At 60.4% G+C, this 57,055-nt stretch carries 49 protein-coding genes and 1 pseudogene (2 of these 50 only partly in view); 33 read left to right on the top strand and 17 right to left on the bottom strand.

Annotation, left to right across the window (positions count from 1 at the left end; translation table 11 throughout):
* A protein-coding gene (locus tag ACOI7D_RS00775; protein WP_060591009.1) for a helix-turn-helix transcriptional regulator crosses the window boundary here: on the top strand, positions 1–579 show its 3' portion. Its footprint begins 264 nt before the window's first position; only the last 579 of its 843 coding nucleotides appear in the window; its start codon lies off the left edge, out of view; it ends in the stop codon at positions 577–579.
* Here the strand turns inward: ACOI7D_RS00775 and ACOI7D_RS00770 are convergent.
* Positions 546–2,867, bottom strand: a complete 2,322-nt coding sequence (locus ACOI7D_RS00770) for a helix-turn-helix domain-containing protein (protein ID WP_109547466.1) — start codon at positions 2,865–2,867, stop codon at positions 546–548. The two genes, ACOI7D_RS00775 and ACOI7D_RS00770, sit on opposite strands and share 34 nt — an antisense overlap.
* 171 nt (positions 2,868–3,038) lie before the next feature.
* Between ACOI7D_RS00770 and ACOI7D_RS00765 the strand changes: the two genes are divergently transcribed.
* Together ACOI7D_RS00765 and ACOI7D_RS00760 are read left to right on the top strand one after the other, a co-directional pair.
* A complete protein-coding gene (locus ACOI7D_RS00765; RefSeq protein WP_023289354.1) occupies positions 3,039–4,208 on the top strand; it encodes a M20 aminoacylase family protein in 1,170 nt (389 codons plus the stop codon).
* A gap of 25 nt (positions 4,209–4,233) precedes the next feature.
* Positions 4,234–5,625, top strand: coding sequence for an MFS transporter (locus tag ACOI7D_RS00760; RefSeq protein ID WP_050533916.1), 1,392 nt, complete (start codon positions 4,234–4,236; stop codon positions 5,623–5,625).
* Here the strand turns inward: ACOI7D_RS00760 and pspF are convergent.
* Positions 5,616–6,605, bottom strand: a complete 990-nt coding sequence (gene pspF, locus ACOI7D_RS00755; RefSeq protein ID WP_072199080.1) for a phage shock protein operon transcriptional activator — start codon at positions 6,603–6,605, stop codon at positions 5,616–5,618. The two genes, ACOI7D_RS00760 and pspF, sit on opposite strands and share 10 nt — an antisense overlap.
* A gap of 152 nt (positions 6,606–6,757) precedes the next feature.
* Here pspF and pspA point away from each other — a divergent pair, with 152 nt between their 5' ends.
* The 6 genes from pspA (at position 6,758) to ACOI7D_RS00725 (ending at position 10,870) form a co-directional block, all read left to right on the top strand.
* Complete coding sequence (gene pspA / locus ACOI7D_RS00750; protein ID WP_004203910.1) at positions 6,758–7,426, top strand: phage shock protein PspA; 669 nt, start codon at positions 6,758–6,760, stop codon at positions 7,424–7,426.
* A gap of 55 nt (positions 7,427–7,481) precedes the next feature.
* Positions 7,482–7,706: an envelope stress response membrane protein PspB gene (pspB, locus tag ACOI7D_RS00745; RefSeq protein WP_023289357.1), complete on the top strand. Its 225-nt coding sequence runs from the start codon at positions 7,482–7,484 to the stop codon at positions 7,704–7,706.
* Entirely contained in the window at positions 7,706–8,065 is a 360-nt protein-coding gene (gene pspC / locus ACOI7D_RS00740) for an envelope stress response membrane protein PspC (RefSeq protein WP_004203911.1), read from the top strand. The genes pspB and pspC overlap by 1 nt, the downstream gene beginning before the upstream one ends.
* 28 nt (positions 8,066–8,093) lie before the next feature.
* On the top strand, positions 8,094–8,312 hold the full coding sequence (gene pspD, locus ACOI7D_RS00735; protein ID WP_002901915.1) for a phage shock protein PspD: 219 nt from the start codon (positions 8,094–8,096) through the stop codon (positions 8,310–8,312).
* A 102-nt stretch (positions 8,313–8,414) separates the two neighbouring features.
* Positions 8,415–9,812: a YcjX family protein gene (locus ACOI7D_RS00730; RefSeq protein WP_109547465.1), complete on the top strand. Its 1,398-nt coding sequence runs from the start codon at positions 8,415–8,417 to the stop codon at positions 9,810–9,812.
* Positions 9,809–10,870, top strand: a complete 1,062-nt coding sequence (locus tag ACOI7D_RS00725; RefSeq protein WP_023289359.1) for a YcjF family protein — start codon at positions 9,809–9,811, stop codon at positions 10,868–10,870. Before ACOI7D_RS00730 ends, ACOI7D_RS00725 begins: the two co-directional genes overlap by 4 nt.
* Positions 10,871–10,969: 99 nt before the next feature.
* On the opposite strand, the gene ACOI7D_RS00720 is transcribed toward ACOI7D_RS00725, so the two are convergent.
* Complete coding sequence (locus tag ACOI7D_RS00720; protein WP_223825673.1) at positions 10,970–11,839, bottom strand: LysR substrate-binding domain-containing protein; 870 nt, start codon at positions 11,837–11,839, stop codon at positions 10,970–10,972.
* 143 nt (positions 11,840–11,982) lie between these two features.
* On the opposite strand from ACOI7D_RS00720, the gene ACOI7D_RS00715 reads away from it, so the two are divergent.
* The 3 genes from ACOI7D_RS00715 (at position 11,983) to ACOI7D_RS00705 (ending at position 16,164) form a co-directional block, all read left to right on the top strand.
* On the top strand, positions 11,983–13,296 hold the full coding sequence (locus tag ACOI7D_RS00715) for a 6-phospho-beta-glucosidase (protein ID WP_109547464.1): 1,314 nt from the start codon (positions 11,983–11,985) through the stop codon (positions 13,294–13,296).
* Between the two features lie 172 nt (positions 13,297–13,468).
* Positions 13,469–15,010, top strand: a complete 1,542-nt coding sequence (gene tyrR, locus ACOI7D_RS00710) for a transcriptional regulator TyrR (RefSeq protein WP_023289362.1) — start codon at positions 13,469–13,471, stop codon at positions 15,008–15,010.
* 101 nt (positions 15,011–15,111) lie between these two features.
* On the top strand, positions 15,112–16,164 hold the full coding sequence (locus ACOI7D_RS00705; protein WP_023289363.1) for an AbrB family transcriptional regulator: 1,053 nt from the start codon (positions 15,112–15,114) through the stop codon (positions 16,162–16,164).
* A gap of 70 nt (positions 16,165–16,234) precedes the next feature.
* Here the strand turns inward: ACOI7D_RS00705 and tpx are convergent, their stop codons facing one another.
* The gene (gene tpx, locus ACOI7D_RS00700) at positions 16,235–16,741 is read right to left on the bottom strand and encodes a thiol peroxidase (protein WP_008805229.1); all 507 of its coding nucleotides are present in this window, start codon (positions 16,739–16,741) and stop codon (positions 16,235–16,237) included.
* 102 nt (positions 16,742–16,843) lie between these two features.
* Between tpx and ycjG the strand changes: the two genes are divergently transcribed.
* Positions 16,844–17,809 carry an L-Ala-D/L-Glu epimerase gene (gene ycjG / locus ACOI7D_RS00695; protein WP_048297345.1) on the top strand — a complete coding sequence of 322 codons (966 nt, stop codon included), beginning with the start codon at positions 16,844–16,846 and terminating at the stop codon, positions 17,807–17,809.
* Here the strand turns inward: ycjG and mpaA are convergent.
* Entirely contained in the window at positions 17,806–18,513 is a 708-nt protein-coding gene (mpaA, locus tag ACOI7D_RS00690; RefSeq protein WP_032452569.1) for a murein tripeptide amidase MpaA, read from the bottom strand. The two genes, ycjG and mpaA, sit on opposite strands and share 4 nt — an antisense overlap.
* Positions 18,514–18,585: 72 nt before the next feature.
* On the opposite strand from mpaA, the pseudogene ACOI7D_RS00685 reads away from it, so the two are divergent.
* A pseudogene (locus tag ACOI7D_RS00685) lies at positions 18,586–18,699 on the top strand (hypothetical protein); the annotation flags it as partial.
* The gene (locus ACOI7D_RS00680) at positions 18,700–20,316 is read left to right on the top strand and encodes a peptide ABC transporter substrate-binding protein (RefSeq protein WP_048335009.1); all 1,617 of its coding nucleotides are present in this window, start codon (positions 18,700–18,702) and stop codon (positions 20,314–20,316) included.
* Positions 20,317–20,483: 167 nt separating this feature from the next.
* Here the strand turns inward: ACOI7D_RS00680 and ACOI7D_RS00675 are convergent, their stop codons facing one another.
* Together ACOI7D_RS00675 and ACOI7D_RS00670 are read right to left on the bottom strand one after the other, a co-directional pair.
* Complete coding sequence (locus ACOI7D_RS00675) at positions 20,484–20,870, bottom strand: VOC family protein (protein WP_101977827.1); 387 nt, start codon at positions 20,868–20,870, stop codon at positions 20,484–20,486.
* Positions 20,871–21,193: 323 nt separating this feature from the next.
* Positions 21,194–22,078 carry a LysR family transcriptional regulator gene (locus tag ACOI7D_RS00670; RefSeq protein WP_060590999.1) on the bottom strand — a complete coding sequence of 295 codons (885 nt, stop codon included), beginning with the start codon at positions 22,076–22,078 and terminating at the stop codon, positions 21,194–21,196.
* 171 nt (positions 22,079–22,249) lie between these two features.
* On the opposite strand from ACOI7D_RS00670, the gene ACOI7D_RS00665 reads away from it, so the two are divergent.
* The 3 genes from ACOI7D_RS00665 (at position 22,250) to ACOI7D_RS00655 (ending at position 25,639) form a co-directional block, all read left to right on the top strand.
* Positions 22,250–23,386: an alpha/beta hydrolase gene (locus ACOI7D_RS00665; protein WP_109547463.1), complete on the top strand. Its 1,137-nt coding sequence runs from the start codon at positions 22,250–22,252 to the stop codon at positions 23,384–23,386.
* A gap of 85 nt (positions 23,387–23,471) precedes the next feature.
* On the top strand, positions 23,472–24,692 hold the full coding sequence (locus ACOI7D_RS00660) for an MFS transporter (RefSeq protein ID WP_226453174.1): 1,221 nt from the start codon (positions 23,472–23,474) through the stop codon (positions 24,690–24,692).
* A 77-nt stretch (positions 24,693–24,769) separates the two neighbouring features.
* Positions 24,770–25,639, top strand: coding sequence for an aldo/keto reductase (locus tag ACOI7D_RS00655; RefSeq protein ID WP_049013427.1), 870 nt, complete (start codon positions 24,770–24,772; stop codon positions 25,637–25,639).
* Positions 25,640–25,663: 24 nt separating this feature from the next.
* Here ACOI7D_RS00655 and ACOI7D_RS00650 read toward each other — a convergent pair whose 3' ends face one another.
* The 7 genes from ACOI7D_RS00650 to ACOI7D_RS00620 are packed head-to-tail and all read right to left on the bottom strand — an operon-like array spanning position 25,664 to position 37,044.
* Positions 25,664–27,862, bottom strand: a complete 2,199-nt coding sequence (locus tag ACOI7D_RS00650; protein WP_109547461.1) for a glycoside hydrolase family 2 protein — start codon at positions 27,860–27,862, stop codon at positions 25,664–25,666.
* The gene (locus ACOI7D_RS00645) at positions 27,852–30,542 is read right to left on the bottom strand and encodes a hybrid sensor histidine kinase/response regulator (protein WP_109547460.1); all 2,691 of its coding nucleotides are present in this window, start codon (positions 30,540–30,542) and stop codon (positions 27,852–27,854) included. Before ACOI7D_RS00645 ends, ACOI7D_RS00650 begins: the two co-directional genes overlap by 11 nt.
* A gap of 2 nt (positions 30,543–30,544) precedes the next feature.
* Positions 30,545–30,979: a hypothetical protein gene (locus tag ACOI7D_RS00640; protein WP_023289374.1), complete on the bottom strand. Its 435-nt coding sequence runs from the start codon at positions 30,977–30,979 to the stop codon at positions 30,545–30,547.
* Positions 30,976–32,370 (bottom strand): DUF3131 domain-containing protein, encoded by a 1,395-nt coding sequence (locus tag ACOI7D_RS00635; RefSeq protein ID WP_109547459.1) that lies wholly within the window; start codon positions 32,368–32,370, stop codon positions 30,976–30,978. Before ACOI7D_RS00635 ends, ACOI7D_RS00640 begins: the two co-directional genes overlap by 4 nt.
* On the bottom strand, positions 32,355–33,902 hold the full coding sequence (locus ACOI7D_RS00630) for a DUF3131 domain-containing protein (protein WP_044522496.1): 1,548 nt from the start codon (positions 33,900–33,902) through the stop codon (positions 32,355–32,357). Before ACOI7D_RS00630 ends, ACOI7D_RS00635 begins: the two co-directional genes overlap by 16 nt.
* A complete protein-coding gene (locus tag ACOI7D_RS00625; RefSeq protein WP_044522499.1) occupies positions 33,899–35,230 on the bottom strand; it encodes a DUF3131 domain-containing protein in 1,332 nt (443 codons plus the stop codon). Before ACOI7D_RS00625 ends, ACOI7D_RS00630 begins: the two co-directional genes overlap by 4 nt.
* Positions 35,227–37,044: a glycosyltransferase gene (locus ACOI7D_RS00620; RefSeq protein ID WP_109547458.1), complete on the bottom strand. Its 1,818-nt coding sequence runs from the start codon at positions 37,042–37,044 to the stop codon at positions 35,227–35,229. Before ACOI7D_RS00620 ends, ACOI7D_RS00625 begins: the two co-directional genes overlap by 4 nt.
* A gap of 375 nt (positions 37,045–37,419) precedes the next feature.
* Here ACOI7D_RS00620 and opgC point away from each other — a divergent pair, with 375 nt between their 5' ends.
* Genes opgC through ACOI7D_RS00595 form a run of 5 tightly spaced genes read left to right on the top strand, consistent with a single transcriptional unit; the run spans position 37,420 to position 41,486 of the window.
* Positions 37,420–38,538 (top strand): OpgC domain-containing protein, encoded by a 1,119-nt coding sequence (gene opgC, locus ACOI7D_RS00615; protein WP_244341719.1) that lies wholly within the window; start codon positions 37,420–37,422, stop codon positions 38,536–38,538.
* A gap of 10 nt (positions 38,539–38,548) precedes the next feature.
* Positions 38,549–39,448, top strand: a complete 900-nt coding sequence (locus tag ACOI7D_RS00610) for a hypothetical protein (RefSeq protein WP_044522506.1) — start codon at positions 38,549–38,551, stop codon at positions 39,446–39,448.
* A gap of 8 nt (positions 39,449–39,456) precedes the next feature.
* Positions 39,457–40,671, top strand: coding sequence for a PP2C family protein-serine/threonine phosphatase (locus ACOI7D_RS00605; protein ID WP_048334817.1), 1,215 nt, complete (start codon positions 39,457–39,459; stop codon positions 40,669–40,671).
* On the top strand, positions 40,661–40,999 hold the full coding sequence (locus ACOI7D_RS00600; protein ID WP_023289382.1) for an STAS domain-containing protein: 339 nt from the start codon (positions 40,661–40,663) through the stop codon (positions 40,997–40,999). The genes ACOI7D_RS00605 and ACOI7D_RS00600 overlap by 11 nt, the downstream gene beginning before the upstream one ends.
* 19 nt (positions 41,000–41,018) lie before the next feature.
* Positions 41,019–41,486 (top strand): ATP-binding protein, encoded by a 468-nt coding sequence (locus tag ACOI7D_RS00595; protein WP_101976752.1) that lies wholly within the window; start codon positions 41,019–41,021, stop codon positions 41,484–41,486.
* A 45-nt stretch (positions 41,487–41,531) separates the two neighbouring features.
* On the opposite strand, the gene ACOI7D_RS00590 is transcribed toward ACOI7D_RS00595, so the two are convergent.
* Together ACOI7D_RS00590 and ACOI7D_RS00585 are read right to left on the bottom strand one after the other, a co-directional pair.
* Positions 41,532–41,720 carry a hypothetical protein gene (locus ACOI7D_RS00590; protein WP_023289384.1) on the bottom strand — a complete coding sequence of 63 codons (189 nt, stop codon included), beginning with the start codon at positions 41,718–41,720 and terminating at the stop codon, positions 41,532–41,534.
* 302 nt (positions 41,721–42,022) lie between these two features.
* Complete coding sequence (locus ACOI7D_RS00585; RefSeq protein ID WP_109547457.1) at positions 42,023–42,937, bottom strand: LysR family transcriptional regulator; 915 nt, start codon at positions 42,935–42,937, stop codon at positions 42,023–42,025.
* Positions 42,938–43,045: 108 nt separating this feature from the next.
* Here ACOI7D_RS00585 and ACOI7D_RS00580 point away from each other — a divergent pair, with 108 nt between their 5' ends.
* Positions 43,046–43,807, top strand: coding sequence for an SDR family NAD(P)-dependent oxidoreductase (locus tag ACOI7D_RS00580; RefSeq protein ID WP_032452582.1), 762 nt, complete (start codon positions 43,046–43,048; stop codon positions 43,805–43,807).
* A gap of 143 nt (positions 43,808–43,950) precedes the next feature.
* Here ACOI7D_RS00580 and ACOI7D_RS00575 read toward each other — a convergent pair whose 3' ends face one another.
* Entirely contained in the window at positions 43,951–44,517 is a 567-nt protein-coding gene (locus ACOI7D_RS00575) for a DJ-1/PfpI family protein (RefSeq protein WP_087824634.1), read from the bottom strand.
* A gap of 600 nt (positions 44,518–45,117) precedes the next feature.
* Here ACOI7D_RS00575 and tssB point away from each other — a divergent pair.
* The 9 genes from tssB to ACOI7D_RS00530 form a co-directional block, all read left to right on the top strand.
* The gene (tssB, locus tag ACOI7D_RS00570) at positions 45,118–45,609 is read left to right on the top strand and encodes a type VI secretion system contractile sheath small subunit (RefSeq protein WP_109547456.1); all 492 of its coding nucleotides are present in this window, start codon (positions 45,118–45,120) and stop codon (positions 45,607–45,609) included.
* 42 nt (positions 45,610–45,651) lie between these two features.
* Positions 45,652–47,196, top strand: coding sequence for a type VI secretion system contractile sheath large subunit (gene tssC / locus ACOI7D_RS00565; protein ID WP_044522514.1), 1,545 nt, complete (start codon positions 45,652–45,654; stop codon positions 47,194–47,196).
* A gap of 9 nt (positions 47,197–47,205) precedes the next feature.
* Positions 47,206–48,549 (top strand): type VI secretion system baseplate subunit TssK, encoded by a 1,344-nt coding sequence (gene tssK, locus ACOI7D_RS00560; protein WP_072420330.1) that lies wholly within the window; start codon positions 47,206–47,208, stop codon positions 48,547–48,549.
* Entirely contained in the window at positions 48,546–49,235 is a 690-nt protein-coding gene (gene tssL, locus ACOI7D_RS00555) for a type VI secretion system protein TssL, short form (protein WP_109547455.1), read from the top strand. The genes tssK and tssL overlap by 4 nt, the downstream gene beginning before the upstream one ends.
* The gene (locus ACOI7D_RS00550) at positions 49,232–50,938 is read left to right on the top strand and encodes an OmpA family protein (RefSeq protein WP_109547454.1); all 1,707 of its coding nucleotides are present in this window, start codon (positions 49,232–49,234) and stop codon (positions 50,936–50,938) included. The genes tssL and ACOI7D_RS00550 overlap by 4 nt, the downstream gene beginning before the upstream one ends.
* A gap of 4 nt (positions 50,939–50,942) precedes the next feature.
* Positions 50,943–51,434, top strand: coding sequence for a type VI secretion system effector Hcp (hcp, locus tag ACOI7D_RS00545; RefSeq protein ID WP_023289393.1), 492 nt, complete (start codon positions 50,943–50,945; stop codon positions 51,432–51,434).
* A gap of 269 nt (positions 51,435–51,703) precedes the next feature.
* On the top strand, positions 51,704–54,358 hold the full coding sequence (tssH, locus tag ACOI7D_RS00540) for a type VI secretion system ATPase TssH (RefSeq protein WP_109547453.1): 2,655 nt from the start codon (positions 51,704–51,706) through the stop codon (positions 54,356–54,358).
* 1 nt (position 54,359) lies between these two features.
* A complete protein-coding gene (locus ACOI7D_RS00535; RefSeq protein WP_162543156.1) occupies positions 54,360–56,729 on the top strand; it encodes a type VI secretion system Vgr family protein in 2,370 nt (789 codons plus the stop codon).
* A protein-coding gene (locus ACOI7D_RS00530) for a DUF4123 domain-containing protein (RefSeq protein WP_109547451.1) crosses the window boundary here: on the top strand, positions 56,729–57,055 show its 5' end (the start). 453 nt of this gene lie beyond the right edge of the window; the window shows 327 of its 780 coding nt (coding positions 1–327); the start codon lies at positions 56,729–56,731; its stop codon lies off the right edge, out of view. Before ACOI7D_RS00535 ends, ACOI7D_RS00530 begins: the two co-directional genes overlap by 1 nt.

The following is a 57,055-nucleotide window of genomic DNA, read 5'->3' as shown; positions in this document are numbered from 1 at the left end:
CTCGCCTTCGGCCATCCGCCGCAGACCCGTTTGACGATCACAGATGATATGACGCCGCGGCTGCAGCGGGTGCTCGATGCCTTCGCCATTCCGGCGATTATCCGTACCGCCAGCTGGGACGTGATCGCCTGGAACGCGGCGGCGGCCAGGGTGCTGACCGACTACGGCCAGCTGCCGCTGGCGGAGCGCAACGTGCTGCGCCGCCTGTTTACCCGGCCTGAGGCCCGCTGCACCCTGGAGGACTGGCAGACGGTGGGGCAGCTTATCGTTAATGCCTTTCGCGCCGACGTCACGCGGATGGGCGCCACGACGGAAACTGACCAGCTGATCGCGGAGCTCAGCCAGCAGAGCGTCGAGTTCGCCCGTTTCTGGCAAAGCCACGACGTCGCCGGCCACGGCGAGGGCTATAAGCGCATTCACCACCCGCAGATGGGCCCGCTCGATCTGGAGTTCACCTCTTTTGCCGTGGAGGGCCGCCCCGATCTGTCGCTACTGGTTTTCAACCCGGCGACGACGGAGAGCCAGCGCAAAATTCACGGTTTGCTTCAGGCGTCGGGATCCTCATCGGGGGAGTACTGAGGGGTAAATTCGTACAGGGCCAGGGCGTTGCTCTCCAGCGAGTCGACCCGCAGCCAGTGGCCGTCGAGTCGGGCTTCCTCCACGCTGAGCGCCGGACGGGCCTGATGCATCAGCCATTGATAATCTTCGGCGTCGGGGCCGCTGCGGCTGCGAAAGGCGTCCACCAGCGGGAACAGCGCGCCGTGGTGCTGATCGAAGAGGTGCTGTTTGATGCGCCAGCGGCCCTTGAGCCCCTGCAGCCGCACATTGTACGGCTGGCTGAAGCGTTGAATAAAAGCCGCTTCGCTGGAGAGCCAGGGGTTGTAGACCACCGTATTGCGCAGCAGCAGCTGGTAGTGCCCCTGGTGATGGAGCAGCAGCAGGTTTTTGTCGTGAAACAGGATCTCGCCGCGCAGCCGTCGCCAGAGCCACAGCACCCAGTAAACCGGGCGCGGCAGCCCGTGCAGATAGTGCAGCGCCAGGCTGGAGGTATCCAGCTTGCCGTTGGCGCGGGCTTCGCCCTGGAGGCCGGAGTTTAACCAGAAGCCCGCCAGCCAGACCTGGTCCGCGACCCCCAGCAGATTATCCATCAACAGCGCGCCGCGAAAAAAGCGCCCGTTGGTGTCCCGAGTATCGCCGGTCAGCGTATTCCACGAGAGCAGCCATAGCGGCAGGTTAAGCTGCCGTTGACGCAGGGCGCTGTGGATCTGTCGCAGCTTATGCGCCGGATAGTGCTCGCTGGAGGCCAGACTGCTGCTGTCCGCCTGAGCCAGATCCAGCCGTTCGTTGGCATCCGCCTGGCAGGCGAGAAAATCGGCTTCCGCCAGCAGCGGCGAGTGGAACAGCGGATCGTCCCCGGGCGCGCTGGCGGCAAAGCGGTGCCAGATCCCCAACTGCGGCTGCGGCAGCAGACGGTGAAGAACCTCGTGCTGCTGCCGCCAGGCGGCCTGGCGGGCCGCTTCGCTGGCCTGCGGCGACCAGTGCCAGACAAAGCGCCAGCTGCTGAGCGTCGTCGGTGGAAAATGGTTGGCGGCGAGTTGCAGGAAGCGCTGCAGCAGATCGCTGCGGGTGGTGACCCCGGTATGCAGGATCACCTGCCAGCCCATCGCCGCCAGCCAGCTGAAGATCTGCTGCAGGTTGTACCAGCAGGCGTAGCCAGCCATCTGCGGATCGTCCCAGCCGGTGCCGAACAGGCGGCTGCTGAGAAAGGCATCGTTGATATCAATGGCATACACCGGCAGGGCGCGGTGCAACTGCTCCAGTTCGCGGCGCACGTCCTCCCGCAGCAGATCGTCCAGCTCGCGCACGGTCACCACCATCCGGGTATGGCGCAGCACCGCGGCGCGCGCCGGTCGCTGGTGCAGGTTGATCTCCCGGGTTTGCGGCGGATTGATCAACAGCGGCTGACTCTCCCGGTCGCGTTGTTCCGGCTCGTTAAGGCGGGCGTAGAGCCGGTCCACGGCCACCGGCTGCCAGCGATCGCCCTGCGGCGGGCGCGGTCGGCCCGGCTCCCGGGGGGACCGCTCGCGATACTGGCGCGGCGTCACCCCATGGTGGCGCTTAAACAGGTCGCTCATCATCCGCGTGCTGGCGAACCCCTGCTCGCGGGCAATTTGCTGAACGGGTTTGCGGGTGGTTAACAGCTGATCGGCGGCGTGGCGCAGGCGCAGCGCGGTGAGGTACTGAACAAAACTGACGCCAACCTCCTTGTGAAACAGGCGTGACAGCCAGGCCTCGGAGACAAACTCGGCGGCCGCCACCTCCTGTAAAGAGAGACGGCGCTGATAGTTGGCGTCGATCCGCGCCACTACGCTGGCTATCCTCCGGCTCCATTTTTCAGCATCGCGCCGTGGCGTGAAGGCGATGGGCTGGCTGAAGCGCGTGGCCAGCAGCAGCGCTATCTCACTCAGCCAACGGTTGGCCTCCAGCCGGTAATGGCCGGGATGATTGACCAGGCCGCTCACCAGCAGCTGGCGCATCAGGCGGCGCAGGCCGTCATCGGCATCGCGGGTGCGCGGCGATATCTGGTAGTCGACGGCAAAAAAGGCGTTGTCGAGGCGGGCCAGCCAGCTGGCGGAGAGGGTGAGGATCATCACCGCGTTGCCCCCGGCGCTGCGCAGGCTCCAGCGACGGTTGCGGTTAACGATCGCCAGCCCGTCGACGGCAAGCTGCTGCGGCGCGCCTTCCGCCTCCGCCAGATTTACGCTCCCCTCCAGCACCCACAGCAGCGTCAGCAGATCGCTCTCCGGCTGGCTTAGCTGACGCACATCGCGCACGGTGACGCTAAAGTCGCCTGAATGCTGCTCCACATGGTTCTCCTCTGTAGACAAAAAGCAACCGGTTGTTTTTTGTCATAACCGATATGTATGAAAAACACTCATTCATTTCTCGTCAATATAAAACAAAAAAGCGCGCCTGAAAGCTGTTTCACCCGCATAAACTCGAAAGTGTCGTGTAAACACAACACAGGAATAACAAAAATGACACATCCGTTGCTTGAAGCCTTGCAGGTCAACGAGGCGCAATTTATTGCCTTACGTCGCCGGTTCCACCAGCAGCCAGAGATCGGCTTTGAAGAGCATCAGACCAGCAGCGAGGTCGCCCGACTGCTTGGCGAATGGGGATACGAGGTTCATCGCGGCCTGGCGGGCACCGGGGTGGTGGGTACGCTGCGCGTCGGCCAAGGAAAAAAACGCCTCGGCCTGCGGGCGGATATGGATGCCTTGCCGATGCAGGAGCGGAGCGGGAAGCCGTGGGCAAGCCAGGTTGACGGGCGCTTTCACGGCTGCGGCCATGACGGGCACACCACCACGCTGCTCTACGCGGCTGAATATCTGGCGCGCACCCGCCAGTTTAACGGGACGCTGCAGCTGATTTTCCAGCCCGCGGAAGAGTTGCTGTACGGCGGGCGGGTGATGGTCGAGGACGGTCTGTTTGACCAGTTTCCCTGCGACGCCATCTTTGGCCTGCACAATATGCCGGGTCAGCCGCTGGGTAAAATTGGTCTGCGCGACGGGGCGATGATGGCCTCCTCCGATACGCTGCATATTGAAGTGAAGGGCGTTGGCGGCCACGGCGCGGTACCGGAGCATACGGTGGATGCCACGCTGGTGGCCTGCCATATTACCCTCGCGCTGCAGTCCATCGTCTCGCGCAATATCACCCCGTTTGAGCCAGCGGTCGTGACCGTCGGCAGCATCCAGGCCGGACATGCGCCCAATATCATTAACGATCATGTGTTGATGAAGCTCACGGTGCGCACCCTCAATGAGCAGGTACGCGAGACCGTGCTGCAGCGGATCCATGATATTGCCGTGGCTCAGGCGGAGAGCTTTAACGCCACGGCTACGCTGACCCACGTCAACGGCAGCCCGGTATTACGTAACGATCCGGCGGCCAACGCCATGGTGCGGGAGGTGGCCACAGCGCTGTTTGGCGCAGAGCAGGTGGGCGAGGTGAAGCCGTTTATGGGCAGTGAAGATTTCGCCTTCATGCTGGAGCAGCACCCCCACGGCAGTTATTTCACTATCGGCGCTGGCGACGAGCCGGATCGCTGCATGGTGCATAACCCGGGCTATGACTTCAACGACGCGCTGTTGCTTAGCGGCGCGGCGCTGTGGTGCGGCCTGACGGAACACTATCTGCGTTAATCACCGGAAACGGGAGGGCCATGCAATGAGCACTGTCACCGTAAGCGACACCCCCTATGTCGGCAGCGATCGTCTGCTGGTGGGGATTGTGCTGAGCGTTTTAACCTTCTGGCTGTTTGCCCAGTCGGTGATTAACGTCGTGCCGGCGATGAAAAGCAGTCTTGATATTTCTCTTGAGACCTTAACCCTGGCCGTCAGCCTCAGCGCGCTGTTCAGCGGCTGTTTCGTGGTGGCCAGCGGCGGCCTGGCGGACAAGTTTGGCCGCATGCGAATGACCACCCTCGGGCTGGGGCTGAGCATCGCCGGCAGCGCCATGCTGGTACTGGCCCAGGGGCCGGGGCTGTTCCTCGCCGGCCGGGTGCTGCAGGGGCTGTCGGCGGCGTGCATTATGCCGGCGACGCTGGCGCTGATTAAGACCTGGTACCAGGGGCGCGCGCGTCAGCGGGCGGTCAGCTTCTGGGTCATCGGCTCGTGGGGCGGCAGCGGCCTGTGCTCCTTCGTCGGCGGAGCTATCGCCACCGGCCTGGGCTGGCGCTGGATCTTTGTCTTTTCCATCGCCGTTGCCCTGGCGGCGCTGGCGTTACTGCGCGGCACGCCGGAGAGCCGCAGCGCCAGCGCCAGCCAGCAGAAGCTGGACGTTGGCGGCCTGCTGAGCCTTATCGCCGGGCTGGTGCTGGTGAATCTGTTTATCAGCAAAGGCCACGGCTGGGGCTGGAGCAGTCCGCTGTCGTTGAGCATGCTGGCGGGGGCGCTGATCGCTGGCGCGGTGTTTATTCGCAGCGGGCTGCGCAAAGGCGAGGCGGCGCTGATCGATTTTGCGCTGTTTCGCAACCGGGCGTACGGCGCGGCGGTGCTGTCGAACTTTCTGCTCAACGGGGCGATTGGCACCATGATGATCGCCAGCATCTGGCTGCAGCAGGGGCACCACCTGACGCCGCTGGAGAGTGGAATGATGACCCTCGGCTATCTGGTCACCGTCCTGGCGATGATCCGGGTCGGCGAGAAGCTGCTGCAGCGCTACGGCGCCCGGCTGCCGATGATGGCCGGCCCGGTGCTGACCGCCATCGCCATCGGCCTGATATCCTGCACCTTTCTCGATAAGGCGCTCTATATCGGCGTGGTGTTCGGCAGCAATGTGCTGTTCGGCCTCGGGCTGGGCTGCTACGCCACGCCGTCAACGGATACGGCGGTGGCCAACGCGCCGGAAAACAAAATTGGCGTCGCCTCGGGGATCTACAAGATGGGCAGCTCGCTGGGCGGGGCGATGGGGATTGCCGTGACGGCGTCACTTTTCGCGCTGTTTTTGCCGCTCGGTATGGCCCATGCCGCCCAGTATGCCCTGTGGTTTAACGCCGCCTTATGCCTGGGGGCGATGGCGGTGAGCGCATTGCTGCTGCCGCGCGCCTCTCACAGCTGATGCTTTTTCAGCAGCGCGCGGAGCTGATGATAGGTTAAGCCCAACAGCTCCGCCGCCTGCTTCTGATGATACTTCGCCTGCTGCAGACTCCGCTGCAGCAGGCGTTTTTCCTGCTGTAGCTGAAAATCGCGGAGATCCAGCGGCAGAGCGGGCAGTTCGTCCCCGGACGCGGCCTCCGGCACGGAGGCCGCGGACTGACGGAAAGGGTTGAGGATAATGGCGTCCAGCTCGTGCTCGCTGTCGCCGTGGCGATAGACCGAGCGCTCGACGACGTTCTTCAGTTCACGAATATTTCCCGGCCAGCGGTAGCCGAGCAGCGTGGCGGTGGCTCGTTCGCTGAAGCCGGGAAACAGCGGCAGACCGAGCTCGCGGCACATCTGAATGGCAAACTGGTTGGCGAGCAGCATGATGTCGCTCTGCCGTTCGCGCAGCGGCGGGAGCTGCACCACGTCGAAGGCCAGACGGTCGAGCAGGTCGGCGCGGAAATGGCCTTCCTCCACCATCCGCGGCAGGTCGGCGTTGGTGGCGCACACCAGCCGGACGTTGACCTGCAGCGGCTGGCTGCCGCCCACGCGCTCCAGCTCGCCATATTCAATCACTCTTAACAGCTTCTCCTGCACCAGCATCGGGGCCGTCGCCAGCTCATCGAGAAACAGCGTCCCGCCGTCGGCGCGCTCGAAGCGTCCGGGATGGCGCTTGCTGGCGCCGGTGAAGGCCCCGGCTTCGTGGCCAAACAGCTCCGAATCGAGCAGATTGTCATTCAGCGCCGCGCAGTTCAGCGAGATAAACGGCCCCTGCCAGCGGGCGGAGAGGTAGTGCAGACGGTTGGCGATAAGCTCTTTCCCGGTACCGCGCTCGCCGATGACCAGCACCGGCTTGTCCAGCGGAGCCAGTCTTGAAACCTGTTCCAGCACCTCGAGAAAGCTGTTGGCCTCGCCCAGCAAATTATCCTTGTACTGCGCCATGATGAATTTCGCCATTAAGTAGTGTGATTAACCAGGTGACTGTAGCAATGCCCTGCCTGTTTCGCAACTACTCTGTTTAAAATCAATAAGATAAAAAGTTGGCACGCCATTTGTATTAGCTAAGCCACAGGTGAATGCCTGCAACCAGAACTATGAGGACTGAAATTATGGGTATTTTTTCTCGTTTTGCCGACATCGTGAACGCCAACATCAACTCCCTGCTGGAGAAAGCCGAGGACCCGCAAAAGCTGGTGCGTCTGATGATCCAGGAGATGGAAGACACGCTGGTTGAGGTACGTTCCACGTCGGCCCGCGCGCTGGCGGAAAAGAAACAGCTGACCCGTCGTATTGAGCAGGCGGTCGCCCAGCAGGCGGAATGGCAGGAAAAGGCCGAGCTGGCCCTGCGCAAAGAGAAAGAGGATCTGGCCCGGGCGGCGCTGATCGAAAAACAGAAGCTGACCGACCTTATTGCTCAGCTGGACCACGAAGTGCAGCTGGTGGATGAAACGCTGGCGCGCATGAAGAAAGAGATTGGCGAGCTGGAGAACAAACTCAGCGAAACCCGCGCCCGTCAGCAGGCGCTGGCGCTGCGTCATCAGGCGGCGAGTTCGTCCCGCGATGTGCGTCGCCAGCTGGACAGCGGTAAACTGGATGAGGCGATGGCGCGCTTTGAATCCTTTGAACGTCGCATCGATCAGATGGAAGCGGAAGCGGAGAGTCACCGCTTTGGCAAGCAGCAGACGCTGGATCAGCAGTTTGCCGAACTGAAAGCGGACGATGAAATCAGCGAGCAGCTGGCGGCGTTGAAAGCCAAAATGAATCAGTCCAACCAGTAAGTACGATTGCGCGGCGCGGCGTTGCGCCGCGGCTCACCCCCTGTAAGGAGTACACATGAGCATGCTTTTTCTCGCCATTCCGTTGACGCTGTTTGTGCTGTTTGTTCTGCCGGTCTGGCTGTGGCTGCACTACAACAATCGCGGCGCCAACGGGACGCTGACGCAAAATGAGCAGCAACGGCTGCTGCAGTTGACCGATGACGCGAAGCGGATGCGCGAGCGCATTCAGGCGCTGGAAGCGATCCTGGATGCCGAACATCCGAACTGGAGAGACAAATAATGGCTGGACTGGATCTGAATAAAAAATTGTGGCGTATCCCGCAGCGCGGGATGGTCAAGGGCGTCTGCGCGGGTATTGCTCAGCATCTTGATGTCCCGGTGAAGCTGGTGCGCCTGATTACCGTGCTGGCGATGATTTTTGGCCTCTTTTTCTTCGTCCTGGTGGCCTACATCATTCTGACCTTCGCCCTGGACCCGATGCCGGACAGTGAGCTTTACGGCCACAAAGCGCCGAGCAATGGCGATCTGCTGGCCGCTGTGGATGCCGAACTGGCCTCCGGCGAACAGCGTCTGCGTGAGATGGAACGGTACGTTACCTCCGACACCTTCACGCTGCGCAGCCGCTTTCGTCAGCTGTAAATCCTGTTGTTAACGAGTGAGGCAACGCATGAATAGCAAATGGCAACGCGCCGGGCAGCAGGTTAAGCCCGGCCTGAAAATCGTCGGTAAGCTGGCGCTGCTGACCGCGCTGCGTTATGGCCCGGCGGGCGTTGCCGGCTGGGCGGTCAAATCGGTCGCGCGACGGCCGCTGAAAATGCTGCTGGCGGTGGCGCTGGAGCCGCTGCTCAGCCGGCTGGCCAACCGCGTCACGCGCGGGATGAAATAACGCCGTCGTGGGGAAGGCGCAAAAGGATTAACGTTCTCCTGCTTATCCCCGGCAGATAGCTTATGATGACGAGACACACCTTCAGGGCATAACGGACTGGCGATGAAGCGACTGAAAACTGAATTGAATGCGCTGGTCAACCGCGGGGTTGACCGGCATTTACGGCTGGCGGTGACCGGCCTGAGCCGCAGCGGCAAAACGGCGTTTATCACCGCGCTGGTCAACCAACTGCTGAATATTCACACCGGCGCCCGCCTGCCGCTGCTGAGCGCTGCGCGCGAAGAGCGACTGCTCGGCGTCAAGCGCGTACCGCAGCGGGACTTCGGCATTCCGCGATTCACCTACGATGAAGGGCTGGCCCAGCTGTACGGCCAGCCCCCCATGTGGCCAACCCCGACGCGCGGCGTTAGCGAGATCCGTCTCGCGCTGCGCTACCGTTCCAACGACTCCCTGCTGCGCCATTTTAAAGACACCTCCACGCTGTATCTGGAGATCGTCGACTATCCGGGCGAGTGGCTGCTCGATCTGCCGATGCTGGCGCAGGATTATCTGAGCTGGTCGCGGCAGATGACCGGACTCCTGCAGGGACAGCGTGCGGAGTGGTCGACCCGCTGGCGGCAGTTGTGCGCCGGGCTGGATCCGCTGGCCCCTGCCGACGAGGCCCGGCTGGCCGAGATCGCCGCCGCCTGGACGGATTATCTGCACGCCTGTAAGCGTGAAGGGCTGCACTTTATCCAGCCCGGACGCTTTGTCCTGCCCGGCGAAATGGCCGGCGCGCCGGCGCTACAGTTTTTCCCATGGCCTGACGTCGATGCCGTCGGCGAAGCCAAGCTGGCGCAGGCCGATAAACACAGCAACGCCGGCATGCTGCGCGAACGCTACAAGTACTACTGCGAAAAGGTGGTGAAGGGGTTCTATAAAGAGCACTTCCTGCGCTTCGACCGGCAGATTGTGCTGGTGGACTGCCTGCAGTCGCTGAACAGCGGGCCGCAGGCGTTTAACGATATGCGCCTGGCGCTGACCCAGCTGATGCAAAGCTTCCATTACGGGCAGCGCACCCTGTTCCGCCGGCTGTTTTCGCCGGTCATCGACAAGCTGCTGTTCGCCGCCACCAAAGCCGACCACGTCACGGTGGATCAGCACAGCAATATGGTGTCGCTCCTGCAGCAGCTGATCCAGGACGCGTGGCAGAATGCCGCCTTCGAGGGGATCAGTATGGATTGCCTGGGGCTGGCGTCCATTCAGGCGACCCAGAGCGGGCTGATTGAGCTGAACGGCGAGAAAATCCCCGCCCTGCGCGGCAATCGGCTGAGCGACGGCCAGCCGTTGACCATCTATCCCGGCGAGGTGCCGGCGCGCCTGCCGGGGCAGGCCTTCTGGCAGCAGCAGGGATTTCAGTTTGAAAACTTTCGTCCGCAGGTCATGGATGTCGATCGGCCCTTGCCGCACATTCGCCTCGACGCGGCGCTGGAATTTTTGATTGGAGATAAACTGCGATGAGCGAACCGTTAAAACCGCGGATTGATTTTGATGGCCCGCTGCAGGCGGAAAAAACGCCGCCGCTGAAAAGCGCCCGCGCCTTCGACCGACGGGAAGCCGACAACTTCGCGCCGGCGCTTCTGGTGACCGGCGAAGAGGAAGAGGGGGCGGCAGAGGCGGTGGTGGAATCGGTGCTGCGGCCGAAACGCAGTCTGTGGCGGCGGATGGTCAGCGCTGGCCTGGCGATCTTCGGCGTCAGCGTCGTGGCGCAAGGGGTACAGTGGACCGCCAACGCCTGGCAGACGCAGGACTGGATTGCGCTGGGCGGCTGCGCTGCCGGGGCGCTGATCGTCGGCGCCGGCGTCGGATCGGTGGCCACCGAGTGGCGCCGCCTGTGGCGACTGCGCCAGCGCGCCCACGAACGCGATGAAGCCCGCGATATGCTGCACAGTCACGCGGTCGGCAAAGCGAAATCCTTCTGTGAGAAGCTGGCGCAGCAGGCGGGTCTGGATCAGTCGCATCCGGCGCTGCAGCGCTGGTATGCCGCCATCCACGAAACGCAAAGCGACCGGGAAGTGGTCAGCCTCTATGCCCAGCTGGTGCAGCCGGTGCTCGATGCCCAGGCGCGGCGGGAAATCAGCCGTTCGGCGGCGGAGTCGACGCTGATGATCGCCGTCAGTCCGCTGGCGCTGGTGGATATGGCGTTTATCGCCTGGCGCAATCTGCGGCTGATCAACCGAATTGCCACCCTGTACGGCATTGAGCTGGGGTATTACAGCCGCCTGCGCCTGTTTCGCCTGGTGCTGCTGAATATCGCTTTCGCCGGCGCCAGCGAACTGGTGCGCGAGGTGGGCATGGACTGGATGTCGCAGGATCTGGCGGCCCGGCTGTCGGCGCGCGCCGCGCAGGGCATCGGCGCCGGTCTGCTTACCGCCCGCCTTGGTATCAAGGCGATGGAGCTGTGCCGCCCGCTGCCGTGGATCGCCGATGATAAACCGCGGCTCGGCGATTTTCGTCGCGAGTTGATTGGGCAGCTGAAAGAGACCCTGCAGAAAAGCAAAACCAGTCCGGAGAAGTAACCTCCGCTCAGAGACATCGCCGGGCGGCGGTTTGGCCTTGCCCGGCCTGCGAGGTCGAGTCCAGGCTTGCGCACCTGCCGCGCCGCGGGCAATGTCCGGTCATACGCATTCCGCCGCCAGCCACTCGCTGAAGGCGCGAAAGCGCGGGCGCGAGCGGTTCTCCTGCGGACAAATCAGATCATAGCCAAAGGGAGATTCCGCCTCGTCTTCGGACAAGGCTACCAGTCTCCCGGTGGCGAGCAGCGGCTGGATCAGCGTTTTACGCCCCATCACGACCCCGAGTCCATTCAGCGCCATCTCAATGGCCAGCGAGTGGTTGTTCACCGCGTAATACCGGCCGTCAAAGGGTAACGCCTGTCCGCTTTGCTGGCACCACAGACGCCATTCGGCAAACTGATCCTGCACGTCGGTGGATTCGCAGGCATGGATCCAGACGATCGCCGCCGCGTCGCCGCCGCTCAGCGGGCGATACTGCCGGCGATACTCCGGAGAGCAGACCGGCAGCAAACTTTCCGCCATCAACCGTTGTTGATAAAGATCGGGATAGCGCGTGGCGCCGTAATAAATCGCGAGGTCCACCCGCTCCTCGTTAAAATCCATCACCCCGGCGCGGACGCGAAACTGTAGATTTAGTCCCGGCCACTGGGCCTGGAAGCGGGGCAGACGCGGCATCAGCCAAAGATGGGCCAGGGTCGGCGCAATACCAATATGCAGCGTGCCGCGCAGATCCTGTTCGCGAATATCCTCAATTTCATCGTTAATCGCCCGCAGCGAATGGCTCAACGTCGTCAGCAGGCGTTTGCCTTCCTCCGTCAGCGCCAGTTTACGCGTCATGCGAATAAACAGGCGAAATCCGATATGCATCTCCAGCTTGCGGATCCGATGGCTGACCGCCCCCTGGGTCAGGTTCATTTCATGCGCGGCGAGGGTAAAACTCAAATGGCGGGCGGTCACCTCAAAGGTCTGCAGCAGCGCAAGGATGCTTTGTTGTTCAAGCACAGGTTGTCTCCCTTATGCATTAATTTGCTTCATGCATAGGCCGTTTTAATTCGTTTGTTACGCCAGTTTGGCCGGTTTTAAATAGTTATATCGTAACTAAACCGAGGTATACCATGTCAGGACTCAAAATTGTGGTGATTGGCGGCGGCTCCAGCTACACCCCGGAACTGATTGAAGGTTTGCTTAACCGCTATCACGAGATGCCGGTCGCTTCGCTATGGTTGGTGGACATTGAAGAGGGCAGAGAGAAAGTCGAGATCATCGCCGGACTGGCGCGGCGAATGATCGCCAAAGCCGGGCTGATCATCGAGGTGGTGGCTACCCTGGATCGGGAGAGCGCCCTGCGCGATGCCGATTTCGTCTGCTCGCAGTTTCGCGCCGGCTGCCTTGACGCCCGCATCAGCGATGAACGTATTTCCCTCAAGTATGGCCTGATCGGCCAGGAGACCAACGGCCTTGGGGGCTTCGCCAATGCCTGCCGTACCATTCCCATCGCCCTGGCGATTGCTGCCGATATGGAACGACTCTGCCCTGACGCCTGGCTGCTGAACTTTACCAACCCGTCGGGGATGGTGACCGAAGCGATCCTGCGCCACAGTCGCATCAAAGCCGTCGGCCTGTGTAATGTGCCGGTGATTATGCAAAAAGGGGTGACCACCCTGCTGCAATGCGTTGACGAAAAGGAGGTAGTGATGCAGGTCGCCGGCCTGAACCACTTTATCTTCGTGCGCCAGATCCTGCACAAAGGAAAAGAGTGGCTGCCGGAGGTCATCGCCGAGATCAATGCCGGTCGGGATCCGCTGGTGCCGCGCAACATTCCGCCGTTCCGTTGGCCGTCGCATCTCCTGCAGGGCTTAGGCATGATCCCCTGCGCCTATCTGCGTTATTACTACATGAAGGACGATCTGCTGCGTCAGGAGCTGGCGGAGGCGGGCGGCGAAGGGACCCGTGGCGAAGTGGTTAAGCAACTGGAAAAAACCTTGTTTGAACAGTACAGCGACCCGCACCTCGCGGTTAAACCGAAGGCGCTGGAGGGCCGTGGCGGTCAGTACTATTCCGAGGCGGCCTGCGAGCTGATGAATGCCATCTACAATGACAAGCGCATTATCATGCACGTCAACACGCGCAACAACGGCGCCATCAATGGCCTGCCGGATGACTGTGCGGTGGAGGTCAGCTCGCTGATCACCGCTTCCGGTCCGCTGCCCCTCAACGTGGCGCCGTTCCCTGACGATACCCTGCGTATGCTGCAGCTGATGAAATCTTTCGAACAGCTGACCATCGAGGCCGCCATCACCGGCAACCGCCATACGGCGTGGCGCGCGCTGGTGCTGAATCCGCTGATTGTCAGCGGCGAGAAGCTCGAACAAGCGTTGGATGAAGTGATCGCCCATAACCGCCAGTGGCTGCCTGCCTTCCATGCTTAACCCCCAATTAACCGGCCGGATGGCCGGTTAATTGACCACTGACCGCCTGACTTTACGGCGCAACGCCCATTTTTCCGCCATGCTGTCAATAATTGTTGACAGTTAGCTTCCCGAAAGTCCATTCCTGGCCTATTATTCTCCGGTCATTGGCACTTTTAGGGTGAACACTCCCATGCGTCTTGAAGTCTTTTGTGAAGACCGCCTCGGTCTGACTCGTGAATTGCTCGATTTGCTGGTGCTGCGCGGCATTGATCTGCGTGGTATCGATATTGACCCTATTGGCCGTATCTACCTCAATTTTGCCGAACTGGAGTTCGCCACCTTCAGCAGCCTGATGGCGGAGATCCGCCGTATCGCCGGCGTGACAGACGTGCGCACCGTGCCGTGGATGCCATCCGAGCGTGAACATCTGGCGCTGAGCGCGCTGCTGGTGGCGATGCCGGAGCCGGTGCTGTCGCTGGATACCAAAGGCAGGGTCGAACTGGCCAACCCCGCCAGCTGCCTGCTGTTTGGCCAAAGCCAGGCGAAGCTGCGCAACCATCCGGTGGCGCAACTGATCGACGATTTTAACGTCCAGCGCTGGCTGGAAAGCAGCCCGCAGGAGACGCTGGCGGAGCATGTGGTGGTGAATGGGCAGAACTACCTGCTGGAAGTGACTCCGGTTTATCTGGAAGGGGAGCATAACGAGCGAGTGCTGACCGGCGCCGTGGCGATGCTGCGCTCAACCGTGCGCATGGGACGCCAGCTGCAGACCATGACCAGCCAGGACACCAGCGCCTTCAGCCAGATCCTCGCGGTGGGGCCGAAAATGCGCCACGTGGTGGAGCAAGCGCGTAAGCTGGCGATGCTCAGCGCGCCGCTGCTGATTGTCGGCGACACCGGCACGGGTAAAGATCTGCTGGCGCACGCCTGCCATCTGGCCAGTCCGCGGGCGGGCAAACCCTATCTGGCACTCAACTGCGGCTCCATTCCTGAGGACGCCGTTGAGAGCGAACTGTTCGGTGACGCGCTGCAGGGCAAAAAAGGCTTCTTCGAGCAAGCTAACGGCGGCTCGGTGCTGCTGGATGAAATTGGCGAGATGTCGCCGCGAATGCAGACCAAGCTGCTGCGCTTCCTCAACGACGGCACCTTCCGCCGCGTTGGCGAGGATCATGAAGTGCACGTCGATGTGCGGGTGATCTGCGCGACGCAGAAAAACCTGGTCGAGCTGGTGCAGAAAGGGCTGTTCCGGGAAGATCTTTACTATCGCCTCAATGTCCTGACGCTGTATCTGCCGCCGCTGCGCGACTGTCCGCAGGACATTATGCCGCTGACGGAGCTGTTCGTTGCGCGCTTTGCCGATGAGCAGGGTATCCCCCGACCGAAGCTCTCCGCCGATCTCAGTACGGTACTCACCCGCTACAGCTGGCCCGGCAACGTCCGCCAGCTGAAGAATGCGGTTTATCGCGCGCTAACCCAGCTGGAAGGATTCGAGCTGCGTCCGCAGGATATTTTGCTGCCGGACCACGACGTCGCCTCGCTGCCGGTGGGCGAGGAGGCCATGGAAGGATCGCTGGACGATATTACCCGCCGCTTTGAGCGCTCGGTATTGACCCAGCTCTATCGCAGCTACCCCAGCACCCGTAAGCTGGCGAAGCGGCTGGGGGTGTCGCATACCGCCATCGCCAATAAGCTGCGCGAATATGGTTTGAGTCAGAAAAAGGGCGACGAATAATCGCTGAACGCCGGCGACGCTCGTCGCCGGTATCCCGGCCTGCAAAGCGGGCTAAACCTGTATATACTGGTTTTTTAATCCTTTTTCCGGGGTGGTGCATATTGGCGTCGCGTCGCGCGATCGGGCAATGGCTGACATTGCTGCTGCTCTCAATTCTCTTTTCCTCGCTGCTGTTACGCATTCATCTGCCGGCAGCGCTGCTGCTGGGGCCGCTGATTGCCGGTCTCATTTTGAGCCTGCGCGGGGTGAAGCTGAGGATCCCCCGCGCCTGTTATCTGGCGGCGCAGGCTATCGTCGGCTGTATGATCGCCCGCGCCATTAACCCCTCCGTTTTTGGCGTGCTGTTCAACAACTGGGCGCTGGTGCTGGCGATCCTGTTAACGACCCTGGCGATCAGCGGCCTCACCGGCTGGCTGCTGGTCCGCTATAGCGCGCTGCCGGGCGCCACCGGCGCCTGGGGAAGCTCTCCCGGCGGGGCGTCGGCAATGGTAGTGATGGCTCAGGAGTACGGGGCTGATGTACGCCTGGTGGCGCTGATGCAGTATCTGCGAGTGCTGTTTGTCGTCGGCGCGGCGGCGCTGGTGGTGCGCTATGCCCTGGGCAACGAGGCGCAAACAATGAGCCAGGCTATCGTCTGGTTTCCACCGTTGACCCTTCATTTCCCTTTAACGCTGCTGCTGACAGCGGCGGGCTGCTGGCTGGGCGTGCGGCTGCGCATTCCTTCCGGCGCCATGCTGCTGCCGATGCTGCTCGGCGCGCTGGCCCAGGGGGGCGGCTGGGTGATGCTGGAGCTGCCGGAGTGGCTGCTGGCGATGGCCTACGCGGTGCTGGGCTGGACGGTGGGACTGCAGTTTAACAAGGCGGTGTTTCTGTTGGCCCTGAAGACGCTGCCGCAGATTATCGCCTCCATTCTTGGGCTGATCCTGATGTGCGCCCTGATGGCCCTCGGCCTGACCCACATTCTGCAGATGGATTTCATGACCGCCTATCTGGCCACCAGCCCTGGCGGACTCGACACGGTGGCGATTATCGCCGCCGGCACCCGGGCGGATATGTCGTTTATTATGGCGCTTCAGACGCTGCGGCTGTTTACCATCCTGCTGACCGGCCCGGCGATGGCGCGGGCTATTTCCCGCTATGCGCCGCGGCAATAAAAAGCCCCCGCAGAGCGAGGGCTGAGTACATAGCATGTCCGCAGGCGCGATGCCCCCGGGCAGTCTGTTATCAGGCTTTCAGGGCAGCCAGCGCGGCGTCGTAGTCCGGCTCTTCGGTGATTTCGTTCACCAGCTGGCTGTAGACAACCTGATCGTTTTCATCGATAACGACCACCGCGCGAGCGGCCAGGCCCGCCAGCGGACCGGCGGCGATGGCGACGCCGTAGTCAGCGAGGAACGAAGCGCCGCGCAGCGTGGAAAGGGTCACCACGTTGCTCAGGCCTTCCGCGCCGCAGAAGCGGGACTGGGCGAACGGCAGGTCAGCGGAAATGCACAGCACCACGGTGTTGTCCAGTTCAGCGGCCAGCTGGTTGAATTTACGCACTGATGCGGCGCACACGCCGGTATCAATGCTCGGGAAAATATTCAGTACTTTACGTTTGCCGGCGTACTGGCTCAGCGCGACGTCAGAGAGATCTTTGGCGACCAGCGTAAACGGCTGCGCTTTAGCGCCTGCCTGCGGAATGGTGCCCTGAACAGAAACGGGGTTGCCCTGGAAATGCACGGTTTGTGACATGGTTATCTTCCTGTTTACATATAGTTAACGTCGCGAGTAGTGTATGACATCCGCCAGCTACACGGCAAACCCTATTTAACATTTACCAGAGAGGACAAGGGAATGCGCAACGTGCGAGTGTATGAGGAAGCCTGGCCGCTCCACACCCCCTTTGTGATCGCCCGCGGCAGCCGCAGCGAGGCAAAAGTGGTGGTGGTGGAACTGGAAGAGGACGGTGTGAAAGGGGTGGGGGAATGCACCCCGTATCCCCGCTATGGCGAGAGCATCGCTTCGGTCATGGCCCAGGTGATGGCGATCGGCGAACAGCTGGAGGCGGGACTTACCCGCGAACAGCTGCAGCGACTGCTGCCGGCAGGCGCCGCGCGCAATGCCATTGACTGCGCCCTGTGGGATCTGCAGGCGCGGCGCGAAGGCAAAACCTTGCCCCAGCTGCTGGGGGTGACGTTGCCAAACCGGGTGATCACCGCCCAGACGGTGGTCATTGGCACGGCGGATCAGATGGCGGCCAGCGCCGCGGCGCTGTGGCAGAAGGGCGCTCAGCTGTTGAAGGTGAAGCTTGACGACCGGCTGATCAGCGAGCGGTTAATCGCTATCCGACAGGCGGCGCCGGAGGCTACGCTGATTGTCGACGCCAATGAATCCTGGCACAGCGAGGGGCTGGCGGCGCGCTGCCAGCTGCTGGCGGACCTGGGCGTGGCGATGCTTGAGCAGCCGCTCCCTGCCGACGCCGATGCGGCGCTGGAAAATTTCGTCCATCCGCTGCCAATTTGCGCCGACGAGAGCTGCCATACCCGGGAGAGCCTGCCCAGGCTGCGCGGACGCTATGAGATGGTCAATATCAAACTGGACAAAACGGGCGGCCTGACCGAAGCGCTGGCCCTCGCCGAGGAGGCAGAACGACAGGGCTTTGGACGGATGCTGGGCTGTATGCTCTGCACCTCGCGCGGGATCGCCGCCGCGCTACCCCTGGCGCCGCTGGCGCGCTTCGCCGACCTCGACGGCCCGACATGGCTGGCGGTGGACGTCGAGCCGGCGCTGCGGTTCAGCACCGGGGTGCTTCATCTTTAAGCCTGCCAGCGCAGCAGGTCGGTCATCGCCGGCAGGTAACGCTCGGTTGCCTCGTCGGCGGAGACCGGCGGGAACTCAGCGGTGATGCAGGGGAGTCCGATATCAGCGCACCAACTGCCAAAGGAACCTGGGGTGTCGTAGCCCACGCTGCCGACCAGCGGTAGTGAGAAGGCGTCGGCCAGCCAGTGTCCCAGCGGGCTGTGTCCCGGGTCTTCGATGCAGGCCAGCGGATCGTGAAAGGAGACCACCCACGCCGGATGGATCTGATGGATCAACTGACACAGGGCCTGGGTCTCTCGCTCCGAGCCCGGCTGTTCGCCGGTCAATAACACCACGTCTCGTTCCGTCGCCGCGCTGTTCCAGCGGTACACCGTTTCCCCTTGTCTCCAGTTAGCGGCCGGAAAGTTGCGGTTGAGGTCAACGCCGCGGGCGTTGGCGCGCAGCCCGAGCTGACAGCCGTCAGGATTGACCGTCAGCACCACGTGGTGGCGGCGCAGCTCCGGCTTCAGGGTGCGAAGGGCGCAGGAGAGGGTCACAATCGACGAATTCTCATCGCCGTGGGTGCCGGCAATAATCAGGCCGCTGCGGCTGTCGGCCATCGGCGCAGGAAACCACAGCAGCGGCGCGCCCAGTTCCGAGCTGCCGTACTGCCGGGTCCCCGGCGGAAAGTCGCCGCGCTGCGGGCGAGGACGTGAAATAGACATAGGGCTTCCTGTGTGTCGTTATTATGTAGTGTTGGCGAAAAGCGTGTTGGAATCAAACCCATTCCCTGAGGCGTGAAATCCGACGGCACATCAATTTTCTATCATATGTTGTTTGCAATTTCAGGTGATGAAACAAATAATTATCGCTCTGTTGGCGGTGTTTTTTCTCATTTTAAAGGGGATCTTATGAAGTATCCTGTCGCTTTGACATGCGGCGCGCTGTGGTTAGCCAGCGTATCTTCTCTGGCCTGGGCGGCGGACGTACCGCCGGGCACGGTACTGGCGAAAAACCAGCTGTTAGTGCGCCATATCAAAGATGAACCCGCCTCGTTAGATCCCGCTAAAGCGGTGGGCCTGCCGGAAATTCAGGTGATCCGCGATCTGTTTGAAGGTTTAGTCAATCAGGATGCGAAAGGCAACCTGATCCCGGGCGTGGCGACCCGCTGGCAGAGCAACGATAACCGCGTCTGGACCTTTACCCTGCGCGATAACGCCCGCTGGTCCGACGGCACGCCGGTCACCGCTGAGGACTTCGTCTATAGCTGGCGGCGTCTGGTGGACCCGAAAACCACCTCGCCGTTCGCCTGGTTTGCCGCGCTGGCGGGGATCGCCAACGCGCAGAACATCATTGACGGCAAAGCCGCGCCGGAGACCCTGGGGGTCACCGCCGTCGACGCCCACACCCTGCGGGTGCAGCTGGATAAGCCGCTGCCGTGGTTCAGCAACCTGACTGCCAGCTTTGCCTTCTACCCGGTACAAAAGGCGAACGTCGACAGCGGGGCAAACTGGACGCGGCCCGGCAGCCTGGTGGGCAATGGCGCCTATGTTCTGAAAGATCGCGTCGTGAATGAAAAGCTGGTAGTGGTGCCCAACACCCACTACTGGGATAACGCCAAAACGGTGATCCAGCAGGTCACCTTTGTGCCGATCAACCAGGAGTCCGCCGCCACCAAACGCTATCTGGCCGGCGATATCGATATCACCGAATCTTTCCCGAAAAATATGTATCAGAAGCTGCTGAAGGATATTCCGGGGCAGGTGTATACCCCGCCGCAGCTGGGCACCTACTATTACGCCTTTAATACCCAAAAAGGGCCGACGGCGGACGAGCGGGTGCGACTGGCGCTGAGTATGACCATCGATCGCCGGGTGATGGCGGAGAAGGTGCTGGGGACCGGGGAAAAACCGGCCTGGCGCTTTACCCCGGACGTAACGGCGGGCTTCACGCCGCAGCCGTCGCAGTTTGAGAGCATGAGTCAGGCCGAGCTTAATGCTCAGGCGAAAGCCCTGCTGGCTGCCGCCGGATATGGCCCGAATCGCCCGCTGAAGCTGACGCTGCTGTATAACACCTCTGAGAACCACCAGAAGATTGCCATCGCGGTGGCGTCGATGTGGAAGAAGAACCTCGGCGTGGAAGTGAAGCTGCAGAATCAGGAGTGGAAAACCTATATCGACAGCCGCAACACCGGCAATTTCGATGTGATCCGCGCCTCGTGGGTAGGGGATTACAACGAGCCGTCCACCTTCCTGTCGCTGCTGACCTCCACCCACAGCGGAAATATCTCCCGCTTTAACGATCCGGCATACGATAAAATCCTCGCGCAGGCGGCGGTGGAAAATTCAGCCAAAGCGCGTAACGACGATTACAACGCGGCGGAGAAGATCATTATGGTCAAAGCGCCGATTGCGCCGATCTACCAGTACACCAACGGTCGGCTGATTAAGCCGTGGCTGAAAGGCTACCCGATCACCAACCCGGAAGATGTGGCCTATAGCCGTACCATGTATATCGTTAAACACTGATGCGTACTGGCCTCCTGCTCAAGGCAGGTAGCCATTGCTGAACCCGGAGCTGGCGCGGATTATGGCGCCAGTTTCTCCTGCTCACCTTCTCCTGCCACAGTAGAAAGCATCACTTTTCTGGTAGTATGGCCGACTGAAACCAGGTCTAACCCTCTGAAAGCGAAGCATCAGAAGATCTCATCCGCTGGGTTTTTGTCATGATGCTCAACATATTCGGCAATCATACCATCTGGATGCCGAACCAGCATGTTCCAGCCCGTGGGCACGATCTTCACCGGGTTGATAATCGTTGCTCCGGTGGAAGGCAGATGTTTCTCCCAGGCGGAAATGTCGTTGACCAGGAAAGTGGCCTCGGTAGCGCGAAAAGGCGCCAGGCTTTTCTCGGTTCCGCCGATTAAAAGCACCGAACCCACCTGCGCCAGTTTGAGATCGTATTCAGGATAGTCGAAACGCAACCTCGCCTTCTGCGCGATGAGGTTTTCATAGAACGAAACGGTTTCTTCATAACAGCTCAGCAGCACGCATCGACGGATCAGAATATTGAGGACTTTCATTACGCCTCCTTTGCCATTGACGTAGAGATAGCCTGGCAGTCCTGAGGTGGAATGCAATGCTTAAGCGTTTTAGAGGTATTCCAAGAACAGGCGTGGGTAGGCGAAGAAAAAGGGTTTGCGCAGCAGGGAAATATGCGTTGTGTAACTTGTTACGAAGCGGTGCTGTATTATAACTTTATAATCAAATAGGCAAGTCGCAAAATTGATACTGATATAAGATCATTTCCGCCTTGCATGACAATTTGCATAGTTCGGAATTAAGCGAAAGCTCTGAGCTCAGCCCCCTCCGCCAACCGATACCTGCTGCCCGCAGGCATCCTCTGCTACATTCGCAATGTATCAATGACCGCTCTCAGCGCGGGCGATACATTGCGGTGCGGGTAATAGAGAAATGAACCTTCCAGACGCTGGCTATAACGCTGGAGCACCCGGATAAGCGTGCCCTGCGCTAGATCGTCGGTAATCAGTTCTTCCGGGACATAGGCCAGCCCCAGACCGAGCCTGGCCGCTTTGGCTTCCATATAGCTATCGGCGAAAGCCCACTGTCCCTGCGGCGGATGAGTTATTTTTTTGCCATCCACGTTAAGTTCCCAGGCGTAAAGGCTGCCGTCGCCAAACTGATAAGCGATGCAGGGGTGGACGACTAAATCGGCGGGCGTTTGTGGAAAGCCGTAGCGTCGAAAATGTTCCGGTGTACCCACCACCGCCATCTCCATATCGGGCGAAATGCGCACCGCAATCATGCCGCTTCCGACTTCCGGGCCCAGACGTACGCCCGCATCGAATCGCTCCGCAATAATATCGACAAACCGGCTTTCGCTGATCAGTTCCAGTCTGATATCGGGATAGCGTTGTTTAAATACTGCCAGCTTCGGCAGCAGGACTTTATCAATGGCATGCTGGCTGGCATTGATGCGTACCGTACCGGAGGGCGTTTGACGATAGTGGGCCAGCGTGGCGAGTCCCATATCTAAGGCGTCGAAACCGGATTCGACATTGTGATAGAGCTGTTCACCCGCCTGAGTGAGCGACAAACGGCGGGTGGTGCGCACCAGAAGCTGAACGCCCAGGCGCTCTTCAAGTTCACGAACCGAACGGCTGATCCCGGACTGCGCCAGGCCAAGTCGTTGCGCTGCGGCGGTAAAACTGCCTTCCCGCACCACCTGCATAAACAGATAAAGGTCATTATAGTTTTCTCGTTTCGCCATTCTCCCGCCTCGTAATCTGCATGCCATTTAGAACAATATGGTATTAATCTTAGCATTTTTCACCCACTAATCAGCACTATTACTGCTGGCTACACTAAGCCCACGACAACAAAGCGCAGCAGCGTTGTCTACTGGAGATTTGCATTGATCACGTTTATTTAGGGGGCTTTGATGACGGTTTTCACCAAAAAACTGACAGCCGCGATACCCGCCATGCTGCTTTGCGCCTCAATAAGTGGAGTCACAACGATGAGTTATGCTGATACGACTAACCCGAATACGCCTGTCTCTTTGATTGAAAAATGGGACAAAACATTTCCTGAGAGCGTGAAAGTGGATCATCGTAAGGTGACCTTCCACAACCGCTACGGGATTACCTTAGCAGGAGACCTCTACTTGCCGAAGGATCGCGGCGACCGCAGGCTGGCAGCCATTGCCGTTAGCGGTCCCTTCGGCGCGGTAAAAGAGCAATCCAGCGGCCTGTATGCGCAGACGCTGGCTGAACAAGGGTTTGTTACCCTGGCGTTTGACCCATCCTATACGGGCGAGAGCGGTGGTTACCCGCGGAACGTCGCTTCCCCGGATATTAACACTGAGGATTTCAGCGCGGCGGTGGACTTTCTGGGCCTGCAAAAAGAGGTGGATCGCCACCGTATCGGTTTGCTCGGCATTTGCGGATGGGGCGGTATGGCCTTAAACGACGCGGCGATGGATACGCGCGTCAAAGCGGTGGCGACCAGCGTCATGTATGACATGAGCCGCGCGATGGGGCATGGAGTCGGCGATGGCAAAGACCGCTACACGACAGCCGACCGCCGAGCGGTACTGCAGTACCTGAACGCGCAGCGCTGGAAGGATGCGGCAAACGGCACTTTCGCCCCCGGCGGGCATGACATTTATGTTGATGATAAAGGCAACGTCAGCGCTGCCGATCGTATTTTGCCGGAAACCTTGCCCGCCAATCCCAACCCGGTCCTGAAAGAGTTCTTCGATTATTACCGTATGCCGCGTGGTTTCCATCCGCGTTCGGTTAATTCAACCGGGGCATGGAATGCGACGATGCCGCTGTCGTTTATGAATATGCCGCTGCTGAATTATGCCGGCGAAGTGACTATTCCGACGCTTATCGTGACGGGCGAAAAAGCCCATTCTCGCTATTTTGCCGAAGCTGCCTTTAAGGCTATTGGCAGCAACGAGAAAGAACTGGTGATTGTCCCTGGCGCAAACCATGTCGATCTTTATGACAACGCCGCAGGCAAAATTCCCTTTAGTAAGTTCGAGCAATTTTTTAAAACCAACCTGAAATAGATCTCCTGTGCCGGAGCCATCCCCAAAGCCGCCGCGCGCTTGCTGGCGGCTTTTTACTGTCCGGGAGCCAGAAAGGAAATTAATAATGCCTGCATCACGTTCTACACCATCAGCGGATCACCCCCGCGCCTGCTGGAGCGGCGTATGGGCGATGACGCTCTGCGTATTTGTACTCATTGCCTCAGAATTTATGCCGGTCAGCCTGTTAACGCCCATCGCTGGCGATTTAGGCGTCACCGAGGGATTAGCCGGTCAGGGCATTGCCATTTCAGGCGCGCTGGCGGTGCTGACCAGCCTGAGCATTTCTCGCCTTGCGGGAGCACGGGATCGTAAATACCTTCTGTTAGCGCTCACGGCGCTGATGGCGGTCTCGGGAATGATGATTGCCCTGGCGTCCAGCTATCCAGTTTATATGCTGGGCAGGGCGCTCATTGGGATCGTCATCGGCGGCTTCTGGTCTATGTCGGCCGCAACGGCCATTCGCCTGGTGCCGCAACGTCAGGTCCCCCGCGCATTGGCCATCTTTAACGGCGGCAACGCGCTGGCCACCGTTGTGGCAGCGCCGCTGGGCAGCTACCTGGGGGCCACCGTCGGCTGGCGCGGCGCCTTTTTATGTCTCGTCCCGCTGGCGATGGTGGCCTTCGTCTGGCAATGCGTTAGCCTGCCGTCGATGAAAAGCCAGCGCGCACCACAGCCGCAGGGAACCGTGCTGGGTTTGTTCCGCCGCTCGACGGTATTCCTTGGATTGCTGGCCTGCGGGCTGTTTTTTATGGGGCAGTTTACCTTATTTACCTATGTGCGACCGTTTCTGGAGACCGAGACCCGAGTCAGTTCCTCTGGTCTTTCCCTGATATTGCTGGCGATGGGTACCGCCGGTTTTGTCGGCACGCTGCTTATTTCGAGCGCGCTGAACGCCCGGTTTTATCCGACGCTGGTGGCTATCCCTTTGGTCATGGCCGCGATTGCCGGAACGCTTCTGCTGGCCGGACACCACCCGGGATCAGTCGCCGTACTGTTAAGCCTGTGGGGCCTGCTGGCGACGGCCGCGCCCACCGGCTGGTGGACGTGGATTGCGCGGACGCTGCCCGAGGATGCGGAGGCGGGCGGTGGTCTGATGGTCGCCGTGATCCAGCTATCGATTGCCCTCGGGTCAACGGCAGGCGGCCTGGTGTTTGATAGTCTGGGATGGCGCAGCAATTTTGCACTGAGCGGTCTGTTACTGCTGGCGGCGGCAGGGGCGACTTTTCTGCTCTCTGCCAAAATCAGCTCATCTCAGCGCACGCCGATTAATGAGCTGGATGCATAAGTCAAATCACAAATGACAGGGTAATCACGGCGACGTTTATGGCCTACCATGATGGTTAAACAAGATGAGGGATGACCATGGAATATTGTGTATTAAGTAACAACCGTAAAATGCCGATGCTGGGTTTTGGCGTTTTTAAGGTGACCGATAAAGCAGAGTGTAAGCGGTCGGTGCTGAACGCCATTCGCACCGGCTACCGCCTCATCGATACCGCCGCCGTCTACGATAATGAAGATGCGGTGGGGGAGGCCGTTCGCGAAGCCATCGCCGAAGGTCTGTGTACCCGCGAGGCGCTATTTATTACCTCCAAACTGTGGGTTCAGGACATGGCCAACGCCGGGATGGCGAAAGCCGGGATTGCCGCGTCCTTAAAAAAATCCGGGCTGGAATACTTCGATCTTTATCTGTTGCATCAGGCGATGGGCGATTATTTCAGCGCCTGGTGCGCGCTGGAGGAGGCTTATGAAGCCGGTATCCTGAAAGCGATCGGCGTGTCCAATTTCTATGCCCATGTGTTAGCTAACTTCTGCGAAACCGTCAGAATCAGGCCGATGGTGAATCAGGTCGAACTGCATCCTTATTTCGCCCAGCCCGCGGCGCTGGAAACCATGAAGCACTATCATGTTCAGCCGGAAGCCTGGGCGCCGTTAGGCGGTGGCAGACATAATCCGTATGAAGAGGCCATGCTGCAGGAGATTGCCGATGCCCACCAAAAAACCGTTGCTCAGGTGGTCCTGCGCTGGAACGTGCAGCGAGGCGTCACGGTCATTCCTAAATCCACCCGCCAGGAGCGTATTGAAGAGAACTTTGCCATCTGGGATTTCTCGCTCACTGCGCGCGAAATGGCGCAAATTAGCGATCTGGATTTAGGTTACGTTGGCGAAGCAGTGAAACACTTTAACCCTGAATTCGTTCGCGGCTGTCTGGGGGTGAAAATCCACGACTGATCGCGGCTCAGCGTGAAGCCTGCTTCATTTAGCTGCCTGCGCCGCGGCGACGGGTTCGGTATGCTGGTTAGCGCCCACGCGTGTGCCGCGACGGTTGTCGATGCGGTAGTCGACCGTCACGGGCTGCGGGCCGGCGGGGGTGACGGTCAGCTCCCTGACCATCTGGCCGGCGTCCGGCGGTAGGGTCAGGGTGGTTTCACCCTGAGCGAGCATCTGGCCATTTTGCCTGACCTGCCAGGTAAGGCGACAATCCTCGCAGGCCGTCCAGGTATCGTTAATCGCCCACAGGCGCACCGTCGCCGGGCTACCCTGACGCCAGCTGGCGGTCACCGGCTCGATGGATGGCAGGATCGGCTGATAGGCGCGCTGCAGGGCATAGTAACCCGCCTTCGGCTGGCGCAGATAATCCACCACCCCCCAGTTGATGGAGGGCCATGTCTCGACAAACATAAAATGGAACAAGGCGGTCACCGGCTGATAACGCTGGCGGCGATAGCTCTCCGCTGCCAGCGCCACCAGCCTGGCCTGATACGCCTGGGTGTTTTCAATCATCTCCTGAATAGTGTTGCCTCGTGGAATACCGGCAAATTTAAAGGTCTGGAAAGGCTGAAAATTATGGTACTTCCATCGCACCCAGCCGGGGTCGTCGGCGGCGGTGGTTTTCGGCCACAGCAGACGGGCCGGGATAATGGTCTTCAGGGTGGAGAGGCGGGGCAGCGCCTGGGCGCCAAACTCGGAAATAATCCCGGTTTTCGCCGGGGAGAGCAGGTCGCGCAGGGTGCCGAAATACCAGCCCGCCCAGTAGTGCTCTTCAACAGCGGAAAAGCGATGCACGATGCGGGAGGTATCTTCCGCCAGCGCATCGCCCACCCGCTGCGTCAGGGTCTGGTTTAAGGTTTTACGCCAGTCGGGGAAGCGTTTCTCCATCCACGGCGAGTTCCACGGCGGCTCGTTGTGACCGCCCCAGACAATAATCGCCGGCGAATTGCCGAACTGGTCCATCATCGCCCGGGTCTGGCGCACCGCGTTATCGGCAAAGGCGACGCTGTCATCATAACCCCACTGCAGCGGAACATCCTGCCAGATCATCAGCCCCATCTCATCGGCCACCTCATATAGCGCGCGACCCGCCACGTGGCCATGAACGCGGATGGCGTTGGCGTTCATGGCCGTGACTAGCCTGAAATCCCGGCGATATTTTTTCCGCGTCATGGTGCTCAGCCACGGCGAGCCAATATAGTTGCTGCCCTTGATGAACAGCCGTTTGTCATTGATGCGCCAGCCCTGATTGTCCGCCAGCGCTTCCACCTTACGTAATCCGGTGCGGGTGACGGCGGTATCCATGATCCCCCGGTTATCCGCGAGGGTGGCGCGCACCCGGTAGAGGTTAGGTTTGCCAGCACCCACGGGCCACCAGAGCTTTGCCGAGGGCATGGGCAGCGAGACGCGCAGGACGCCTGCGGTGTTCTCCAGGGTGACCGCGAAGGCCTGTTGAAAACGCGGGCCGGAAAAATTGTCCGGGGTGGCCGTCAGGCGCAGCGTGACGGGGCCGGGGGTCACGGCCCGATAGCGGATTTCGGCACGCAGAATGGGCTGCTCCAGCCCCTGTCGCCAGTCCGGGCGCAGGATCACCTCGTCGAGGGTGACGCCGCGGCTCAGATGGAGCTTCACCGGCGCCCAGATCCCCCCGGAATTGGCATCCTGCCCCTGAACCGACCAGGCGCCGCCCGGGCGGGTATCGTGCTGGTTCAGGATCCCTTTCATCAGCGTTTTGTGCAGCGGCCAGATCGTTTGCGGGTCTTCATAGGGGCTGTCGACCCGCACGACGAGCTGATTATGGCGGCGAACGACCCCGCTGATGTCCACCGGGAAGCGCTGAAAATACCCTTCGTGCCGGGCCAGCGTCTTGCCGTTGAGCGCCACCTCGGCAAAGTAATCGACGCCGTCAAACACCAGAGTGGCCATGGCGTGCGGCGTCAGGCCATGCAGGGTAAACTGATGGCGATACCACAGGGCGCCCTGATGATCGTATCCGGCGCTGTACCAGTTTGCCGGTACCCGCAGCGTGCGCCAGTCGCCGTCCGAAGCCTGCGCGCCGTCGAAGGCGCTGTCGTTGGCGTCATGCACCCGCCATTGTCCGGCCAGTGACCAGGTCACCGGCGCTGAGCCGGCGTGCGCCAGCGGCAGGCAAACCACCAGCAGCAGAAGACGTCTAGCGATCACGGGGAGCCTCCTGCATTCTGCGGCGCAGCCACAGGCGGCAGCCCGCGATCGCCTCGGCCAGCGCGTCGCACAGGTCGCCCGGCACGCTCTGGTCGGGCGAGGCTGCCTGGCTCTCCAGTTGCTGGAGCACCCCGGAAAGGCGCTGAAAGCCAAGGGTGGCCGCCTCGCCGCGCAGTTTGTGGGCGGCGCGACGCCACGTCTCACGGTCATTAGCGTTAATGGCGTGGGTAAGGGCGGCGGCGGCAGCGTCAAGCCCAGCAGCGAAGAGCCCCAGCAGCTCCTCGACCAGCTCAGGATCGTCGGCGCACTGTTTCAGCAGGCGGGCCTCGTCCGGCAGGCCTTCCTCTTCCTCCGGACCGCTATTTTCCGCCGCGCCGACGCGGGCGATGGCCTCCCGTAGCGCCTCCTGGCTCACCGGTTTGGCGATATAGCCGTCGAAGCCCATCGCCAGACAGCGCTCTCTATCGCCCTGCATCGCGTGGGCGGTCATAGCCATCGCGGGCTGGTGCTCCCGGCCGAGCGCCTGCGTCTCTTCACGCAGCAGGCGGATGGCGGTTTCACCGTCCATCTCCGGCATTTGCAGATCGATCAGCAGGAGATCCCAGCAGTCGGCGCGCCAGCGCGCCAGCGCCTCCCGGCCGTTGTTCACCACCTCGCAGCGGTGGCCAAGCTGTTCCAGCAGCCGTCTGGCGACCTTCTGATTAACCAGATTGTCCTCGGCCAGCAGGATATGCAGCCCGGCCTGTTCCCTGACCGGCTCCGCAACGGGGGCTGGCGCTGTCGCCGCCACCGGCGTGGGAACCAGAATGCCGGCGATAACCTGATGCAGTTCGCGCTGCGCCACCGGTTTATGCAGATAGTGAGCAATGCCGATGCGCTTGAGCATATTGGCGTCAAAATGGCGGCTCATGGAGCTGAGCATAATAATCTGGCTTTGCCGGGCCTCGGGCAGGGCGGAAAGCTCCAGCGCCAGGGATACGCCGTCCATATCCGGCATCTGCGCGTCCAGCAGGATCAGCGGCCAGGGCGGCCCTTCGGCGGCCCGGCGTAGCGCCTCGCCGGCGTTGTCCACGCAGCTTGGCATCAGCCCCATCTGGCGAAGCATGGCGTCGAGCAGGCGCAGGTTGGTGCTGTTGTCGTCAACCACCAGCACCCGCTGGTGGTTAAAGTGGCCCAGCGGGGCGCTGTCGGCGGCGGCGTGCAGCGCTGTCAGCGGCAGGGTGAAGGCAAATTCGCTGCCCGCCCCGGGCTGGCTCTCCACCGTCAGCTCGCCGCCCATCAGGTTGACCAGGCGGGCCGAAATGGTTAACCCCAGACCGGTGCCGCCGTAGCGGCGGGTGGTGGAGCTATCGGCCTGGCTGAAAGCCTCGAAGATCGCCTTTTGCTTCTCCGGGGCGATACCGATGCCGGTATCGCGAATGCGAAAGCGCCAGCGGTTTTCGTCGTCGGCCGGCGCTATCGCCAGCAGAACCTCCCCCTGATGCGTGAACTTCAGCGCATTACCCAACAGGTTGGTCAGGATTTGCCGCAGCCGGGGGCCATCGACGATCAGCACCTCGGGCACCGCTGGGGAGATATCCACCAGCAGCTCAATGCCCTTTTCGCTGGCGGCAGGCATATGCGGGCGGATCAGCGACTGAACAAAGGGGCGGATCTCCAGCGGCTCTTCGTCCACCTGCATCTTGCCCGACTCAATGCGTGAGAAATCAAGAATGTCGTTAATAATGTGCAGCAGCGACTGGGCTGAGCTCATCACCAGCGAAAGGTACTCCCGCTGCTCCGCGGTCAGCGGCGTGTCGAGGCAGAGCTGCGTCATGCCGAGAATGCCGTTCATCGGGGTGCGGATTTCGTGGCTCATATTGGCGAGGAAGGCGCTTTTCGCTTCGTTCGCCTCGCGGGCTTCCTTCGCCGCCTCAATGGCCAGCAGCTCTGCGGCTTTGCGCCGGGTAATATCCTGCAAGGTGCCGATCACCCGCTCTGCCTGCTGCTGCATATTGAGGGTGACGATCTGCCCCGAGAGCAGCATCCAGCGCCAGCCCTGCGTGGGGTGCTGGACGCGAAGCTCACATTCAAAAACCGGCATATGCTCGTTTTGCGAGGCGATCATCGCCTGCTGCAGGGTGGCGCGATCGTCCTCGTGGACCAGATTGAGCATAAAACGCAGTGGAAAGCGCCACTGCGCCCGTGACTGGCCGACCATCGCCAGCAGAGTGTCATTGACCTGCAGGCTGTCGCCGGAGACCTGCCAGTCCCAGATGCCGATCTGGATCGACTCCGCGGTGAATAAAAAGTCGTCATGAAGCTGGTGACGCGAGCGTCGGGCCTCGTCAAGCTCGGTGATGTCGGTATGCAGGCTGACAATCCCGCCATCCGCCAGCCGCTGATGCTGAACGTAAATCCGGCGGTTGCCCGACTGACGGACCTCGCAGTGGTTCGTCTGGCGGCAGTTGCGGATTATCGCCTCGCGCAGCGTCTGTTGCCGGCCAGGGTCGATGTTATATCCGGCATCGATAAACTTCTCCGCCAGGCTCTCAAGAGAGGCACCGACGGCGAGCCAGGGCGCGATCGTTGGATAAAACAGCGCCACCTTATCATTCCAGGCCTGCAGTCGTTCGCGCTCATCGTAGATCATCACCGCCGAGGGCAGGAGGTTGAGGTCGGTACGGTTAGCGGCATGCATGATTACTGGCCAGCGGTTTGATAGTGCAGCTCCGCCTGGCGGCGCAGATACTCAAGCCCAGGGGCGATGGCCATTGCCCATGCGGTGAGGATCTCCTCATCGCACAGCGGATCGCTGGCGCGGACGGTTTTGAGCATCGCTTCCCGCCAGAGGGCAAAAAAACGCGGCGGCAGACGCAGGCCTTCCTCGCTCTGCGCCCGCGCCAGCCGTTCCAGGAAATCGGGTACAAAGAGGTCGCCGTTGACCGCCAGCATGGCGAAAAAGCTTTTAAAGATCATCTGCTGGCCCTCTTCGCCGGAGCGTTGTGAGAAGTGCTGCTCGGTTTCCGCAGACATATGGATAAAAGTAGTGTAGAAGGCTTCGAAGAAGCGCTGTTTGTCGTGCTCCGGTACGACGCGATTCAGGCTGGCTTCAAAGAGATCGCGATAAAACTTCATGGTGCGCTCCTCATGACCCGTTCGCCCGGCAGGCAGCGGCGGGGCGGGTTAAATTCGTCCGTCGCGCGGCGGGCAAAATAGCTGTTGTCATCCGCGAGGCCGTTTTTGAACAACGGCCCGGCGTTGTGTTTGTAAAACAGCGCCTCCAGCACCATGGCGTTGGTGGAGAGGGTGAGGGTGGCGTTGACGTCGCCGGTGGCCTCGACCCGACCTTCATACCAGCCGCGCTGCGGGTCGTTAAGATGGGTAGTGACCGCCATCAGCGCATCGGTATACTCGGTTTCCCACAGCGTCCACAGGACAAAGACCGCTTTAGTGGTCACCTGCGCCAGCCGGGGGTAGTATTTCCCGTCGTCCCCGAGCGTATTCCAGGCGTAGCCATTTCCCCAGACGGTGTCTTCCACGTGCCAGGGCGCCTGGGTAAGCGAAAAATCGGCCCGGGCGGTGAGCACCTTATCCTGCGACCAGCGCGTTTTCTGGCTGAGCCATATCCCTTCCGCCCGGGCGCGCATGGCTTTTTGTACCTCTTCCGACACGCCAGGCGGCTGCCAGCCGAACTCCAGTCCCGGCAGCATGGCGGGCAGTGTGGAGAGCACCACGGGTTGCCAGGTGGTTCGCGGGTCGCGGTCGTCAACGGCGAGGCGGCGCTGATAAATAATCACATGGCGCGCCGGGGGAGAGAGAGCCTTACCGGCCGGAAATCCCCACAGGCGGAACGCGCTGGCGGCGTATTCACTGTCTCCCAGCCGGAGCTCCTCGCGGATCGTCCGCTGCCCGTTCTGCAGTGAGGCGGACCACAGCTCACCGTCTTTATCGATCACCGGACAGAAGTTCCAGCGCAGGATAATTTTATCAATGTACTCGCCATACTGCGGCGCGCGTTCGGCGGTGAGCCGCAGGGCGAGCATCAGTCGCGCCATATCTTTCGCTGACCAGCCGCTGCCCGCCGGTATGCCGCTGAAGTCGACAGGGGTCGCCGTCTGAGTGGAGTATAGCCTGCCCGGCGAACCGCCGTCGGTCAGCGTCAGTCGATTGAGGGTGCCGAGCAGGGGCGTCAGGCGGGCGTCGAATTCCGCTTCCTTTACCAGCCCCAGCTCTCTGGCGGCGAGCAGGGCGATAAGGGTGTCGCCCATCTGCCATAGCGTCGCGCGGGGCTGTTTGTCGCTGCCGTTGACGAGGCCGGTTTGCGGCTGGGTATTGTTCTCGACGTACCGCCAGGCGATCCGCGCCCACGTCCGCTCCTGCGGCGTCAGGCTGCTGATACGGGCGGTGGTGTGCCAGCCGCCTTTAGTCAGCCAGCGCCACCCCGCGCCTTCGCGACCAAACAGCGCCAGGGCGATAAGCAGCAGGACGACGGCGACGGCCAGCCAGCGGGCTAGGGTTTTAAGCATTGCGCGGTCACCGGCGGAAGTTTAACGGGCTCGTCAGCCTTGCAGGCGGCGCACTGGCAGGCCTGGCAGGCGGGTTGGGTGCGCTGCGTGGTCCCGGTCTGCTCGCACCATGTTTTGACGGCCGGGGTGTTGCTCAGGAACGGGCGATTGCGCGGGCCGTTATTCGGTTCAAAGAGATCCACCAGCTTCTTGTCCCACAGCGACGGGGCGAAATTGCGGTTTTTCGGATTGTCGCTGGAAAACTGCAGCAGTTTGCCCTCTTTTTTAAACAACAGCGCTTCCAGCATGATGCCGTTATTGTTGGCGGTAAATTCATTGATTGGCCCGTCGCCGTTCTCATACAGCCCCTCGTAATAGCCTTTACCCGCTTCGTTCGCGTTTTCAATGGCGTCCAGCAGACGATCGGTATAGGGCGAGTTCCACAGCACCCACATCCCCATCGCCGCTTTGAGCGACACGGCGGCGCTGTTCGGTACGAACTGGCCTTTGTCGGTTATGGTGTTCCAGTTAAAACCATCGCTGAACACCGTGTCATAGACAAAGTACGGCGATTTATCGAGCTGATGCTCGGAGCGGGCGGTGAGGATCCCGGTGATGGCGTAGCGATTCTCCTGGGCCTGATAGACCCGGTCGGCAAAGTTTTTCATCCATGGATGGGAGTACTCGCGCGGACTGTTGTTCCGGTCAGCAGGATTATCAAAGCCAAACTCCATGCCATACAGCACGTAAGATTCACTGACCACATAGTTATGCTGGCTGGTTTGCCGCGGGTCGCGCGAATCATAGGGGACCAGCACGCAGTAAATTTCCGCCAGCTCGTAGGGCTGCGGACGGCTGGCCTGACAGGTGTTAAATCCCCACAGCTGAAAGCCCGCCGCGCCGTACTCCTCGTAGCCCAGGCGGCCTTCCTGAACGTATTTTGGCTGGCCGTTTTCCAGATACGCCCCGTACAGCGTGCCGCAGGGATCGACCACATGGCTGAAATCCCACCCCAGCACCACGTTATCGATGCTGTTGCTGTATTCCGGATAGCGCTCCTTGATCACCTTCAGCCAGATCAGCATTCTGCCGATATCCAGCGCCGAATAGCCGATTTCGCCCGGCTTGTTCTGGTAGTTCACCTTCTGTCCGCTCACGGTGTTATAGGCTTTGTTGGGCAATTCGTTACGGAATAAATCGAGCTTATTCAGCGTGGCGAGAAACTTCAGCATCCGACGGTCGAACTCCGCCTTATCAATAATCCCCAGCTCACGGGCCGCGGTCATCGCGGCCAGATAGGAGGCGCTGTCCCACATGGTGGTGGAGGGGTATTTGTTCACCGCATTGACCAGCCCGGTGGTGGGCTGAAAGTTGGCGACGAAATATTGCCAGGCGTTTCTGGCGATAGTCATCTCCCTCGGCGTCAGCTCCCCGCTGCGCGGGGCGTATTCCGTAGCCGGCAGACCGGTCGCGGCCTGCGCGCCGGAGAGCGAGAGCCACAGCGCCATGAGTCCGGCCAGCAGGGGAAAACGGGATAAATAGATCAGCTTCATGGCGTTGCTCCTGCTGAGGACGAGGGGAGAGGGGCAGGGCTCAGGCAGGCCAGACACAGCATCTGCCCCCGGGAAATGTAGGCCAGGCTTTCCAGCACGATCGCGTTGGTATCGCCGTCAATAACGTCGTTGACGCTGCGGTTGAGGTTTAACCCGCGCTGCCAGCCCCTGCCCGGGACCTGCAGCGTCTGGACCTGCTGGCGCAGCGCTTCGCTCCAGCTATTACGGAACAGGGCGTACCAGGCAAAGGCGGTGCGGGTGGAGGTGATCGCCGATTGCTCCGGGGCGGCGCTGCGCGGGGCGAAGGCGCTCTGCGGCTGCCGGTCCGCCAGCGCGCTGGCATAATCCGGCGCGGGCTCGGCGTAGTCGGTGCTGATCGGCGGCTTGCTGACCCTCAGGCTATGACGGCGCTGCTGGATTTGCATGATGCGCCAGGCGATCTCCGCGCTCTGCGCGTCAAAGCCCAGCTCAAGCCCGGTGAGCAGGTACGGCAGGCTGATCAGCGAAGGCTGCCGACCCCAGGGCGTGCGCAGCCCCTCGTCGGGCACCATGATGCCGTCGATATCGATCATCTGCTGCCCCTGCGGCGGGTTGGTCACCGCCAGCCCCGCGGCGCTGTCGATCAGCCGCAGCGTATGGCTGGCGTACAGCCGGTAGCCAAAGCTGTCCCGCGGTTCATCCGCCGCCAGCGCCCAGTGGTGCAGCGGCGCCGCGGCCTGGCTGGCGGGGCTGTTGCTGATGAGCGCGCCGACCCGCCACTGATTAAACAGATCCCGCACCGCGGCGGCGTGCTGAGGATAGCGCCAGAGCAGCGTTTGCAGGGCGGTGAGCAGGCGTCCCATACCGATGGCGGAGGAGTCCGGGCTGCCGAGGATCTGCAGCGTGTCGGCATGGTACTGAGCGGCGGGCAATCCTTGGGCGTTGAGGGGCAGTTGACCGAGCGTAAACAGGGCGGCGGCAAGGCGCTCATCACCTTCGGCGGCGGTCACAATATGCAGCTGCTCTGCGGCGACCACGGCGAAAAGATAGCTGCCGACGCTCCACAGGCTAAGCCAGGGTTCGCCATCGTGCGCGTTGGCCAGACCGTTTGGCTGAGTATTATTCACATAATACTGCCAGGCCACTCGCGCCCAGATCGCCTCGTCAAAGGTCAGCTCGCGCGGGGCAGGGAGCGGCGGAAAATCCTGGCTCAACGTCATCCCACCGCTGCTCTCGACGCGCGCGGGCATCTGTTTTTCCACCCACACGACAATCGCAAAACCCAGCAGGAAGCCAATGAGGATGGTGAGGTAGCTGCGGGCGGGGAGCAGGGCGTCGCGGATCCTCATCGACTTGTCTCCTGCTCTTCGGGGGGCGTCCATATGGCGGCGAAGATCAGCGGCAGCATGGCGGCAATATTCACCGCGCCCCAAAAAATGTTGATGACGTACCCGGAGGGATCGTCAACCTGCCCGCGCGCCACCTGGATGCCGCCCCATAGCAGCCCCGTCAGGGTGAGTATAACGATGGCAATTTGCGGCTTGACGAGATAGAGAAAACGGCCCGTCTGTCGCTCTTTTGGCGTGACGTGAAATTTGATCTGCTCCCCGCGCAAAACGGTGTTTAGCGCCCGCAGATTCATCGAGAAAAAGGAGAGGTAAGAGGCCCGGCCGTCCCAGGCCGAAATACCCCAGGTGCCGAACATAAAGGCCAGTTCGGAGACGATAAAAAAGGGTAAAAAGTGCAGATAGAAAGGGGTAGACCACGCCGACACCGGGGGAATGCCGGTGAAGAGATAGATAATGGGTGAAATCAGGAACACGGTATTCCATACGCAGGCCAGATAGGACCAGAAGGTGGTCGCATACATCAGCGTTTGCGGCAGCGAGAGTTTAAAGCGGCGGCGGCTGAAGATGTTGTCATGGAACAGGATATCCAGCGAACCGGCAGCGTACTTAAAGCGCTGGATCATCCATGTCAGCATATCCTGCGGCGAGAGCATTTTCGACTCGATCCGCGGGTGCATTACCGAGCGCCAGCGGCGGGCAGCGTCGCCGTGCAGCAGGATGGAGGTATAAATATCTTCCGAGACGTGGAACTTATAGGGCGTCAGTTCAGTATCGTAGGCCACGTGGGGGCGCATGGCCTCCTGCAGCGCTTCCCGCGTTGCCGGGTCGCGAATATCCCGCGTATGACGCGCGATCTCGGCGTCAACGCTCCAGACGTAGCTGCGCAGCGCGGCCTGCATCACCGCTTCCCGCCGGTGAACGGAGGCGGCGCCACAGCAGAATGCGGCATTAGCCCAGTTGCGGCGCCGTAAAATCACGTCGTAAAACATGCGCGGATCGTTGAAAAACGGATCGCGACCAATGGTCAGCGGACCGACGATTTTCTGCGCCAGCCAGCCCACGCCGTAACCTGCGCCGCCCGCTTTACGCCGCAGCCAGCGCGCCAGATCCTCCCCCTCCGGGAGATCGAAAAACCATTGCGGGGTCTGCACCCAGGCGACGTCCGGATCGCGAAAATAGCCGAGCGTATTGCTCAGCAGGGTCGGGAAAACGCTGGTATCGGCATCACAGATGATCAGAAAGTCGCCATCGGTATGTTCCAGCCCATTGCGCAGGTTACCGGCCTTATAGCCGATATTGCTCTGACGGGTGATATAGTTCGCCCCCTCCTGCTCGCAGACCGCCTTCATCTCCGGGCGACGCCCGTCGTCAAGAACATGCACCTTATAGTCGAGCGGACCGGGATAGGTCATCCGCATGGCGTCACGGATCGACAGCCTGACCAGCTCCACATCTTCGGAGTAGGTGGCGATAAACAGATCGACTTTAATCGGCCTCGACTCCACCGCTTCATCCGCTCGCAGACAGTCGTTAATCTCCGTCGGGGGGACGCCTGGCGGAGGATCTTTTTCCTGCCATAAATTTATGGTGAACAGGACTGTGCCAATCCACGCCAGGGTTTCCGCCAGCGCCAGCGGAACGGCATACCATAGGGCGTCGGTATTTAAAGACGCGGTCCAGCGCCAGTAAATATAATTGGCGCCGAGAACCAGGGCGGCCACGGCTAATACCTGCCAGATCATCCTCACCCAGCGCGGGGTGCTGAGCGGCTCAGGCGGTCGACGATGTTCAAAACGGGAAAAATAAAAATCCATAGCAAGGATATCCTGATTCCGCGCTGAGTTTGAATGACTGGTCTGTTATTGATTGGCGGCGTTCTGCAGAACGCACAGGGGCTTATAAATAACAGTAAAGTGAGTGTAGATGGTGGCGTAAAAATTTCAACAGCGCGAAATGATAGTCATCGGGATGACTTAACATAGTGTGATGTACGCAGGCGGAATTTATAAAATGAGCATTGCAAGATAGCGCATTCTACACTATCTAAATAATTTGTAATAATTGTTGCAGGGTAGACGACAGGATCCCTCATGAGCCAGGTTGCTTCAGCGATTTCGCAAAAATAAACTGATAAATCAACGGCCTGGCGTTACTCTCTGACCGGGGAACGCGACCTGCGTATCGACTTTATGCGCGGTATTGCTCTCGTGATGATGGTGGTGGCGCATACCGAAGTGATGTCGATATTTAATATTTTCAGCTGGGAACGATTTGGTTTGACCACCGGTGCCGAGGGCTTTGTGATCCTGTCCGGCTTCATGTTAGGGATGCTAAATCGTGTCAGATTACAAAAGGCCGTATTACTCACGGTGAGCTGGGGGCTTTATCTTCGCGCCTGGAAAATATATCAGGTTAATATTATTATTATTGTCTCTTTTCTTTTGCTGAGATATTTGCCCTATATTAATGTCTATGAAGTCACTCATTTTACCGACCGCTTTTCCGGGACCAGCTGGTCGCTTTATCCGCTAACCCCACAAATAAAAGAGACGTGGTTTAACATTATCCTCTATCTGCAGATTGGCCCGCATCAGACGCAGATCCTCGGTCTCTATATTTTTTTGTTATTGCTCAGCCCGCTGTTTCTCGGCATGCTGCAAAAGGGTCACGTCTACCCATTACTGGGCGTCTCGCTGCTGATCTACGGCTGCTGGCAACGCTGGCCGGTACGGGTGACGCCCTGCGAATTTGAATTCGCCTTTCCCCTGATGGCCTGGCAATTTATCTTTGTGCTGGGAATGTGCTGCGGCTGGTACAAAGCGGAACTGATCTCTTTCGCCCGCACGCCGCCCGGCAAAGTCGCCGTCGCGGCGCTGGTGTGCATCGCGCTTATCCTTGCGTTTGTCGCCCAGAATCATACCAATCCTTTTATGCCGCCCGCGCTGCTGATGCACGTGATCCCACCTGCGGAATTTAACGCCTTTTACCATACCTGGGCGGCGAAAAACGGCCTCGGGCCGGTACGGATCCTTAATGATATCAGTCTGATGGTCACTATTTATCTGCTGTTGACCTGGTGCTGGCGCCCCCTGAACTGGCTGGCAGGCTGGTTCCTGATCCCGCTCGGGCAGCGTTCGCTCTACACCTTTATTTTGCATGTTTACATCGTGCTCGCCGTAAGCCAGCTAGTCACCTTCGATCTGTGGCGCCAGGCGTGGATAGTGAACACCTTGATCCATGCCGCCGCGCTGGGCGTACTGTGGCTGATGGCCAAATACCGCGTCGCCGCACGCTGGATACCTAACTAAGGAAGGGCAAATGCGGGAGAAATATATGCTGGCCTGCGCGCTATGGTGCGCCATCGCAGGTGCCGAAGGAGCAGAAAAGAACGACGCACAACCGCTGCGTGATAAAAATGGTGAACCGGTGCAGGCCGGCGTGTTTACCAGCCGCTGGGGACGGCTTTTTTCCGGGAATGACAAGGTGTTTTCCGGAGCGCTGAGCTTTAGTTCGGGTTTAAAAGAGCAGTGGATGACCGTCCCCAACAGCTCAGACAGCGCAGAACAGAAGAAAAAATATAATCAGACGCTGAACCTCAGTCTGCAATACTCGCCTTACAGCTTCTGGTTCGCCAACGTGACATCCCGTTTACCGGTGACCGATACCAGCCGCTATACCGCCGATTTTCGCTATAGTTTTGGCTACGACGACTGGCATGCCAACACCGTCAGCCTGGTTTACAGTAACTATGGCGATAACCACTTCTGGACCTCGGGCAGCAAGCGTCACACCTATTTTGAGCAGGGGGCGATTACCCTGGCGTATAAATTTTCGCTGCCGAAGCCCATGGAACATGCGCTATTGATTAACAAAGGCGATGCCATTATCTGCCAGGTAGGCTACAGCTGGGTGCCGCGCTATTACGATCTGGAGAGCGATGACATCCGCAAAAACAAAAACGTGCTGCTCGGCGGCTGCGGATATACCTTTAAGCAGCATTTTTTTGTGCGCGCTACCGCGTTCTGGTATCCGGACAGTAGCCAGCAGCAGCCGTGGAATGGCGACTACAGTTACAGTTTCGGCTACGCGGGCTATACGCCAGGATCGTTCTCTGTGCAGTATGCCAACTATGCCGGTACCCGCTATCCGGGGCACGACAGCGGCAGCGGCAAGTTTCGTGAAGGTACGATCAGCCTTATCTGGTTCTTGCCGATTTAGGAGGCGCGATGTCGGCACAGCACGTCCTGATTGTTGAAGATTCGCTGGTTTATCGTCGGCTGCTAAGCCGGATGTTGACGCAGTGGGGCTATATCGTCAGTGAGGCGGAAAACGGCGTCGCTGCGCTGGCGATCCTCGAAAACCAGCCCGTCAGCCTGGTGATAAGCGACTGGGAGATGCCAGAGATGAATGGCCTGACGCTGTGCCGGGAAGTTCGCCGTCGCCAGTTTGGTCACTACGTTTATCTGATATTGCTTACCGCCCGCGAAGACCCTGGCGATTTAACGCAGGGGTTTGAGGCCGGGGCCGATGATTTTCTCAGCAAACCGGTAGAGCAGAGCGAACTGCGGGCGCGGCTGCACGCCGGGTCGCGGATCCTCTCCCTTGAGGCTGACCTCGCCGCGCGCAATGCGCGGCTGAGCGAAGCGCTGCGACAGATTGAACAGGATCTGGAGCTGGCGGCGCGCATTCAGCAGTCGGTTCTCCCGGCTCATCAGCTGCGTCATCAGGGATTTTTCTCCGACTGGATTTTCCTGCCCTCGGCCTGGGTGTCGGGGGATATTTTTAACGTATTCCCGTTGGGCGATCGGCTCGGATTTTACTGCGTGGATGTCTCCGGACACGGCGTGGGGGCGGCGATGATGTCGCTCGCCGTCGCCCGCCAGTTTCTGCATGGCAGGGCCGTTGAGCGCTTTCTTTTTACGGCAGACAACCAGCCGGCGTCGCCTGCTGAAGTGGTGGCGATCCTTAATGGTCGTTTTTGCAGTGACGAAACAGAGATTGTCAGCTATTTCACCCTGATCTATGGCGTCATCGACCTGAAGACCGGCGCGGGCAAACTCTGTCAGGCCGGGCATCCCACGCCTTTTATCGTGAGCCCGGACGCAGCCGTCCGTCCGGTCGGCAGCGGCGGGGCGCCGGTGGGGTTGATAGACCATCTCTCGTGGGCAGATGTCAGTTTCTCACTGGCGCCAGGAGAGCGGCTGTGCCTGTTCAGCGACGGCATCACCGAATGTGAAAACCGGAGCGGTGAACAGTTTGGCGAGGCGCGTTTACAAGCGTGGCTGCAGGACAGCGTGACGCAGCCGCTGCCCGCGCTGCTGCCGGGGTTTGCCCGGCACCTGATCCGCTGGCGCAGTGGCGACGGGCAGGAGACTCAGGCGATGGCCGATGATGTTTCACTCTTGATTATTGAACGTACAGGGGACAGTGATGAAAATTGAAACCGAACGGCAGGCCTCGGTGACGATCCTGACGCCGGCGGTGCGTCGGCTGGATGCGTCCGTCGCGGTAGCCTTTAAAGCGGCAATCGCCCAGGAGATAGGCGAAGATCGCACCGATCTGATTGTTGATTTCAGTAAAATCGATTTTATCGACAGCAGCGGTTTGGGAACGCTGGTTTCCCTGATGAAAATGATGAATGGTAAAGGAGAAATGACACTGTGCGCGCTGAACCCCGGCATCCGCAATATGTTTACCCTGACCAGGATGGATCGTATTTTTCGTATTTGCGAGGATCGCACTTCAGCCCTTGCGCAGTTCAATCCGTGATGCGCCCGTGAATAACGTCATGCTGTTTCCTGCCCAACTCAGCTCGCTTTCACCGCTGGCGGCGTGGCTGACTCAACAATTGGCGCCGCTGCCCGTCGGGGAGGAGTGGCGCTTCGCGCTCGATCTTGCCGCCTGTGAGACGGCCACCAATATCATTCGCTATGCGCTGCATGAGGATCGGCAACGCGTTTTTCGTGTCGAATTTATCGCGGCGGAGGACCGGGTGACGCTGCGTTTTATTGATGCAGGAGAGGGCTTTCCGGCCGAGCGCCTGGCGCTGGCGCGTAGCGATGAGCGCTTCGATGTCGATCCGTTAGCGGAAAGCGGCAGAGGTTTGCGGCTCATTCTGCGCGCGGTGGACTATTTTAATGTGGAAACCCGCGCCGGGGAGAATGTGACGACCCTGATAAAAGCGTTGCCGGATGCCGGCCTTCGCCATTCCACCGACGGTGCGTCAGGTGAAGGACCAGAGGTTGCCCCCAGGTGAATCACCGGGGGGATTTTCCCGCCCGCGTTCACCCGCTTCATCGTCTTATGGCTGTGCCTGAGCGGTGGACAGCGCGCCCAGGTGATAAGGGCGAATAGTATCTAAGGTCATCATGGCCGATTTGCAGAAAATGCATTTCGCACCAAAGGGATTTTTTTCCGTCACGTCAAACTGGGACGTTCTGTACTGGGAGCCATGGCAGCATGGACATCTAAAATGAATATGTTCAATCATAATGTAAACCTTGTATGGGTAATGTTCTGTTGAAAAGACAATGGTCGTTTTCAGGGAAATTAACGCGGCTGATTTTTGTTAGTGGTAAGCCGGGTATTGGGTCAGACGGAGGGCTTTTTTAACGAGCCAACAGGGATCTGACAGGGCCTGTTTACAGAAAAAGCAAAATACTAACGGGACTGCTCAAAGGAAGGTGGTATCAGGGATAACGCCTGGAGATGAGAACACGTGCTTCGATAATAATTTTTCGTCTGGTAAATCGACTTAATGATTAACGCACGAGCCGCAAATAATAGCAAACGTTATTTTAGCCTTCCGGATGCCTGCTGCGCCAGGGGCGCCTTCATCAGCGCCGTCACCCAGTCGATAAATACCTGTACCCGGGCAGAGAGCTGCCGGCTGCTGGGATAGAGCAGGGAGAGCGGCAGCGGCGCAGGGCGAAAATCAGCCAGCACCTCCGTTAACCCACCGGATGCCAGATCGGCCTCAAGGCGGGACAAGGGTGCCTGATACAGGCCAAAGCCCAGTCTGGCCGCTTCGGCGCCGACGTCGGCATCGGAAGTCAGCAGCCGACAGGTCAAACTGACCTCGGTCTGGCGGCCATCCAGGGTAAAACTGAGCGGCAAGGTACGGTGCGTGCGCGATGAAACAAAACCGATCGTCACGTGTCCCGCCAGCCCGTCAATCGTATGCGGGGTACCGTACCGGGCGAGATAGGCCGGGCTGGCGCAGGTGATCTCCTGCAGCATGGCGAGCGGCCGGCAAATCATCTCGCTATCGGGAAGATGGCCGCCGCGAATGACGCAATCAACCCCTTCGCGGACCAAATCGACGTCGCGCTCGCTTTCGCCAATCTGCAAGGTAATGGCCGGATAGCGGGCGAGAAACTGCGGTAGCGCGGGCAGCAGCAGGGTTCGCGCCAGATTGCCCGCCACGTCCACCCGGAGGGTGCCGGAGATGCTCCCTCCGGCGCTGCGGTTGGCCTCCTCCAGGGCCGCCAGGATGGAGACGCAGCGCTGATAATACAGCGACCCCTCCGCCGTCGGCTGCACGTGCCGGGTGGTGCGCTGCAGCAGGCGCGCCCCAAGGCTGGCCTCCAGCGCCTTAATGGCTGCGGTCGCCACCGGCCGGGAAAAACCCAGATCCGCGGCGGCAGCGCTGAACGAACCCCGTTCGACGATACGCACGAACAGGGTCAGGGTATCCAGTTTATCCATGACATTGTTCCAGCTGGCAAAACAATCCTGTCGCACCATGCGGTCTTATCGTCGGCATTCAGAGGCCTATAATCGCTCATGTTTTCAGCAGAGATAAAAGGGGAAAACATGAACAATAGCGCAAAAATCGCCCTGGTGACAGGCGGCAGCCGTGGCCTGGGCCGCGCGACCGTTGAAGCGCTGGCTCAGCGCGGCGTGAATGTGGTATTGACCTACAACGCGCATTTCGCCGAGGCGACCGATGTGGTCGCGTGGGTTGAAGCCCAGGGCTCGCGGGCGATCGCGCTGCCCTTCAGCGCCGGCGAAACCGACACCTTTGACGGGTTTGTCAGCACCTTTCAGGCGGCCCTGGCGGAGCTGGGGGCCGATCGGTTTCATTACCTGGTCAATAATGCCGGCAATGCCAGCGGCATGGGGTTTCTGAACGCTACCGAAGCGGAGCTCGATGCGCTTTATCGCATCCATGTGAAGGGTGTTTTTTTCCTCAGCCAAAAGTTATTGCCGCTGCTGGCCGATGGCGGGCGAATTGTGAATATCTCGTCCGGACTGACCCGTATCGTGATGGCGAATCGGGCGCCCTATGCAGTCATGAAGTCTGCGGTGGAAACCCTGACCCGTTATATGGCGTTTGAGCTGGGCGGCCGCGGGATCACGGTGAACTGCGTGGCGCCGGGCGCCATCGCCACGGATTTCAGCGGCGGGGTGGTGCGGGATAACCCGCAGGTCGCTCAGGCGGTGGCGAACATGACGGCGCTTGGCCGACCGGGGGTGCCAGAGGATATCGGGCCGATGATCGCCTCGCTGTTATCCGATGATCATCGCTGGGTTAATGCCCAGCGCATTGAAGTTTCCGGGGGAATGCGCATCTGAGGCGAGGAGACAATCCGGCCAGCGTTTCGCTGAGCTGAATCAGGTTTAGCGGCAGCGGAAACGGCCGTTCGAAAACCGCCGGGCCGGTAACAAAGAGAGCGCCAGCGCGGCGATAGTCCGTTCACTTAGTCAGAGAAAATGCGTTACTCCGCCAGCAGGGCGGCGAATTTCGCCAGCCACTGCGGGTGTGCCGGCCAGGCGGGGGCGGTGACCAGATTGCCGTCAACATGCGCCTGATCGATACCGATATCGGCATAATGCCCGCCGCTCAGTCGCACCTCCGGGGCGCAGGCCGGATAGGCGCTGCAGGTCCGCCCCTGCAGAATCCCGGCGGCGGCCAGCAGCTGTGGCCCGTGGCAGACGGCGGCGATAGGTTTACGTGTGGCGTCGAACGCCTGGACCAGTTTAATGACCTGTTCGTTCAGACGCAGATACTCTGGCGCGCGGCCGCCGGGGATCAGTAGCGCGTCGTAATCCTCAGCCTTCACCGCGGCAAAATCGGCGTTCAGAGTGAAGCGGTGCCCCGGCTTTTCGCTGTAGGTCTGGGCTCCGTCAAAATCATGGATCGCCGTCATCACATAGTCGCCGGCGGCTTTATCCGGGCAGACGGCATCGACCTGGTGGCCAATCATCTGCAGTGCCTGAAAAGGGACCATCGTTTCGTAATCTTCGGCGTAATCGCCGACCAGCATCAGGATCTTCTTGCTCATTATTTTTACTCGTTGTGGGAGAAAGGTGTCATAGATATAGCCTGGCGATCCGCAGAATGCGACCTCCTCAGGATGCCGAAGACGGTGGCGTGCGCATCTTGTAACCGGGTTCATATTTTTTTGGTAACGACAACTTTTTTCGCCATCGCGCTGTGGTCAGTCGCCCAGAAAAATAGGCTCTTCAGCCACTGACGGCTGTCTGCGGAGGAACATATCGCTGGGTCCGCGGACATTCCTCGCCACGTTCGCTGGCCGGTTAGCGCAAACCAGTTGCTGAGAAAAAGGTTGCTCTTGAATGTTGTGCCGCGCGGGTGACGATAAATTGCGTTGCGAGGGGATGATTTAATTCCAGGTGCTGTTATTGCTATGTTTATTCTTATATTTTTCTTTGGTGCGTAATTTATTTTGATTATTGTTTTAGGTTTTGTATTTATTTATTAAATATTTATTTTGGTGCTAAGAGAAAATAAAAGCATTCACCTTGTGAGTATATTCAATAAATCTTCTTGTTAAGTTGATCGATAATCTATTTCTGTTTTATTATCCTCAGGCTTTTACCGTTAACTCTTCAATAATTATTCCCTGAGGAAAGGAACTGCTATGGCTGATACGTTCCAGAATGAAGTGCCTAAGGCTCGCATTAATCTTAAATTATCTCTCCACACCGGCGGCGTGCAAAAAAAGGTTGAGCTGCCATTAAAGCTGCTTACCATTGGCGATTTTAGTCACGGTAAAGAAAGCCGGCCATTATCGGAAAGAGAAAAAATTAACGTCAATAAAAATAACTTTAACAGCGTACTTTCGGAATTTAGCCCGGAGGTGAATCTCTCGGTGCCGAATACGCTGGCTGGCAATGGCGAAGAGGAGAACGTCAGGCTGCGTTTTACCGATATCAACGATTTTGAACCGGAGCAGATTGCCCGGCAAATTCCACAACTCCGCGCCATGCTGGCGATGCGTAATTTATTACGCGATCTCAAATCCAATCTGCTCGATAACGCCACTTTCAGAAAAGAGCTTGAGGCAATTCTGAAAGATCCGGCGCTGTCACAGGAATTACGCGACGAAATGAGTGCGCTTGCTCCGAAATAATGGCGGGGCAAGTCTGTTAATGGAATAACCGGGAAAATGCTAATGTCTGTTACCACAGAAAACAGCCCTGTTCAGGGGCAAACCGCGCTGCAGGAAAACACGGCGAGCGAGGGCGTTTACGCGTCGCTGTTTGAAAAAATCAATCTCGCCCCGGCCGCTCGCCTCGGGGACATCAACGACTTTCTGGACGATGCCGCGCTCTCCGAGGCGCCGGCGGCGGAGCGTCTGACCGCGGCGATGCAGGTGTTTATGGAGCGCATCCGCCAGTCCGGCCAGCGGGTGGAAAAGCTCGATAAAACGCTGATTGACCACCATATCGCTGAACTGGATTTCCAGATAAGCCGCCAGCTGGACGCAGTGATGCACCATCCGGAGTTTCAGCAGGTCGAATCCCTGTGGCGCGGCCTCAAACAGCTGGTGGACAACACCGACTACCGCCAGAACGTGAAAACGGAGATCCTCGACGTCTCAAAGGACGATCTGCGTCAGGACTTTGAGGATGCGCCGGAGCTGATTCAGAGCGGCCTTTACTGGCACACCTACACCGCGGAGTACGACACCCCCGGCGGCGAGCCGATCGGCTCGCTGATCTCGGCCTATGAGTTCGATGCCAGCGCGCAGGACGTGGCGCTGCTGCGCAATATCTCCCGGGTTTCCGCTGCCGCCCACATGCCGTTTATCGGCGCCGTCGGCCCGGCTTTCTTCCTGAAAGAGACCATGGAAGAGGTCGCCGCCATCAAAGATATCGGTAACTACTTCGAACGTGCGGAATATATTCGTTGGAAAGCGTTTCGGGAAACCGACGACGCCCGCTACATCGGCCTGGTCATGCCGCGCGTGCTGGGTCGTCTGCCGTACGGCCCGGACACCGTGCCGGTGCGCAGCTTCAACTATGTCGAGCAGGTGAAGGGGCCGGACCACGAAAAGTATCTCTGGACCAGCGCGGCGTTCTCTTTCGCCTCCAATATGGTGAAGAGCTTTGTCAATAACGGCTGGTGCGTGCAGATCCGCGGCCCGCAGGCCGGCGGCGCGGTGAAAGATCTGCCCATCCATCTGTACGATCTGGGCACCGGCAATCAGGTGAAGATCCCTTCCGAGGTGATGATCCCGGAAACACGGGAGTTTGAATTCGCCAGCCTGGGCTTCATTCCACTGTCGTACTACAAAAATCGCGATTACGCCTGCTTCTTCTCGGCCAACTCCGCGCAAAAACCGGCGCTGTACGATACCGCCGACGCTACCGCCAACAGCCGCATCAACGCGCGTCTGCCTTATATCTTCCTGCTGTCGCGCATCGCGCACTACCTGAAGATGATCCAGCGCGAGAATATCGGCACCACCAAGGACCGGCGTCTGCTGGAGCTGGAGCTGAACACCTGGGTGCGGAGCCTGGTCACTGAAATGACCGATCCGGGCGACGAGCTGCAGGCCTCCCATCCGCTGCGCGATGCCAGCGTGGTGGTGGAAGATATCGAGGACAACCCGGGCTTCTTCCGCGTGAAGCTGTACGCCGTGCCGCACTTCCAGGTCGAGGGGCTGGACGTCAATCTGTCGCTGGTCAGCCAGATGCCGAAGGCGAAGGCGTAGGGTCGGACGATGATGAAAACCGAACGTCCGTTATGGGGCCGGGGCATTATGGTGTCGCCCCAGCATTTTCAACAGCAGGCTGCGTATGCCGCCTGGGCTGCGGAAGCGATTGCCCGGATGGGCCTCAACCACCCCTGGGGAGTGGTTGAGGCGACCTTCGAACCAGAGATGCTCAAACTGGGCCGCCTGCAGGCTCACAGGCTGCAGGTCCGGTTCCAGGATGGCACGATGATTGATACGGACAATGCCGATGCGCTGCCGCCGGCTTTGTCGCTGGAGGGCGAATCCCGCACGGGAGTGGTGATGCTGGCGCTGCCTCTGATGAAGGCCAATGGCGGCAACTGCCTGAAGCCTGATGATGTGGCCGACAGGCCGGTGCGCTTCCGGCAGCGCTGGCGCGATGTCCGCAACCAGTTCGGGGATGATACCCGGCAGATTGCCGTCATGCAGCCGGAGCTATCCCTCCGCTTCGCCCATCAGGATAACAGCGATTACCTGACCTGTCCGGTGGTACGCCTGCTGCGGGATTCGCAGGGGGCCTGGCTCATCGACGAGACGTTTCTCCCGCCGCTGCTGCAGATTCAGGGCAGCCGCTGGCTGGCGACGCAGCTTGAACTGCTGCTTACTCAGCTCCGGGCTCGTCTGACGCGCCTGATGGCCATGCGTCGCGAGAGCAATGAACGGATGGCTGATTTTGCCGTGGCCGATGTCTCTCTGTTCTGGTTGCTGAACGCGCTGAACAGCGCTGAGCCGGTGCTGGGGTATTTTCTGCGTTACCGGCAAAGCCCGCCGGAACGCCTCTATCCGGAGCTGGCGCGCCTGGCTGGCAGCCTGCTGACCTTTTCGCTGACCCATCAGGCGAATGCCGTCCCGATCTATCAACATGACCAGCTGAACGCGGTTTTTCCGCCGCTGTTTGATTTACTCAGCGACCTGCTGGAGGCGAGCCTGCCGTCGCGGGTGGTAGCGATTGCCCTGGAGCATGATGCCCGGCTGCACTTCTGGCAGGCGCGTCTGCACGATGCCCGGCTGCGGGAAGGGGCGGATTACTATCTGTCGGTTCGTTCGTCGGTACCGGTCGCTCAGCTGCAGGAACAGTTTCCGCGGCAGTGCAAAGTGGGCAGTCCGGATCATGTCAAAGCCATCGTCAACTCCTCGCGGACAGGGGTGCCCCTGACGCCATTGCGTCATGTGCCGGCGGCGATCCCGCTGCGTCTGGAAAACCAGTATTTCAGCCTCGATGTGTCCCATCCTCTGGCGACGGAAATGCTGCAGAGCGGTACCTGTATGTTCTACGTCCCGGGGATGCTCGGCGAGCCTGAACTTGAACTTTTTGCGGTGCTACGAACGTGAATGAACGTCAACGCGGCAACGCCGCGTCCATTGATATCGATGCGCTGCTGCAAAACACCTGGCTGCAGGTTATCAGCCTGCGCCATGGCCCGCAGTTCCGCGATGAGGAGGGGTACAGGCTATGGCAGCGCTGTATTGCTGATGTCGAGCGCGTGCAAACTGAGCTGAAGGCGAGCGGGCTTGATGACGTCAGCTGTCAGCATATTCTCACCGCCCAGTGCGCGCTGCTCGATGAAGTCGTGAAAGGGCGCGGCGTGGAGGATGATGCCTGCCTGCAGTGGTATGACATTCCGCTGCAGGGGCATTTTCTCGGCACCATGGACGCCGGCGACACCCTGTGCGAGCGGATGCGCGAGGTTCTGTATGATCCGACGCCCGACCTGGCTGTGGTCACCTGTTTTCAGCGGGTGATGCTGCTGGGTTTTGTTGGCAGCTTTCGCTCCCTCCACGACCCGGAGCGCCTGAAGCTGGTCAACGCGCTCAGTGAACATGTCCCGCCTTTCCGTTGTCCGCAGGGCGCTCCGGTGCTGATAGAGAGCCGCGCCGGACTGGGGATAAGCGGCTGGTTGGCCTCCTGGCCGGTACGTGCAGGGCTGAGCGTGGCGGTGATCGTGGCTCTGTGGTGGGGATTGAACCACTGGCTCGATCATCTGCTGCTGACCCTGCTGCCGGGGGAGGTGAAATGAGCCCCGCCCAGCAGCGCGGGCTGGCGCTGTGGGCAGGCTTGCTGAGCGCGCTGGTGTGCCTGCTATTTTTGCCGGTTCCCCGCTGGGGGGCGTGGCTCATTCTGCTGGTCACGCTGGCCCTGATTATCGCGATCTGGCGTATTGCCCGTCGTGGTGCCGAACGTCACGTCTCGTCAACCCTGCACGAACTTCCGACGATCGCTTATCGCCAGCCGGTAGTCCTCGTTTGCGGCGATTTGCCGTGTGTCTGGCCGCAGCCGTCCCCGGTGCGGGTCGTCAAACAGGGCTGCTGGATCCGGGTGGAAAAGACGGAGGAGCTGCCGCAGGTTGCGCGCCAGATATTGAGCCAGCGACCGGAGTGGGGGCCTCAGCTGTCGGTGCTGCTCTGCGTCTGCCCGCAGCGGCACGCGCAAAGCGACGCGCTGACCAGCGCCCTGCTGGCCCTGCGCTGGCAACTCAGTCAATTGCGTCAGCAGACGGGGTATGCCGTACCGCTGGCGCTGCAGGGGCAGGTGGGCAGCGCGATGAGCCCCAGTCTGCTCTGGCAGGCGGCGTTCCCGGGTGAGGCGGTGAAAGTCTGGCAGCCCTCCTGCGCCCCCTGTTCCGTGTCGACCTGGTTGAGCGTCGGCGGTGCGGCGGCGCTGCAGCAGCAGGTGTTAATGAACAGCCTGATGGGCTGGTTCGCACGGCACGTCCTTGCCGTGTTAACGGAGGAGAATGCCGACCTGCCACCCCTGACCCCAGCGGCCGTACTTTGGGGGATCGGACCCACCCATGCCGGGAGCCTGGCGTCGTCGGCATGGACGAGGTGGTTATCCCGGCATACCAGCCTGACGCGGGTAGCTGGCTGGCAGCCAGGCGAGACCGACACCCCGGATGCGTCATCCTTGCCGGATTTCATCCTGTCGCAGTTACCGGCGGGACGGGGGCTCACGCCATGGGGCAGGGCCTGGCGCGCGGCGCTCGCTGTTTTCACTCTTGCGGCTGTCGCCGCGTTGCTCAGCAGTGGCTGGAACAATCGACAACTGCTGCAGCGCGTGGGCGTTGATATTGCCCGTTATGAGCGGATCGCGATGGATGATTATGGGGCAAAAGCCAGCGCCGTCAGGGTGCTGCGTGAAGATGCCGCGCTGCTGGATAGCTGGGCGCGTAACGGCGTCCCGCTGCGCCTGAGTCTTGGCTTATATCGCGGGGAGCGGATTCGCCTGCTGTTGCTGGAGGCTATTCGCCGCTACGTGCCGCCGCCACCGCCCCCCAGGCCGGTGCAGCGCGTCGCGCCGCACGTCATCCGCCTTGACAGCATGTCGCTGTTCGATACCGGGAAATGGGTACTGAAACCCGGTTCGACAAAGCAGCTGGTCCACTCGCTGGTGGACATTAAGGCCAGGCCCGGGTGGCTGATCGTGGTGGCGGGCCACACCGACAGCGTCGGTGATGAAAAAGCCAACCAGCTATTGTCGCTGAAACGCGCGGAATCGGTCCGCGACTGGATGCGCGATACCGGCGACGTGCCGGACAGCTGCTTTGCCGTTCAGGGCTATGGCGAAAGCCGCCCAATTGCAACAAACGACACGCCGGAAGGCCGGGCGCTGAACCGACGTGTCGAAATCAGTCTGGTGCCGCAGGTCGACGCCTGCCGGTTACCGGACAAACCCTCTGCGTCATCCCAGGATGATGGCGCTTCACTACACAATGGAGAGTAATTCCATGGCAATTCCTGTTTATCTTTGGCTGAAAGACGACGGCGGCGCGGACATTAAAGGGTCTGTCGACGTTCAGGATCGTGAAGGCAGTATCGAAGTGGTGGCCCAGGAGCATAACCTGTACATCCCGACCGATAACAACACCGGCAAACTGACCGGCACGCGGATCCATACGCCTTTCCTGTTCACCAAGGAGATCGACTCCTCCAGCCCCTACCTGTACAAGGCGGTGACCACCGGTCAGACCCTGAAATCCGCCGAGTTCAAGTGGTACCGGATCAACGATGCTGGCCAGGAAGTGGAGTATTTCAACACCACGCTTGAGAACGTCAAGGTGGTGAAAGTGAATCCCCTGATGCACGACATCAAAGACCCTGCCTACGAGAAGCACAACCATCTGGAACAGATCGAGCTGCGCTACGAGAAGATCATCTGGACCTATAAAGACGGCAACATCATTCATTCCGATAGCTGGAACGAACGCGCTACCGCGTAATTGCCCGTCATTCTTCGCGCCGGAGGTGCGTTGGCGGCGTTCGCTCACCCCGGTCGCATCGTTATCTATGCGACCGGGGAGTAAGGAGGGCCATCGCCTGATGCGGACAGCGTTTCTCTGTCCGCCGTTTTTTGCTGAATGCCTGAGATGCGGGTACTCAGCAAAGAAAAACACAATCTGCCTGCCTGCCTGACCCTGTGCGCTATGGGTTCCTGTTGGGGAACAGCGACGGGCGGTAGCGTGTCCGGAACCAATAAAGAGAGGATCTCATGGAAAATCCAGCCAGCCTGTTACGCCGTCTTAATCCCTGCTGTGCCCGCGCGATGGAGGGGGCGGCCTCGCTGTGCCAGTCCCGGGCGCACGCTGAGATCCTGCCCGAGCACTGGCTGCTCAAGCTGCTGCAACAGGGGGAAGGCGATCTGACGGTGCTGGCGCGGCGCTACGAATGGGATATGGATGCGCTATGGCAGGATCTGCTTAGTTGGCTGGATAAACAGCCGCGCTCGGTACGTCATCGTCCTCAGCTATCTGGCGCTATCCTGAAGCTGATGCAGGAGGCCTGGCTGATTGCCTCGCTCAGCGGCGAAGCGCAGATCCGCAGTGTTCATCTGTTGATGGCGCTGGTAGCAAAACAGAATCTGATCCAGTGCGATGGCCTGTGGCCGCTGTTAACCCTGGGCCAGAGCCAGCTGGAACGCCTGCGCCCCCTGCTGGATACCCAGTCCGACGAACGTCCGCAAGCGCAGCAGGAGACTGCGCTTGCGCAGCGTCATGGCGGGGACTTGGAGTTTGTGGGGCGTCCTGCGGACGGGGTACCGAACGCGGATGGGCCCAACCCGGCGCTGCAGAACGCCCTCGACAAATTTACTCTCGACGTCACTGCCAAAGCCAGAGACGGGCAGATTGACCCGGTGTTCGGACGTGACACGGAAATCCGCCAGATGGTGGATATTCTCTCCCGGCGTCGTAAAAACAACCCGATCCTCGTCGGTGAACCGGGCGTGGGCAAGACCGCCCTGGTGGAAGGCCTGGCGCTGCGCATTGCCGAAGGCAACGTCCCCGACGCGCTGAAGCCGGTGTCGGTGCGCACCCTGGACCTCGGATTGCTGCAGGCCGGCGCCGGGGTCAAAGGCGAGTTCGAGCAGCGGCTGAAAAATATCATTGAGGCGGTGCAGCAGTCGCCTGGGCCGGTGCTGCTGTTTATCGACGAGGCGCACACGATTATCGGCGCGGGCAATCAGGCCGGCGGGGCGGATGCCGCCAACCTGTTAAAGCCGGCGCTGGCCCGGGGGGAACTACGGACCATCGCCGCCACCACCTGGCGTGAATACAAGCAGTACTTCGAGCGCGATGCCGCGCTGGAGCGCCGCTTTCAGATGATCAAGGTGGATGAGCCGGACGACGACACCGCCTGCCTGATGCTGCGCGGCCTGAAGCCCCGGTATGCCCACCACCACGGGGTGCATATCACGGATGACGCGGTGCGTGCCGCCGTGACGCTGTCACGACGCTATCTCACCGGCCGCCAGCTGCCGGACAAGGCGGTGGATTTACTCGACACCGCCTCCGCCCGCCTGCGCATGAGCCTTGATACCGTGCCAGAGCCGCTGACCCGCCTGAAGGCGCAGCTCACCGCGCTGGCGATGGAGAAGCAGGCGCTGCTGGAGGATATCGCGCTGGGCAACAGCGCCCGCGGCGAACGGCTGGCGTTCATTGAGCAGGAGGAGAACCGCCTTATCCTGGCGCTGGATACCCTCGAAACCCAATATGGTCAGGAGCTGCAGCTGACGGAGGCGCTGCGGGCATGTCGTCGCGATATCTCCCGCCAGGGGGAAATCAACGACCTGCAAAACGCGCTTACTGCCGCCCAGCACGGCAATCCGCTGCTCGGGCTGGACGTCGACGTCCGCACCGTGGCGACGGTGATTGCCGACTGGACCGGCGTGCCGCTCTCCTCGCTAATGAAGGATGAGCAGACGGAGCTGCTGAGCCTGGAACAGAGCCTCGGCAAACGGGTGGTTGGCCAGGAGTCGGCCCTGAGCGCCATTGCCCGGCGCCTGCGCGCCGCGAAAACCGGCCTGACGCCGGAGAACGGTCCGCAGGGGGTGTTCCTGCTGGTCGGGCCGAGCGGCACCGGCAAAACGGAAACGGCGCTCGCCCTCGCCGATGCGCTGTTCGGCGGCGAGAAAGCGCTGATCACCATCAATCTCTCCGAGTACCAGGAACCGCACACCGTCAGCCAGCTGAAGGGTTCTCCGCCGGGCTACATCGGCTACGGCCAGGGCGGGATCCTGACCGAGGCGGTGCGCAAACGCCCCTACAGCGTGGTGCTGCTCGATGAGGTGGAGAAGGCCCATCGCGATGTGATGAACCTGTTCTACCAGGTCTTCGATCGGGGAGTAATGCGCGACGGCGAGGGGCGTGAAATCGACTTCCGCAACACCGTGATCCTGATGACCGCCAACCTTGGCAGTGACCTGCTAATGCAGCTGCTGGATGCACAGCCTGAAGCCAGCGAATCAGACCTGCACGAGCTGCTGCGGCCGGTGCTGCGCGGTCACTTCCAGCCGGCGCTGCTGGCCCGCTTCCAGACGGTGATTTACCGTCCGCTGCCGGCGGCAGCGCTGCGCGCCATTGTCGGCATGAAGCTCGGGCAGGTGAGTCAGCGTCTGGCTTGCCATTACGGGATGACCACCACCCTCAGCGAGAGCCTGTTCGACGCGCTGACCGAGGCCTGCCTGCTGCCGGACACCGGCGCCCGCAACGTCGACATTCTGCTCAATCAGCAGATCCTGCCGGCGCTGAGTCAGCAGCTATTGAGCCATATGGCGGCGGGGCATAAACCGAACCATGTGACGCTGGGGTATCACGAAGAAGAAGGCATCGTGATGGCGTTTGACGAGGGGGCAATCGCCGATGAGTAGCGTGAAATCGTTGTTGTTCAGCCACAACCACCATCTGCTTTCGGTGAAGGGATGTGAAGCCGGGCTTGATGTGCTGGCGTTTGAGGGCGATGAAGCCCTGAGCCAGCCGTTCCGCTATCGTATCGAATTCACCAGCGCAGACCATGCCATCAGCAAAGAGATGATGCTGATGAAGGCTGCCTCCCTGACGCTGCAGGCGCCGGTAGCTCAGGGCTTCGGCATCAATGTTCAGCAAGCCGTGCGGGTGATCCAGGGCGTGGTGACGGGGTTCGAACGGCTCGGCACCTCCAGGGATGAAACGCACTACGCGCTGACCCTCCAGCCGCGCCTGGCGCTGCTTAACCGCTCGCACCAGAACGCCATTTATCAGGACCAGTCCGTTCCGCAGATTGTGGAAAAAATCCTCCGCGAGCGCCACGGCCTGCGCGGTCAGGATTTTCTGTTCTCACTGACAAAAACGTATCCGCGCCGTGAGCAGGTGATGCAGTACGGCGAGGATGACCTGCGCTTTATCACCCGGCTGCTGGGTGAGGTGGGGATCTGGTTTCGCTTTACCGCCGACACGCGGCTGCACATCGACGTCGCTGAGTTCTGCGACAGTCAGCAGGGCTATGAGAAGGGGCTGACGTTGCCTTCGGTCCCGCCGTCAGGGCAGCAGTCGGCCAGGGTGGACGCGGTGTGGGAGATGGCATGCCGCCACCGCGTCGTGGAGCAGCAGGTCAGTACCCGCGATTACAACTACCGCGAGGCGACGGCGGACATGAGCGCGCAGGTGGATGTCACCCGCGGGGAGACGACTACCTTTGGTGAGGCTTACCACTGGGGAGATAACTACCTGACCGCCGGGAATGTCCATGACCGCCATCCGGCGCCGGAGTCCGGGGCGTTTTACGCCCGGCTTCGCCATGAGCGTTATCTGAACGGCCAGACCCGGATGCAGGCCACCACCAGCTGCCCGACGCTCTGCCCGGGTCAGGTGCTGAAGGTGACCGGCGGAGAGGAGGTGGCTGGAGAGTTTGCTCATGGCGTGCTAATCACGACGATGCACAGCCACGCCCGGCGCGATACCGACTTTACGATGGAGTTTGCCGGCATACCGGACAGCCCGGACGTCGGCTACCGGCCGGAGCCCGGCGCCCGCCCGGTGATGGCCGGGACGCTGCCGGCCCGCGTGACCAGTACCCGGGAAAACGACACCTACGGGCATATCGACAAACACGGGCGCTACCGGGTGAATATGCTGTTTGACCGGGCGCGCTGGGAAACCGGGTTCGAGAGCCTGTGGGTCCGCCAGGCGCGGCCGTATGCCGGAGACACTTATGGCCTGCACCTGCCGCTGCTGGCGGGGACGGAGGTGGCGATTGGCTTTGAGGACGGTAACCCGGACCGGCCGTATATCGCGGGCGTGCTCCACGATTCGGCGCACGGCGATCACGTCACCATCCGCAATGACAAACGTAACGTCCTGCGCACCCCGGCAAACAACAAAATCCGCCTCGACGATGAGCGTGGGAAAGAGCATATCAAGGTGTCGACGGAGTATGGCGGCAAGAGCCAGCTGAATCTGGGGCACCTGGTGAACAGCGACAGGCAGCCGCGCGGCGAAGGCTTTGAGTTGAGAACCGACAGCTGGGGTGCCATCCGGGCGCAGAAGGGTATTTTTATCAGCGCGGACGGACAGGCGCAGGCCCAGGGGCAGGCGCTGGATATGGAGCCGGCGGTCAGTTTGTTGAAAGGCGCGGTGAATCAGGTCACGGAATGGGGAAGCATTACGCAAACCCATCACAATGTTATCCCAGACCCCGGCCCGTTAAGCGCACTGGCCACAGGCAGCCGCGAGCTTAAACAGCCGACATTGCTGATGTCGGCCCCGCAGGGAATTGCCGCCGTCACACCGGAAACGACCCTCCTGCACAGCGGTAACGGGCTGTATCTGCAGAGCCTGGGAGAGGTCAACATCACCACGGCACAGCGCTGTTCACTGAATGCCAGCCAGGCTATTTCACTGCTGGCGCAACAGGAGGGAATGCGGCTGGTCTCCGCCAAAGGCCCGCTGGAAGTAGAGTCGCACGGCGATATTCTGTCGCTGACCGCGCTAAAAGATATCACCGTCCAGTCAACTCAGGGGCATCTGCAGTTGACGGCTAAAAATGGCATCACCCTGGGGTGCGGCGGCGCATATATCCGTCTTACCCCGCAGGGAGAAGTACAGATCCACGGACCGGGGGTGATTAGCCTTAAGGGGCAGCACGATTTGCAGGGGCCGGTCAGCGAGGCGTTTCCCTTACCTGATCTACCGGCATCGGTTTGTAAAGAGTGCCTTAAAAAAGCCCAGGCGCTGGCGCAGGGCTTCGTGCCGCGGGAGGCATAATGACCAGACAATGGATTGAGGAGGTCGCCGGAACCTCTCGGGTTTTCGGAACGGATTATCTGCACGTCATTATCGATCAGGCAGGGGTGGATTTTTCCGTTATTCCGGCGCTGAATTCGCTGTCAGTTGAGTGGCAGTCGCTTTTTCATGGACTTCCGGAAGCATTTATCGTCGATGATGCTCCGCTGGTAGCGCGCTTTACGCTTGATGATCTTGAGCAAATGCGCTGGTTACAGGATATCAGCCAGCAACTTGCCAGCCAGGCGCCGCTGCTCCTGTTCTGTACATACTGGCCCTTTTCGGCGCTGGCGAACTGGCTCACGCAG

Origin of the sequence: Klebsiella sp. C360, assembly GCF_048822415.1 — a bacterium.
Lineage (GTDB): Bacteria > Pseudomonadota > Gammaproteobacteria > Enterobacterales > Enterobacteriaceae > Klebsiella > Klebsiella quasipneumoniae.
This window is presented reverse-complemented; position numbering and strand designations above follow the sequence as displayed.

Bases quoted from the DNA above. Each gene is read 5' to 3' on its own strand.
- ACOI7D_RS00585 (WP_109547457.1), bottom strand. From the start codon at position 42,937: ATGGATAAACTGGATACCCTGACCCTGTTCGTGCGTATCGTCGAACGG.
- ACOI7D_RS00630 (WP_044522496.1), bottom strand. From the start codon at position 33,902: ATGAAGCTGATCTATTTATCCCGTTTTCCCCTGCTGGCCGGACTCATG.
- ACOI7D_RS00715 (WP_109547464.1), top strand. From the start codon at position 11,983: ATGTCAGGACTCAAAATTGTGGTGATTGGCGGCGGCTCCAGCTACACC.
- ACOI7D_RS00595 (WP_101976752.1), top strand. From the start codon at position 41,019: ATGCTGTTTCCTGCCCAACTCAGCTCGCTTTCACCGCTGGCGGCGTGG.
- ACOI7D_RS00610 (WP_044522506.1), top strand. From the start codon at position 38,549: ATGCGGGAGAAATATATGCTGGCCTGCGCGCTATGGTGCGCCATCGCA.
- opgC (WP_244341719.1), top strand. From the start codon at position 37,420: ATGCGCGGTATTGCTCTCGTGATGATGGTGGTGGCGCATACCGAAGTG.
- ACOI7D_RS00620 (WP_109547458.1), bottom strand. From the start codon at position 37,044: ATGGATTTTTATTTTTCCCGTTTTGAACATCGTCGACCGCCTGAGCCG.
- ACOI7D_RS00725 (WP_023289359.1), top strand. From the start codon at position 9,809: ATGAGCGAACCGTTAAAACCGCGGATTGATTTTGATGGCCCGCTGCAG.
- ACOI7D_RS00665 (WP_109547463.1), top strand. From the start codon at position 22,250: ATGACGGTTTTCACCAAAAAACTGACAGCCGCGATACCCGCCATGCTG.
- ACOI7D_RS00640 (WP_023289374.1), bottom strand. From the start codon at position 30,979: ATGAAGTTTTATCGCGATCTCTTTGAAGCCAGCCTGAATCGCGTCGTA.
- ACOI7D_RS00680 (WP_048335009.1), top strand. From the start codon at position 18,700: ATGAAGTATCCTGTCGCTTTGACATGCGGCGCGCTGTGGTTAGCCAGC.
- ACOI7D_RS00605 (WP_048334817.1), top strand. From the start codon at position 39,457: ATGTCGGCACAGCACGTCCTGATTGTTGAAGATTCGCTGGTTTATCGT.
- ACOI7D_RS00760 (WP_050533916.1), top strand. From the start codon at position 4,234: ATGAGCACTGTCACCGTAAGCGACACCCCCTATGTCGGCAGCGATCGT.
- pspC (WP_004203911.1), top strand. From the start codon at position 7,706: ATGGCTGGACTGGATCTGAATAAAAAATTGTGGCGTATCCCGCAGCGC.
- tssC (WP_044522514.1), top strand. From the start codon at position 45,652: ATGTCTGTTACCACAGAAAACAGCCCTGTTCAGGGGCAAACCGCGCTG.
- ACOI7D_RS00580 (WP_032452582.1), top strand. From the start codon at position 43,046: ATGAACAATAGCGCAAAAATCGCCCTGGTGACAGGCGGCAGCCGTGGC.
- ACOI7D_RS00600 (WP_023289382.1), top strand. From the start codon at position 40,661: ATGAAAATTGAAACCGAACGGCAGGCCTCGGTGACGATCCTGACGCCG.
- pspF (WP_072199080.1), bottom strand. From the start codon at position 6,605: ATGGCGAAATTCATCATGGCGCAGTACAAGGATAATTTGCTGGGCGAG.
- ACOI7D_RS00765 (WP_023289354.1), top strand. From the start codon at position 3,039: ATGACACATCCGTTGCTTGAAGCCTTGCAGGTCAACGAGGCGCAATTT.
- tssK (WP_072420330.1), top strand. From the start codon at position 47,206: ATGATGAAAACCGAACGTCCGTTATGGGGCCGGGGCATTATGGTGTCG.
- pspD (WP_002901915.1), top strand. From the start codon at position 8,094: ATGAATAGCAAATGGCAACGCGCCGGGCAGCAGGTTAAGCCCGGCCTG.
- ACOI7D_RS00675 (WP_101977827.1), bottom strand. From the start codon at position 20,870: ATGAAAGTCCTCAATATTCTGATCCGTCGATGCGTGCTGCTGAGCTGT.
- ACOI7D_RS00590 (WP_023289384.1), bottom strand. From the start codon at position 41,720: ATGATTGAACATATTCATTTTAGATGTCCATGCTGCCATGGCTCCCAG.
- tssB (WP_109547456.1), top strand. From the start codon at position 45,118: ATGGCTGATACGTTCCAGAATGAAGTGCCTAAGGCTCGCATTAATCTT.
- ACOI7D_RS00635 (WP_109547459.1), bottom strand. From the start codon at position 32,370: ATGCTTAAAACCCTAGCCCGCTGGCTGGCCGTCGCCGTCGTCCTGCTG.
- mpaA (WP_032452569.1), bottom strand. From the start codon at position 18,513: ATGTCTATTTCACGTCCTCGCCCGCAGCGCGGCGACTTTCCGCCGGGG.
- tssH (WP_109547453.1), top strand. From the start codon at position 51,704: ATGGAAAATCCAGCCAGCCTGTTACGCCGTCTTAATCCCTGCTGTGCC.
- pspA (WP_004203910.1), top strand. From the start codon at position 6,758: ATGGGTATTTTTTCTCGTTTTGCCGACATCGTGAACGCCAACATCAAC.
- ycjG (WP_048297345.1), top strand. From the start codon at position 16,844: ATGCGCAACGTGCGAGTGTATGAGGAAGCCTGGCCGCTCCACACCCCC.
- tyrR (WP_023289362.1), top strand. From the start codon at position 13,469: ATGCGTCTTGAAGTCTTTTGTGAAGACCGCCTCGGTCTGACTCGTGAA.
- hcp (WP_023289393.1), top strand. From the start codon at position 50,943: ATGGCAATTCCTGTTTATCTTTGGCTGAAAGACGACGGCGGCGCGGAC.
- ACOI7D_RS00655 (WP_049013427.1), top strand. From the start codon at position 24,770: ATGGAATATTGTGTATTAAGTAACAACCGTAAAATGCCGATGCTGGGT.
- pspB (WP_023289357.1), top strand. From the start codon at position 7,482: ATGAGCATGCTTTTTCTCGCCATTCCGTTGACGCTGTTTGTGCTGTTT.
- ACOI7D_RS00645 (WP_109547460.1), bottom strand. From the start codon at position 30,542: ATGCATGCCGCTAACCGTACCGACCTCAACCTCCTGCCCTCGGCGGTG.
- tpx (WP_008805229.1), bottom strand. From the start codon at position 16,741: ATGTCACAAACCGTGCATTTCCAGGGCAACCCCGTTTCTGTTCAGGGC.
- ACOI7D_RS00730 (WP_109547465.1), top strand. From the start codon at position 8,415: ATGAAGCGACTGAAAACTGAATTGAATGCGCTGGTCAACCGCGGGGTT.
- ACOI7D_RS00625 (WP_044522499.1), bottom strand. From the start codon at position 35,230: ATGAGGATCCGCGACGCCCTGCTCCCCGCCCGCAGCTACCTCACCATC.
- ACOI7D_RS00670 (WP_060590999.1), bottom strand. From the start codon at position 22,078: ATGGCGAAACGAGAAAACTATAATGACCTTTATCTGTTTATGCAGGTG.
- ACOI7D_RS00660 (WP_226453174.1), top strand. From the start codon at position 23,472: ATGCCTGCATCACGTTCTACACCATCAGCGGATCACCCCCGCGCCTGC.
- ACOI7D_RS00550 (WP_109547454.1), top strand. From the start codon at position 49,232: ATGAGCCCCGCCCAGCAGCGCGGGCTGGCGCTGTGGGCAGGCTTGCTG.
- ACOI7D_RS00575 (WP_087824634.1), bottom strand. From the start codon at position 44,517: ATGAGCAAGAAGATCCTGATGCTGGTCGGCGATTACGCCGAAGATTAC.